This window comes from Curvibacter sp. EU05-FHT14A10 (assembly GCF_058791075.1).
Map to the genome: position 1 here is coordinate 112,201 of NZ_JBYTDE010000016.1, position 42,889 is coordinate 155,089.

The 42,889-nt window shown below is 67.9% G+C and carries 40 protein-coding genes; 23 read left to right on the plus strand and 17 right to left on the minus strand.

Features of this window, described 5'->3' with window-relative positions; all coding sequences use genetic code 11:
- The first annotated feature begins 294 nt into the window (after positions 1-294).
- The 8 genes from AC3WUT_RS24495 (at position 295) to AC3WUT_RS24530 (ending at position 9,776) form a co-directional block, all read left to right on the plus strand.
- Complete coding sequence (locus tag AC3WUT_RS24495; RefSeq protein WP_492349668.1) at positions 295-1,251, plus strand: MurR/RpiR family transcriptional regulator; 957 nt, start codon at positions 295-297, stop codon at positions 1,249-1,251.
- 34 nt (positions 1,252-1,285) lie between these two features.
- Positions 1,286-2,305, plus strand: a complete 1,020-nt coding sequence (locus tag AC3WUT_RS24500) for an isoaspartyl peptidase/L-asparaginase family protein (RefSeq protein WP_492349669.1) — start codon at positions 1,286-1,288, stop codon at positions 2,303-2,305.
- Positions 2,302-4,173 carry a dipeptide ABC transporter ATP-binding protein gene (locus AC3WUT_RS24505; protein ID WP_492349670.1) on the plus strand — a complete coding sequence of 624 codons (1,872 nt, stop codon included), beginning with the start codon at positions 2,302-2,304 and terminating at the stop codon, positions 4,171-4,173. The genes AC3WUT_RS24500 and AC3WUT_RS24505 overlap by 4 nt, the downstream gene beginning before the upstream one ends.
- Before the next feature lie 68 nt (positions 4,174-4,241).
- A complete protein-coding gene (gsiB, locus tag AC3WUT_RS24510; protein WP_492349671.1) occupies positions 4,242-5,780 on the plus strand; it encodes a glutathione ABC transporter substrate-binding protein GsiB in 1,539 nt (512 codons plus the stop codon).
- 239 nt (positions 5,781-6,019) lie between these two features.
- Positions 6,020-6,940, plus strand: coding sequence for a glutathione ABC transporter permease GsiC (gene gsiC, locus AC3WUT_RS24515; RefSeq protein WP_492349672.1), 921 nt, complete (start codon positions 6,020-6,022; stop codon positions 6,938-6,940).
- On the plus strand, positions 6,941-7,834 hold the full coding sequence (gene gsiD / locus AC3WUT_RS24520) for a glutathione ABC transporter permease GsiD (RefSeq protein WP_492349673.1): 894 nt from the start codon (positions 6,941-6,943) through the stop codon (positions 7,832-7,834).
- Positions 7,835-7,837: 3 nt separating this feature from the next.
- Complete coding sequence (locus AC3WUT_RS24525) at positions 7,838-8,935, plus strand: DmpA family aminopeptidase (protein ID WP_492349674.1); 1,098 nt, start codon at positions 7,838-7,840, stop codon at positions 8,933-8,935.
- Between the two features lie 4 nt (positions 8,936-8,939).
- Positions 8,940-9,776, plus strand: coding sequence for a M55 family metallopeptidase (locus tag AC3WUT_RS24530; protein WP_492349675.1), 837 nt, complete (start codon positions 8,940-8,942; stop codon positions 9,774-9,776).
- Between the two features lie 8 nt (positions 9,777-9,784).
- Here AC3WUT_RS24530 and AC3WUT_RS24535 read toward each other — a convergent pair whose 3' ends face one another.
- Complete coding sequence (locus AC3WUT_RS24535; protein ID WP_492349676.1) at positions 9,785-10,108, minus strand: type II toxin-antitoxin system RelE/ParE family toxin; 324 nt, start codon at positions 10,106-10,108, stop codon at positions 9,785-9,787.
- On the minus strand, positions 10,105-10,377 hold the full coding sequence (locus tag AC3WUT_RS24540; RefSeq protein WP_492349677.1) for a hypothetical protein: 273 nt from the start codon (positions 10,375-10,377) through the stop codon (positions 10,105-10,107). The genes AC3WUT_RS24535 and AC3WUT_RS24540 overlap by 4 nt, the downstream gene beginning before the upstream one ends.
- Before the next feature lie 131 nt (positions 10,378-10,508).
- On the opposite strand from AC3WUT_RS24540, the gene AC3WUT_RS24545 reads away from it, so the two are divergent.
- Positions 10,509-11,756 (plus strand): HD domain-containing phosphohydrolase, encoded by a 1,248-nt coding sequence (locus AC3WUT_RS24545; protein WP_492349678.1) that lies wholly within the window; start codon positions 10,509-10,511, stop codon positions 11,754-11,756.
- Here the strand turns inward: AC3WUT_RS24545 and AC3WUT_RS24550 are convergent.
- A complete protein-coding gene (locus AC3WUT_RS24550) occupies positions 11,742-12,821 on the minus strand; it encodes an NUDIX domain-containing protein (protein WP_492349679.1) in 1,080 nt (359 codons plus the stop codon). The two genes, AC3WUT_RS24545 and AC3WUT_RS24550, sit on opposite strands and share 15 nt — an antisense overlap.
- A 112-nt stretch (positions 12,822-12,933) precedes the next feature.
- Here AC3WUT_RS24550 and AC3WUT_RS24555 point away from each other — a divergent pair, with 112 nt between their 5' ends.
- The 3 genes from AC3WUT_RS24555 to AC3WUT_RS24565 all read left to right on the plus strand — a co-directional run bounded on the left by AC3WUT_RS24555 (position 12,934) and on the right by AC3WUT_RS24565 (position 14,977).
- Complete coding sequence (locus AC3WUT_RS24555; RefSeq protein ID WP_492349680.1) at positions 12,934-14,193, plus strand: Hsp70 family protein; 1,260 nt, start codon at positions 12,934-12,936, stop codon at positions 14,191-14,193.
- Between the two features lie 119 nt (positions 14,194-14,312).
- Positions 14,313-14,603, plus strand: coding sequence for a nucleotidyltransferase family protein (locus AC3WUT_RS24560; RefSeq protein WP_492349681.1), 291 nt, complete (start codon positions 14,313-14,315; stop codon positions 14,601-14,603).
- Positions 14,600-14,977, plus strand: coding sequence for a HepT-like ribonuclease domain-containing protein (locus AC3WUT_RS24565; protein WP_492349682.1), 378 nt, complete (start codon positions 14,600-14,602; stop codon positions 14,975-14,977). Before AC3WUT_RS24560 ends, AC3WUT_RS24565 begins: the two co-directional genes overlap by 4 nt.
- 49 nt (positions 14,978-15,026) lie before the next feature.
- Here AC3WUT_RS24565 and AC3WUT_RS24570 read toward each other — a convergent pair whose 3' ends face one another.
- Together AC3WUT_RS24570 and AC3WUT_RS24575 are read right to left on the minus strand one after the other, a co-directional pair.
- Positions 15,027-15,542 carry an OmpA family protein gene (locus AC3WUT_RS24570; protein WP_492349683.1) on the minus strand — a complete coding sequence of 172 codons (516 nt, stop codon included), beginning with the start codon at positions 15,540-15,542 and terminating at the stop codon, positions 15,027-15,029.
- Between the two features lie 132 nt (positions 15,543-15,674).
- Positions 15,675-16,130 (minus strand): Lrp/AsnC family transcriptional regulator, encoded by a 456-nt coding sequence (locus AC3WUT_RS24575; protein WP_492349684.1) that lies wholly within the window; start codon positions 16,128-16,130, stop codon positions 15,675-15,677.
- Positions 16,131-16,425: 295 nt separating this feature from the next.
- Here AC3WUT_RS24575 and AC3WUT_RS24580 point away from each other — a divergent pair, with 295 nt between their 5' ends.
- Positions 16,426-17,580 (plus strand): LysR family transcriptional regulator, encoded by a 1,155-nt coding sequence (locus AC3WUT_RS24580; RefSeq protein ID WP_492349685.1) that lies wholly within the window; start codon positions 16,426-16,428, stop codon positions 17,578-17,580.
- A gap of 3 nt (positions 17,581-17,583) precedes the next feature.
- Here the strand turns inward: AC3WUT_RS24580 and rsmI are convergent, their stop codons facing one another.
- Entirely contained in the window at positions 17,584-18,513 is a 930-nt protein-coding gene (gene rsmI / locus AC3WUT_RS24585; protein WP_492349686.1) for a 16S rRNA (cytidine(1402)-2'-O)-methyltransferase, read from the minus strand.
- On the opposite strand from rsmI, the gene AC3WUT_RS24590 reads away from it, so the two are divergent.
- The 3 genes from AC3WUT_RS24590 (at position 18,513) to AC3WUT_RS24600 (ending at position 20,255) form a co-directional block, all read left to right on the plus strand.
- Positions 18,513-18,917, plus strand: coding sequence for a YraN family protein (locus tag AC3WUT_RS24590; protein ID WP_492349687.1), 405 nt, complete (start codon positions 18,513-18,515; stop codon positions 18,915-18,917). The two genes, rsmI and AC3WUT_RS24590, sit on opposite strands and share 1 nt — an antisense overlap.
- Before the next feature lie 94 nt (positions 18,918-19,011).
- Entirely contained in the window at positions 19,012-19,608 is a 597-nt protein-coding gene (locus AC3WUT_RS24595) for an SIS domain-containing protein (protein WP_492349688.1), read from the plus strand.
- Positions 19,605-20,255 carry a BON domain-containing protein gene (locus tag AC3WUT_RS24600; protein ID WP_492349689.1) on the plus strand — a complete coding sequence of 217 codons (651 nt, stop codon included), beginning with the start codon at positions 19,605-19,607 and terminating at the stop codon, positions 20,253-20,255. The genes AC3WUT_RS24595 and AC3WUT_RS24600 overlap by 4 nt, the downstream gene beginning before the upstream one ends.
- A gap of 78 nt (positions 20,256-20,333) precedes the next feature.
- Here AC3WUT_RS24600 and AC3WUT_RS24605 read toward each other — a convergent pair whose 3' ends face one another.
- The 4 genes from AC3WUT_RS24605 to AC3WUT_RS24620 all read right to left on the minus strand — a co-directional run bounded on the left by AC3WUT_RS24605 (position 20,334) and on the right by AC3WUT_RS24620 (position 24,216).
- Entirely contained in the window at positions 20,334-21,248 is a 915-nt protein-coding gene (locus tag AC3WUT_RS24605) for an NAD(P)-dependent oxidoreductase (protein ID WP_492349690.1), read from the minus strand.
- 77 nt (positions 21,249-21,325) lie between these two features.
- The gene (locus tag AC3WUT_RS24610; RefSeq protein ID WP_492349691.1) at positions 21,326-22,462 is read right to left on the minus strand and encodes a PilT/PilU family type 4a pilus ATPase; all 1,137 of its coding nucleotides are present in this window, start codon (positions 22,460-22,462) and stop codon (positions 21,326-21,328) included.
- 29 nt (positions 22,463-22,491) lie between these two features.
- Positions 22,492-23,121 carry a cyclic nucleotide-binding domain-containing protein gene (locus AC3WUT_RS24615; RefSeq protein WP_492349692.1) on the minus strand — a complete coding sequence of 210 codons (630 nt, stop codon included), beginning with the start codon at positions 23,119-23,121 and terminating at the stop codon, positions 22,492-22,494.
- A 51-nt stretch (positions 23,122-23,172) separates the two neighbouring features.
- Complete coding sequence (locus AC3WUT_RS24620; RefSeq protein WP_492349693.1) at positions 23,173-24,216, minus strand: type IV pilus twitching motility protein PilT; 1,044 nt, start codon at positions 24,214-24,216, stop codon at positions 23,173-23,175.
- Between the two features lie 46 nt (positions 24,217-24,262).
- On the opposite strand from AC3WUT_RS24620, the gene AC3WUT_RS24625 reads away from it, so the two are divergent.
- The 3 genes from AC3WUT_RS24625 to AC3WUT_RS24635 all read left to right on the plus strand — a co-directional run bounded on the left by AC3WUT_RS24625 (position 24,263) and on the right by AC3WUT_RS24635 (position 28,836).
- A complete protein-coding gene (locus AC3WUT_RS24625; RefSeq protein ID WP_492349694.1) occupies positions 24,263-24,988 on the plus strand; it encodes a YggS family pyridoxal phosphate-dependent enzyme in 726 nt (241 codons plus the stop codon).
- Positions 24,989-25,286: 298 nt separating this feature from the next.
- A complete protein-coding gene (locus AC3WUT_RS24630) occupies positions 25,287-27,383 on the plus strand; it encodes a PQQ-dependent dehydrogenase, methanol/ethanol family (protein WP_492349695.1) in 2,097 nt (698 codons plus the stop codon).
- Between the two features lie 22 nt (positions 27,384-27,405).
- Entirely contained in the window at positions 27,406-28,836 is a 1,431-nt protein-coding gene (locus AC3WUT_RS24635; protein WP_492349713.1) for an aldehyde dehydrogenase family protein, read from the plus strand.
- Positions 28,837-29,001: 165 nt separating this feature from the next.
- Here the strand turns inward: AC3WUT_RS24635 and AC3WUT_RS24640 are convergent, their stop codons facing one another.
- The 3 genes from AC3WUT_RS24640 to AC3WUT_RS24650 all read right to left on the minus strand — a co-directional run bounded on the left by AC3WUT_RS24640 (position 29,002) and on the right by AC3WUT_RS24650 (position 31,605).
- On the minus strand, positions 29,002-29,478 hold the full coding sequence (locus tag AC3WUT_RS24640) for an Lrp/AsnC ligand binding domain-containing protein (RefSeq protein WP_492349696.1): 477 nt from the start codon (positions 29,476-29,478) through the stop codon (positions 29,002-29,004).
- An 87-nt stretch (positions 29,479-29,565) separates the two neighbouring features.
- The gene (locus AC3WUT_RS24645) at positions 29,566-30,858 is read right to left on the minus strand and encodes a branched-chain amino acid ABC transporter substrate-binding protein (RefSeq protein WP_492349697.1); all 1,293 of its coding nucleotides are present in this window, start codon (positions 30,856-30,858) and stop codon (positions 29,566-29,568) included.
- Positions 30,859-30,951: 93 nt separating this feature from the next.
- Positions 30,952-31,605, minus strand: coding sequence for a TetR/AcrR family transcriptional regulator (locus AC3WUT_RS24650; protein WP_492349698.1), 654 nt, complete (start codon positions 31,603-31,605; stop codon positions 30,952-30,954).
- Between the two features lie 175 nt (positions 31,606-31,780).
- On the opposite strand from AC3WUT_RS24650, the gene AC3WUT_RS24655 reads away from it, so the two are divergent.
- The 3 genes from AC3WUT_RS24655 (at position 31,781) to vapB (ending at position 37,033) form a co-directional block, all read left to right on the plus strand.
- Positions 31,781-33,403 (plus strand): AMP-binding protein, encoded by a 1,623-nt coding sequence (locus AC3WUT_RS24655; protein ID WP_492349699.1) that lies wholly within the window; start codon positions 31,781-31,783, stop codon positions 33,401-33,403.
- A 62-nt stretch (positions 33,404-33,465) separates the two neighbouring features.
- Positions 33,466-36,729, plus strand: a complete 3,264-nt coding sequence (locus AC3WUT_RS24660) for an acetyl-CoA carboxylase family protein (RefSeq protein WP_492349700.1) — start codon at positions 33,466-33,468, stop codon at positions 36,727-36,729.
- A gap of 70 nt (positions 36,730-36,799) precedes the next feature.
- On the plus strand, positions 36,800-37,033 hold the full coding sequence (vapB, locus tag AC3WUT_RS24665) for a type II toxin-antitoxin system VapB family antitoxin (protein ID WP_492349701.1): 234 nt from the start codon (positions 36,800-36,802) through the stop codon (positions 37,031-37,033).
- Between the two features lie 7 nt (positions 37,034-37,040).
- On the opposite strand, the gene AC3WUT_RS24670 is transcribed toward vapB, so the two are convergent.
- The 4 genes from AC3WUT_RS24670 to AC3WUT_RS24685 form a co-directional block, all read right to left on the minus strand.
- Complete coding sequence (locus AC3WUT_RS24670) at positions 37,041-37,811, minus strand: crotonase/enoyl-CoA hydratase family protein (RefSeq protein ID WP_492349702.1); 771 nt, start codon at positions 37,809-37,811, stop codon at positions 37,041-37,043.
- 91 nt (positions 37,812-37,902) lie between these two features.
- Positions 37,903-38,223, minus strand: coding sequence for a high-potential iron-sulfur protein (locus AC3WUT_RS24675; RefSeq protein ID WP_492349703.1), 321 nt, complete (start codon positions 38,221-38,223; stop codon positions 37,903-37,905).
- A 222-nt stretch (positions 38,224-38,445) separates the two neighbouring features.
- A complete protein-coding gene (locus tag AC3WUT_RS24680) occupies positions 38,446-39,075 on the minus strand; it encodes a response regulator (protein WP_492349714.1) in 630 nt (209 codons plus the stop codon).
- A gap of 5 nt (positions 39,076-39,080) precedes the next feature.
- Complete coding sequence (locus AC3WUT_RS24685; RefSeq protein WP_492349704.1) at positions 39,081-40,442, minus strand: HAMP domain-containing sensor histidine kinase; 1,362 nt, start codon at positions 40,440-40,442, stop codon at positions 39,081-39,083.
- 252 nt (positions 40,443-40,694) lie between these two features.
- Here AC3WUT_RS24685 and AC3WUT_RS24690 point away from each other — a divergent pair, with 252 nt between their 5' ends.
- Positions 40,695-42,803: a TonB-dependent receptor family protein gene (locus tag AC3WUT_RS24690; protein ID WP_492349705.1), complete on the plus strand. Its 2,109-nt coding sequence runs from the start codon at positions 40,695-40,697 to the stop codon at positions 42,801-42,803.
- The last annotated feature ends 86 nt before the right edge of the window (positions 42,804-42,889 follow it).

Genomic DNA, 42,889 nt, shown 5'->3' on the forward strand with positions numbered 1-42,889 from the left:
TGGGGTGACTCCGGTCTGCTGCGGCAGGGCGGTCAAAGCCCCTCAGGCGTTGGATGCAAGTTGATTGTTACGCAATACCTTTTCAACTCCAGTTTGGAAAACCCGGCAGCCGCCGGGTTTTTTTTCGCCTGTGCACCGGGCTGCAGCCTTCTGGGGCCCCACGCCCCCGATCGGTGCATGGGGCCTCGCCCCGCCCCATTGGCCCCCCGGGAAGAACCCCATGCGGCAGGCCTGTAAATTGCTTTACAGTATTTCAGTTCTCTGAAAACTTTTTTACAAACCTCGCCTTCCACCATGTCCCGTGACCTCGCCCATGCTGATTGGACTGGCCGTTTTGCCGGCCTGCCCGTGCTGCAGCATGTGGCCAGCCAGGCGCCGGCCCTGCCGGCGGCACTGCAACGCATGGCGCGGGCCGTGTTGGCGCACCCTTTCCGGGCCGCCACGCTGAGCATCGAGGAATTTGCGCGCGAGACCGAGGTCTCTGTGGCCAGCGCCAACCGCCTGGCCCGGGCACTGGGGTTTGCCGGCTACCCGCAATTCCGGGCCGAGCTGGCCCGCGGCTTCGAATCGGTGCTGGCACCCGTTGAGAGCTTGCGCAGCAACCTGCAGCAGCCTGCCGGCACGGTGCAGACCATGGCGGCCTCCTTGCAGGAAACGCGCGACAACCTGGACCGCACGCTGCAAGCCCTGCAGGACCAACCTTGTGAGCAGGCCGTCGAACTGCTGCTGCAAGCCGATCAGGTCATGACCCTGGGTTGGGGCAGCAGCGCCTTCCTGGCCGGCCTGTTGCAGCACGAACTCGAACCTTACTGCAGCGGCGTGAGCTGCCTGGCCCAGGCCGGCGGCCCGTCGCATGCCGCGCGCCAGCTGTTCCGGCGCGGGCCACGCGACCTGCTGATCACGCTGGCCTTTCCGCGCTACGTCAGTGACACCGTTGAGCTGACCCGGCTCGCGCGTGAGCGCGGTGTGCGCATCCTGGCCCTGACCGACAAGCCCGCCTCGCCTCTGGTGGCGCTGGCCGACTGCACCTTGTACGCCCACATCCAGCGTCAGGTGGCCGCCACCTCGAACGCCACCGCGTTGGCGCTGATCGAGGCCCTGGTGGCGGCCGTGGCGCGGCGCAGCGATGCGGCGGTGCAGCGCCAGCATGAGCTGACCCAAAGCGTCATGCCCTGGCTGCACCTTGACGCTCTTGCCGAAGGGCGTGACCGGCCCCGCGGGCCCGCCCGCCCTGGCACGCCGAACGACTGACTTAACGACCGACCGACGGAGCAGACCCTCGCCCATGCTGTCCACAGCCCACCCCACTTCTTCCCGCCCGACCCCCGTGCTGGTGCTGCACGGCGGCGCGGGCACGCTGACCCGTGGCGCCATCACGCCCGAGCAGCAGACCCGCTACCGCAGCGCGCTGAACGACATTCTGTTGGCCGGCCAGGCCCTGCTGGCCCAGGGTGCCGACGCGCTCGATGTGGTGACCGAAACCGTGCGCCTGCTGGAGGAGTGCCCTTTGTTCAACGCCGGGCGCGGCGCGGTCTATACCGCCGATGCGCGCCATGAGCTGGACGCTTGCGTGATGCGTGGCAGCGATCTGGCCGCCGGTGCGGTGGCGGGTGTGCGCCGTCTGCGCAATCCGGTGCTGGCGGCGCGCGCCGTGCTGGCCTCGGCCAGCCCGGTCCTGCTGATCGGTGAGGGGGCCGAGCGCTTTGCCATCGAGCGGGGGTGTGAAACCGTGGCGCCCGACTGGTTCGACACGCCGGAGCGCCTGGCCCAGTTGCGCAGTGTGCAGGCGGCGCCTGGTGGAACAGCGGCACTCGACCACGATGCCCAGAACCTGCTGGCGGCCAAGGCGCCGTTGGACGAGCGCGCCAAGATGGGGACGGTGGGCGCGGTCGCCCTGGATGCGCAGGGCCACCTGGCCGCGGCCACGAGCACCGGCGGTGTCACCAACAAATTGCCTGGCCGGGTGGGCGATTCGCCCCTGGTGGGCGCAGGCAACTATGCCAACGACCGCACCGTGGCCGTGTCGTGCACCGGCATGGGCGAGGCCTTCATCCGGGGCATGGCCGCCTATGATGTGTCGGCCCTGATCGAGTACGCAGGCCTCGGCCTGGCCGAGGCCTGCCGTCGCGTGGTGCACGACAAGCTGCCGCCCCTGGGCGGGCGCGGTGGTCTGATCGCGGTGGACGCGCAAGGGCAGGTGGCCTTGCCCTTCAACACCGAGGGGATGTACCGCGGCTGGGTCCGTCCGGGCCAGCCTCCGGTGGTGGCCATCTACGCTGACGAAGACGACCGGAGTCCTGCATGAGTGCAATGCCCATCCCCCCCGCCGAGAGCGCACGTCGCGTGCTGGAGGTGCAGGACCTGCGCGTCAGCTTCAGCACCGAGCAAGGCCGCCTGCAGGCCGTCAAGGGCCTGAACTTCCACGTCGATGCGGGTGAGACCCTGGCCATCGTGGGCGAGTCGGGCTCGGGCAAGTCGGTGTCTTCGCTGGCGCTGATGCGCCTGATCGAGCAGGGCGGTGGCGTCATCGACAGCGGTCGCATGTGGCTCACGCGCCGCAACGGCGAGCGCGTGGACCTGGCCCAGGCTGGCGCCCGCCAGATGCGCAGCCTGCGCGGCGCCGACCTGGCCATGGTGTTCCAGGAGCCCATGACCAGCCTGAACCCGGTGTTCACCGTGGGCGAGCAGATCGCCGAGTCGATCCGGCTGCACCAGGGGCTGGGGCGCGGCGCGGCGCTGGCCGAAGCCCTGCGCATGCTCGATCTGGTGCGCATTCCCGAGGCGCGCAATGTGCTCACGCGGCACCCGCACCAGCTTTCGGGCGGCATGCGTCAACGCGTGATGATCGCCATGGCCCTGGCCTGCAAGCCCGCCTTGCTGATTGCCGACGAGCCCACCACGGCGCTCGATGTGACCATCCAGGCCCAGATCCTCACGCTGATCCAGCAGCTGCAGCGCGACCTGGCCATGGGCGTGATCTTCATCACCCACGACATGGGCGTGGTGGCCGAGGTGGCCGACCGCGTGCTGGTGATGTTCCGAGGTGACAAGGTCGAGGAGGGCGCCTGCCAGCCGCTGTTCGCCCAGCCCCAGCAGCCCTACACCCGGGCCCTGATGGCGGCGGTGCCGCGCCTGGGCGCCATGCAGGGGCACGCCCTGCCGGCCCGCTTTGCCCTGCCGGGCCAGGAGGCCAGCGATAGCGTGGCCAGCCTGACGGCGGTCGACACGGTGCGCCGCGATCAGCCCCCGGTGCTGCAGGTCGAAGGCCTGGTCACGCACTTTCCCTTGCGCGGCGGCTGGCTGGGCCGGGTCACGCGCCGGGTCCATGCGGTGGAGCAACTGAGCTTCAGCCTGCAGCCGGGCGAGACCCTGTCGCTGGTGGGTGAGTCGGGCTGTGGCAAGTCGACCACGGGCCGCTCGCTGGCGCGCCTGCTTGAGTTCAGCGCCGGCCGTGTGCAGGTGGCCGGGCGCGACATCGCCGGCCTGCAGGGGGCCGATCTGCGCGCGCTGCGGCGCGACATCCAGTTCGTGTTCCAAGACCCTTTTGCCTCGCTGGACCCGCGCCTGACCGTGGGCTTCTCGGTCATGGAGCCCTTGCTGCTGCACGGCCTGGCCACCCGCGCCGAGGCCGAGCAGCGGGTTCAGTGGCTGCTGCAGAAGGTGGGCCTGCCGCCGGAGGCGGCGCACCGCTACCCGCACGAGTTCTCGGGCGGGCAGCGCCAGCGCATCGCGATTGCGCGCGCCCTGGCGCTCAACCCCAAGGTGGTGATCGCCGACGAGGCGGTGTCGGCGCTCGATGTGTCGATCCGTGCCCAGATCATCAACCTGATGCTCGACCTGCAGGCCGAGTTCGGCATTGCCTTCCTGTTCATCTCGCACGACATGGCGGTGGTCGAACGCATCAGCCACCGCGTGGCCGTGATGTACCTGGGCCAGATTGTCGAGATCGGGCCGCGCCGCGCCGTGTTCGAGAACCCGCAGCACGCCTACACGCGCCGCCTGATGAGCGCCGTGCCCATTGCCGACCCCAGCCGCCGCCCCGTGCGCGAATTGTTGTCGGACGACATTCCCAGCCCCATCCGGGCGCTGGACAATCCGCCCGAGGTGGCCCCGCTGCACGAGGTGGCGCCTGGCCACTTCGTGGCCCGCCACCGTGTCGGCGGCGCCTACTGAGGTGTTGCGTGTTCAGCGCCCTGCCACCCCTTTTTTGTTTTCTTCTTCAACCCCGGAGTGACTTCACCATGAAACTGAAACTGAATCACCTTGCCGCTGCCCTGGTGCTGGCCGGCCTGTCGGTCTCGTCGGCCCATGCCTCCAAAGACGTGGTGGTGGCGCTGTACTCGAGCTTCACCACCACCGACCCCTATGACGCCAACGACACCGTGTCGCAGGCGGTGGCCAAGTCCTTCTACCAAGGGCTGTACAGCTTCGACAAGGACATGAAGATGGTGCCGGTGCTGGCCGAGAGCAACACCGTCAGCAAGGACGGCCTGGTCTACACCGTCAAGCTCAAGAAGGGCATCAAGTTCCATGACGGCACCGACTTCAATGCCGAGGCCGTCAAAGTCACCTTCGACCGCGTGACCAACCCCGACAACAAGCTCAAGCGCTACAACCTGTACAAGAACATCGCCAAGACCGAGGTGGTGGACCCGTCCACGGTGCGCTTCACTCTCAAAGAGCCCTTCTCGCCCTTCATCAACACCCTGGCCCACCCCTCGGGCGTGATCATCTCGCCCGCGGCCCTGGCCAAGTACGGCAACAAGGGCATTGCGCAGAACCCGGTGGGCACCGGCCCCTTCAAGTTCGTCGAGTGGAAAGCCACCGACTACATGAAGGTCGCCAAGTTCGATGGCTACTGGAAGAAGGGCTACCCCAAGGTGGACACCATCACCTGGCGCCCGGTGGTGGACAACAACACCCGTGCCGCCATGATGCAGACCAATGAGGCGCACTTCGCCTTCACGCTGCCGCCCGAAGCGGTCGAGAACCTGAGCAAGAAGCCCAGCCTGGAAGTGACCCAGGGGCCCTCGATCGTGCAGCGCTACATCTCGTTCAACATGCAGCAAAAGCCCTTCGACAACCCGAAGGTGCGCCAGGCCATCAACTACGCCATCAACAAGGAAGCCCTGGCCAAGGTGGCCTTCTCGGGCTTTGCCGACCCGATGGACTCGGTGGCGCCCAAGGGCGTGGACTACTCGGTCAAGCTCGGCCCCTGGCCCTATGACCCCAAGAAGGCGCGTGAACTGCTGAAAGAGGCGGGCTACCCCAACGGCTTCGAAAGCACGCTGTGGAGCGCCTACAACCACACCACGGCGCAAAAGGTGATCCAGTTCGTGCAGCAGCAACTGGCCCAGGTGGGCATCAAGGTGCAGGTGCAGGCCCTGGAGGCCGGCCAGCGCGTCGAGCGCGTGGAAAGCGCACAAGACCCGGCCACCGCCCCGGTGCGCATGTACTACGTGGGCTGGTCGTCGTCGACCGGCGAAGCCGACTGGGCGCTGCGCCCGTTGCTGGCCTCTGAGTCCTTCCCGCCTCGCCTGTTCAACACTGCGTACTACAAGAACGAGGTGGTGGACCACAACATCGCCAAGGCCCTGAACACCACGGACCGCGCCGAGAAGACCCGCCTCTACACCGAAGCCCAGCAGCAGATCTGGAAGGACGCTCCCTGGGCCTTCCTGGTGACCGAGCGCTCGCTGTCGGTGCGCGCACGCAACCTGGCCGGTTTCTATGTGATGCCGGACTGGAATTTCAACTTCGACGAAATTGAATTGAAATAACCCCCCCCTGAGTCGCCTTCGGCGCCATCCCCCCAGGGGGACGACACCCGTGGCCGGGCAAAGCCCGCTCCACGGTGTCTGCTGGCATGGCTTGCTCCGCAGCCTTCTGAACGGTGAGGGCGTTGGGACGCCTAGTGCTGTGCGCCGGGCGTACTCTGTGTGAGGTCCTGATGTCAGACCGATAGCCATCACGATGGGGCCTTGGTCGCCCAGGATTTTTTTGATTGAGCTTGAGATCCATGATCCATTACCTTTTCAGGCGCCTGCTGGGGCTGTTGCCGACGCTGCTGATCGTGGCGGTGCTGGTGTTTTCGTTTGTGCACCTGTTGCCGGGTGATCCGGCGCGGCTGGCCGCGGGGCCGGAGGCGGGGCCTGAGACGGTGGAGCTGGTGCGGCAGGACCTGGGGCTGGATCTGCCGCTGCACCAGCAGTTTCTGCGCTTTTTCAGCCATGCCTTGCAGGGCGATTTCGGTACCTCGATCCGCAGCAAGCGGCCGGTGGCCACCGAGATCGCCGAGCGCTTTGCGCCCACACTGTGGCTCACGGTGGCGGCCATGGTGTGGTCGGTGCTGCTGGGCGGGGTGCTGGGCATGGTCTCGGCGGTATGGCGCAACCGCTGGCCCGACCGCCTGGGCATGACGCTGGCGGTGTCGGGCATCTCGTTTCCGTCGTTTGCACTGGGCATGCTGCTGATGCAGCTGTTCTCGGTGCAACTGGGCTGGCTGCCCACCGTGGGGGCCGACAGCTGGCGCCACTACATCCTGCCCTCGCTCACCCTGGGCGCGGGCGTGGCGGCCGTGATGGCGCGCTTCACGCGCAGCTCCTTCATCGACATCCTCAAAGAGGACTACGTGCGCACGGCCCGTGCCAAGGGCCTGTCAGAGACCGTGGTGGTGGTCAAGCACGGGCTGCGCAATGCGCTGATCCCGGTGGTCACCATGATGGGCTTGCAGTTCGGCTTTTTGCTGGGCGGCTCCATCGTGGTCGAGGTGGTCTTCAACTGGCCCGGCATGGGCCGCCTGCTGGTCGATGCGGTGGACATGCGTGACTACCCCGTGATCCAGGCCCTGGTGTTGCTGTTTTCGCTCGAATTCATCCTGATCAACCTGGTGGTCGATCTGTTGTACGCCCTGATCAACCCGACCATCCGATTCAAGTAAATGACCGAACAAACCACCCCCGCCAGCCCCGTGGCTGCTCCGCAGGTCCGCACCCCGGCGGCTGAGTTCTGGCGCCAGTTCAAGCGCCAGCGTGTGGCCCTGTGGGCCGGCGGCTTTGTGCTGCTGCTGGTGGCCATCGCGGTGCTGGCGCCCTGGCTGGCGCCTTACGACGCCGAAAACTACTTCGATTACGACGCGCTCAACACGCCACCCAGCGCGGCGCACTGGTTTGGCGTGGATGCCCTGGGGCGCGACATCTTCAGCCGCATCCTGCTGGGCACGCGCATCTCGCTGGCCGCCGGCTTCATCTCGGTGGCGGTGGGCGCTGTGATCGGCACCGGCCTGGGCCTGCTGGCCGGGTACTACGAAGGCTGGTGGGACCGCATCGTGATGCGCATGTCCGACGTGCTGTTTGCCTTCCCCGGCATCCTGCTGGCCATCGGCATCGTGGCCATTCTGGGCAACGGCATGATCAATGTGATCGTGGCGGTGGCCGTGTTCAGCGTGCCGGCCTTTGCCCGCCTGGTGCGCGGCAATGTGCTGGCCCTCAAGCACCAGACCTACATCGAGGCAGTGCGCTCCATTGGCGCCACCGATGCCGTCATCATGCTGCGTCACCTGCTGCCGGGCACGGTGTCGTCGGTGGTGGTGTACCTCACCATGCGCATCGGCACCTCCATCATCACCGCGGCCAGCCTGTCCTTTCTGGGGTTGGGCGCGCAGCCGCCCACCCCCGAGTGGGGCGCCATGCTCAACGAGGCACGGGCCGACATGCTCAATGCCCCGCACATCGCGCTGTTCCCCAGCCTGGCGATCTTCGTCACCGTGCTGGCCTTCAACCTGCTGGGCGACGGCCTGCGCGACGCGCTCGACCCCAAGCTGGACCGGAACTGAACCATGCAACGCACCTTCCTGGGCGCACCCCAAGTCGGCACCCTGGGCAGCGGTCCGCTGGACGCCATCACCGACGTGGCCGGCGTTTCGCTGGGCCACGTCACCTTGTCCGAGGGCTCCGTGCAGACCGGCGCGACGGTGCTGCTGCCGGCCCTGGGTGACTTGTTTCTGCACAAGCTGCCGGCTGGCCTGGCCGTCATCAATGGCTTTGGCAAAAGCGCCGGCCTCATGCAGGTGCAGGAGCTGGGGCAGATCGAATCGCCCATCGCCCTGGTCAGCACCTTCGGCGTGGGCACGGCCAGCAACGCGCTGATCCGCGATGCGATCGCCCACCAGCCCGAGCTGGCGCGCAGCCTGCCCACCCTCAACCCCCTGGTTTTCGAGTGCAACGACGGTTGGCTCAATGACGCCCAGGCCCTGGCGCTGCAGGAGTCGCATGTGCTGCAGGCGCTGCAGACCGCGCGCGAGGCGGGGGCAGGCGCCTGCTTCGCGCAGGGCGCGGTGGGGGCCGGGCGGGGCATGTCTTGCCACGGCCTCAAGGGCGGCATCGGCACGGCCTCGCGCCAGTTCGACTGGCAGGGGCGCCGCTACACCCTGGGTGCCCTGGTGCTGGCCAACCAGGGGCGTCCCGAGGCCCTGACCCTGGCGGGCTGCTGCATCGGGCCCGTGTTGCAGCAGCGCATCGTCGGCGCCGAGGCGCCCGGGCCCGAGCGCGGCTCCATCATCATCGTGCTGGCCACCGATGCCCCGCTGGATGCCCGGCAGCTGCAGCGCGTGGCCCGGCGCTCGGCGGCCGGCCTGGCGCGCACCGGTTCCGACTATGGCCACGGCAGCGGCGATGTGGCCCTGGCCTTCTCCACCGCCTACCGCCTGCCGCAGCGCGCCGACCAGGCCATGCCCAGCGTCACCCTGTTGCATGAAAGCGCACTGGACCTGTTCTTCCAGGCGGCTGCCGAGGCCACCGAACAGGCCATCGTGCACGCGCTGTGGGCCGCCGTGCCCCTGACCGGGCGCGACGGTCACCACCGCCCTGCGCTCACCGCCGTGGCGCCTGAATTGCTGACCCAAGCGCCCTGGGCGCTGCTCCACCCGAAAGACTGAGGCCATGCCTGCACCCAAGATCCTGATCTCCATGGACATCGAAGGCGTGGCCGGCGTCTGGCGTCCCGAGCAGACCCAGGCCGGCAACGGCGAGTACGAACGCGCCCGCCGCTGGATGACCGAAGAAGCCAATGCCGCCGTGCGCGGCGCCCTGGCGGGTGGTGCCGGCGAAGTGCTGGTGAACGACTCGCACGGCCACTTCGGCAACCTGCTGGCCGACCTGCTGGACCCGCGGGCCCAACTGATCCAGGGCAAGCCGCGCACCTTGGGCATGATGGCGGGGGTGGAACAGGACGTGGATGGCGTGCTCATGATCGGCTGGCACGCCCGGGCCAAGACCCGTGGCGTGCTGGCCCACACCACCAACAGCTTTGCCTTTGCCCGCGTCTGGCTGGGCGGGCGCGAGCTGGGCGAGGTGGGCCTGTACGCGGCGCTGGCCGGCGAGCTGGGTGTGCCGGTGCTGCTGGTCAGCGGCTGCGACGTGCTGGCCGACGAGGTGGCGGCCCTGCTGCCCCCGACCGACATGAGCTTGGTCAAGTGGTCGGATGGCGCGCGCAGCGGTCGCTCGCTGTCGCCCCAGGCCGCCTGCGCCCAGATCGAGCAGGCCAGCCATCAGGCCGTGCTGCGCCTGCAGGGCGAGGGCGCCCCGCCGGCCTGGACCCTGCCCACGCCGCTGACCTTGCGCGTGCAATGCCAGACCCCGGCCCTGGCCGATGTCTTCAGCCTCTGGCCCGCGGTGCAGCGCGAAGACGGCGACACCCTCAGCCTGCCCTGCGCCAGCGTGCAGGACGCGGTGCGCAGCCTGAATGCGCTGGCGGCGATGTCGAGTGTGCTGCGTTGAACTTCGTTTCAGGCTGACGGGTAGTCGTCCTCTCTTTGGTGGCGGATGGCTGCCACGATCACGGTGGCCGGCTCTGTGATTTCGAACAAGGCCACGTAGCCTGTGGCGCCGTGAGAGATCACCAACTCGCGCAGAGCGGGATCGCCATCCGCCTTGCGGCAGGTGTGGGGAAAGCGTTCCAGGCGCTTCAGACCTGCAGCAATGGTTTCCAGCGCTTCTTCCGCAGCTTCCAGGCGCCCACTGGCGCGGCGCAACTCACGTTCAATAACAAACTCGAACAAGCGTTGGATATCCTGCCGCGCGGCCTCTGTCAGGAAGACGGAGAAATTCACCGCAAGGTCTGCTGGGCGCGTGCCAGGCGGTCACGCATCTCCTGGATCACCTGGTCTGCGGTGATCAAAGGCTCCCCCATTCGTGCTGCGGCCAGTGATGCCCGGCCTCGTGCGAGGAAGCCTGTCTGTGTGTCATCGGGGGTGTTCTGTTCAACCGGGGCCTTCTCGGTGCTTGCAGGCCTCATGCGTCCGTCCGGGTACAGCGATGGCGCCAGTTCCTCGCACAGAACGGCGGGGTGGGCGGTCGAGGAGCCGTCGGTGGTTTTCATGGCCCGAATGTAGCGCTTTCCAAGGGCGTGTGAATTGCTTTTGCTCGGCTAGCTGACCAACGTTTGCCCCAACGGCTTGACAGCACGGGGGCCCAAGCCGACGATGGGGCGTCAATTTTTGCCCATTTCACATGTCCACCTTCCAGGTCAATCTGCGCGACGTCATCTATTCGCTGTCGGATGCCCTTGACCTGGTGGGGGTGACCCACATCCACCACGGCAAGCGGGTGGCCTACATGGCGGTGGAGTGCGCCAAGGTGCTGGGCTGGGCACCCGAGCGCCTGGACCGTCTGTTCCAGGCCGGCATGCTGCATGACAGCGGGGTGTCGCGCACCTATATTCACCGCCGCCTGACCCAGTTCGAATGGGAGGGCGAGGCCGAGCACTGCCGCATCGGCGCCGAGCTGCTGCGCAGCTGCCCTTCATTGGCCCCGCTGGCCGACATCGTGCTGCACCACCACACCCACTGGAGCACCTTGCAGGGGCTTCCCCTCAGCGACGAGGTCAAGCTGGCGGCCAATTGCATCTACCTGGTGGACCGCACCGACATCCTGACCCTGGCCGCGCTCAAGGACCAGTCCAACATCCTGTACGGGCGCGAGGACACGCGCCAGGCCATCGCGGCCCGGCGGGGAGACTGGTTCTGCCCCGAGCTGGTGGATGCCTTTTTGCAGGCCTCGGCCAGTGAGGCCTTCTGGTTCAGCCTGGAGAGCGAGCAGGTGCGCGGCTACGCTCACGAATGGATCGCCCACGACCGGGTGCGCGACGTCCCCTTTGCCGAGCTGCGCAGCCTGGTGCGCATCTTCTCGGTCATCGTCGACGCCAAGAGCCCCTTCACGCGCGAGCACTCCGAGGGCGTGGCCCGGTTGTCGCGCGCCCTGGGTGAGCGCCTGGGCCTGTCGGAGCGTCGTTGCGAGATGCTGGAGCTGGCCGGTCTGCTGCACGACCTGGGCAAGTTGCGTGTGCCCGATGAACTGCTCGACAAGCCGGGCCGCCTCACCCCCGAGGAGTACGCGGTCATGAAGCGGCACAGCTTTGACACCTACAGCATCTTGCGCACCATCCATGGGCTGGAGGACGTTGCCCTGTGGGCGGCCCAACACCATGAGCGCGTCGACGGCTCGGGCTACCCCTACCACCTGGGCGGCGAGCTGTCGATCGAGGCCCGCATCGTGGCCGTGGCCGACGTGTTCCAGGCCCTGGTGCAGACCCGGCCCTACCGCGCGGGCCTGTCGCCTGACCAAGTGATGGAGATCGTGCACGAACATGCCGACCACGGCGCACTGGACGCCGCGGTGGTGGCCGTGCTCGATGCCCAGCTGAGCGTGTTCTGGGCCCTGGCGACGCCGGCCGTCACCCGGGATTCAAGCCTGAAGTAGCTTCAAGAAGTGATCGATCACCCTAAAGTGGTCGTCAAAGAACTGTTCTTCCAGGCCTGCCAGATCCTGCTGGGCCACCCACAAGGCTTCGCGGGCATCGTCGTCGCCGGTCACCGCGGGCAGAGGACGTTGGCCCAGGTCGAAAAAGTGCGCATGGGTGATGGTGCGCCCGCGCTGGCTGCGGCCCGGGGCATCGAACACGGCCACGCCCTGCAGGGCGGCGCGCCACTCGGCCGGCGGCAAGGCCAGCCGGGTTTCCTCCTGCACCTCGCGCAGGGCTGATTCGAGCAGGGTGTCCTGCTGCTCCAGAAAACCGCCGGGCAGGGCCAGCAGGCCCGCTCCCGGGTGGCGGTCGCGCCGGATCAGCAACACCTGGCCGGCGCAGCGCACCAGCGCATCCACCGTCACGAACACCGGTGGGTAGGGCGCCACGGCCCAGGCCTCGCGCTGCTGGCGCAGCGTGCGCCATTCGGCGCGCAAGGCCTCGTAGCGCGCGGTGTCGACCAGATCGCCCAGCGCCTTCAGGGTGTCGGGTGCCAGGTGCGGGCTCAGGCGGGCCAGCCCGCGCGAAGGGCTGTCGGCGTTGAACCACAGATCTCGCAGCGCGCCCTCATCGGGCCAGGGGCTGCCTTCGGGGGCACTGGCCTGCAGCACCGGGGCGCCTGCCATGGCCTGCCACCCACTGGCCTCGGGCTGCCCCGCGGGCAGCACGTGCAACAGCGTGTCGGGCGCCTCGCCGCTGAGGCGGGCCACACCCTCGCGCAGCGCCTGGGCATTGCGCCCGGCCTCGCCCAGCTCGCGCAGTGGCATAAAGCGCAGGCGCTCGGCATCGCGTGGTGGCAGCGAGGCGCGGATCAGATCGGCGCGCTCGCCCCAGCTCAGGGGGTGGGCCGGGCTGCGCGCCAGCCAGGCCCCGGCCAGCACCACCACCACGCGCTGGGCATGGCGCAGTGCAGTCTGGATCAAGGCCAGGTCATGGCGGTGCAGCGGCTGGAAGTGGCCGGCACAGACAGCCCAGGCCTGGCGGGCAGGGGGCATCGCGGGGTAAGGGGCAGCGTTCGGCATGGTGCCCCGAGCGTAGCGTGCCCTGGCCCCGCCAGGGCTGTGACACAATCCCGGCCTTCGATTTTTTTGTTCTCGGCGGGCCTGTGGGGCGGCCGGGGCGTTCAGGCATTTCATGGCAAGCACACTTCCCGGCACGCTGGGCATCGACTTCGGAACCTCCAATTCGGCCGCTTCCTGGGCCCAGCCAGGGCAGGACGCCCGCCTCATGGTGCTGGAGGGGCAGGCCACCACCCTGCCTACCACCCTGTTCTTCAATGCCGAGGACAAGACCGTGCATTACGGGCGTGACGCCCTGGCCTGCTACCTGAGCGAGACCGAAGGCCGGCTGATGCGCTCGCTCAAGAGCCTGCTGGGCAGCCCGCTGCTGCTTGAGAAGACGGCGGTGAACGACCAGCAGATCAGCTTCCAGGAGATCATCTCGATGTTCCTCGGCGAGCTGGTGCGCCGCGCCGAAGCCCAGTTGGGCGGCCTGCCGCGCCACCTGGTGCTGGGCCGCCCGGTGCACTTCGTGGACGACGACGCCGAGCGCGACCAACTGGCGCAGGACATGCTGTTGCAGGCCGCTGCCGGCTGCGGCTTCAGCGAAGTGGGCTTCCAGCTCGAACCCATCGCTGCCGCGCTGGACTACGAGCGCCGCCTGAGCGCCGAGACCCTGGTGCTGGTGGTCGACATCGGGGGCGGTACCTCCGACTTCACCGTGGTGCGCCTGGGCCCGCAGCGCATCGCCCAGGCCGACCGGAAGGCCGACATCCTGGCCACCTCGGGCGTGCACATCGGTGGCACCGACTACGACCAGCGCCTGAACCTGGAGCAGGTCATGCCCCTGCTGGGCTACCGCCACCTGGGCCCCAAGGGGCGCGAGGTGCCCAGCCGCGTGTTCTTCGACCTGGCCACCTGGCACCTGATCCACTGGCAGCAGACGCCCAAGGCGGTGCGTGAGGCGGCCGAACTCAAGATCGATTACAGCGACCTGCGCCTGCACGAGCGGCTGATGACCGTGCTGCGCGAGCGCCATGGCCACCGCCTGGCCAACAGCGTCGAGCAGGCCAAGATCGGCTGCTCCTCCGGCCAGGGGCCGCAGACCATCGACCTGTCACTGATCGAAGCCGGCCTGCAGGCCAGCCTGAGCCCCGAGGACCTGGCCCGCCATCTGGACCACCTGCTGCAGCAGGTGGTGGCCTGCGCACTGCAGTGCGTGAGCGCGGCCGGGCTGCAGCCGCAGCAACTGGGCGCTGTGTACCTCACCGGCGGTTCCTCGGCCCTGCGCCCGTTCCAGCAGGCCCTGGCCCAGGCCTTCCCGGGCGTGCCCCTGGTCGAGGGGGATCTGTTCGGCGGCGTGGCTTCGGGGCTGGCTTACGGGCACATGGGCTGAGGGAGCCCACGGCGCGCTGTGTGGCCCCCTCAATGGGCACATTTGGCACAATGGGCCCGCTGAGCCAGTGGGAAATCCCGGGTTCTGGCGTCCAACCGAATTTCGTTGTGGGAGCGTGTATGAAGCCCTCCGTTGCTCTGGCCTTGAACCGTTCCGAAATCCGGCGCGTGGTGGCTTTGCATCGTGCCTGCAACGCGCGCGTGTTCGGTTCGGTGCTGCACGGGGTGGACACCGACGGCAGTGATCTGGACCTCCTGATTGACCCGACACCTGAGACGACCTTGATGGATGTGGCGGCGATCCAGGTCGAGTTGCAGCAATTGTTGGGTGTGTCGGTCGATGTGTTGACCCCGAAGGCGCTTCCTGAGAAATTCCGCGGTGCCGTGCTCGCCGAGGCCGTTCCGGTATGAACAAGGCCCTGCGTGTGCCTGACTATCTGGAGCACATGCTCCAGGCCCTCGAACGTATCGCGCGGTATACGGCAGGCATGGATGAGCAGGCGTTTATGAGCAGCGAACTCGTTCAGGACGCCGTGCTGCGCAACATCGAGATTCTTGGCGAGGCATCCAAACACATCCAGCGTGTGGCCCCCGGGTTTGCCGCTCGCCATGCCGATGTTCCCTGGCAGGTGATGTACACGATGCGCAACCGGGTGTCTCATGGCTATGACACGGTGGACCTGGAGATCGTCTGGAAGTCGATCCAGGGCGATCTACCTCTGTTGTTCAAGCAGGTGCAGGCTCTGGTGGCAGCTGACCCATCCCCTGGGCCTGCTCAGGCATGAAAAAGCCCGGGCAAGCCGGGCTGTTCGGGGCGTGAGGCCTGCGCGCTGATCAGTTGGCCGGCAGCAGGATCACTTCCACGCGGCGGGCTTCGGCCTCGCTGCCGGTGCCGGTGCTGACTTCGGGCTTGCGCAGTTCGATGGCTTCTTCGCTGGCGCCGAGGGCTTTCAGCACTTCGCGCACGGCGATGGCGCGTTGCTTGGCCAGTTCGGCGTTCTGCTCGACCGAGCCGGTGGCGTCATGGAAACCCGAGATGGCGGCCTTGCGGCCGGCAGCCAGGCCTTGGGCCACTTCGGCCAGGGCTTGCTGCGCACCTTCGGCCACGTCGGCGCTGTTGGTGGCAAAGAAGAACTTGACCACACCGTCCTCAACCTTGACCGAGGCCACTTCCACCACCACGGCGTCGGCGGCAGCAGCAGGTGCTTCGGCGGCGGCGGGGGCCGGGTGGCGGACGCCGAACTTGCCGACCACGGTGCCCACCACCGAACCCACCACCAGCAGGATCAGGACGGCGAGAAAACCGAGGGCAAATCGTTGTTGGCTGTCGTTGTCTTGGCTGCTGGACATGGGGTCTCCTGGGTGGGGGATCCGGTTCGGATCCGGGTTGAATGGATGACAGGCTGAAATTCAGAGCCCTGGGCGGCCATGGCACGCCGGGCGCAACCCGCGATCATAAACAAGCCAGGCGGCGGCCGTGCGTCACAGGCCCAGCGGCAGATCGGCTTTCTTGAGCGTGCGCAACACAAAACGCGACTGACTGTGACGAATGCCCTTGATCTGGTACAGGCGCTCGCGCAGAAAGCGCTCGTAGTCGCGCGTGTCGCGCACTGCCACCTTGAGCAGGTAGTCGTACTCGCCCGACACCAGCAGGGCCTCCACCACCTCGGGGATGGCGGCCAGGGTTTCGCCGAACTTTTCCAGCGTGTTGTCCGAGTGGCTGTCCAGGGTGACCTGCACCAGCACGGTCTCGTTCAGGCCCAGGGCCTGGGGGTTCAGGCGCACGGTGTAGCCCTCGATCACGCCGGCCTCTTCGAGCTTGCGGATGCGTCCCCAGCAGGGTGAGGGGCTCAGGCCCACGGCCTGCCCGATGTCTTGCAGGCTGGTGCGGGCATCCGCCTGCAGCACCTGAAGGATTTTTCGGTCTATTCTGTCCATTCGGAAAATTCTAGGGTGATTCGTGAAATCGCAGAAAAATTTTCTGTTTCAAGATCAATCTTTGCGAAAAACAGAATGTGAATCGGCTGCCCCGCAGGCAAACTTGTGGTCATGGCGAAGGGCTGATCGGCCCGGCTGCCTCAGGGGGAGCCCTGCCGGTGACCGCCGGCATGGGGACCTGCGCTGCAATTCACCAGCCAACCTGGGTTGAAGGCCTGCCATTTAACGGGCCCGAAGGGGGCGGTTTCAGAAATAATGAGCGTTTTGCTACGTCAACCATTTCTGGAGCCGCCCCATGGACCGCCTGCAGTCAATGAAGGTTTTTCAGGCCGTCGTGAACGAAGGCGGCTTTGCCGCCGCCGCCCGCCGCATGGACCTCTCACCCGCCGTGGTGACGCGCCTGGTGGACGACCTGGAGCAGCACCTGGGCACACGGCTGTTGCAACGCACCACCCGCAAGAATGCGCTCACCGAGGCCGGCCAGGCCTACCTGACCCGCTTGCGGCTGATCTTGAGCGACATCGAAGAGGCCGAGGCCTCGATGCGCGAGCACACCCAGGAGGTGGCGGGCCTGTTGCGCATCCAGGCCCAGCCTGTGATGGCGGTGCACATCCTGGCCCCCCAGGTGGCCGAGTTTCGCCGCCTGCATCCGCGGGTCTCGCTGGACATCCACACCGCCTCAGCCAGCGAGTTGGCCATCGAAGATTTCGACCTCACCCTGTTGGGCGCGGGCAGCGAGTACGACGCGAACGTGATTGCCCGGCCCATCGTGTCGAGCGTGGGCATTGTCTGCGCTTCGCCGCGCTACCTGCGCGCGGCGGGTACGCCGCGTCAGCCCGAAGACCTGCGCAACCACGCCTGTCTGCGCCTGCGTCTGCCCAGCATGCGCCCTGGCGTGTGGCGCCTGATGAACCCTGATGACGGCGATCGCGTGCTGGACGTGCAGGTCGACCCCGTGATGGTGGCCGATCACACCGACACCGTGCTGCAGGCGGCCCTCAATGGCGCGGGCGTGTGTGCCCTGCCCATGGACCTGGCTGCGCCTTACCTGCGAATCGGGCAGCTGCGCCGTGTGCTGGCACCGTGGATCACGGCCCGCTTCACGCTGTATGCCGCCATGCCCAGCCGCAAATTTGTGCCCGCGCGCACTCGGGCGTTCCTGGACTTTTTGATTGAACGCACCCGCTGGATGCTGGCCGAGGCTGAACGCACCTGGCCCACCAGTTCGCTGGTGCCGCAGATCGTGCCTGGGGCCTTGTCTCCCTGCCCGCCTGGCGCGCCGGGATCGGCCGAAGTCGATCCCCTGACTTGCGAGGAGCTGCAGCCCTTGCCGTGCGCGGAGGTGTCCGCCGAGGCCGGCGGTGGTGCTGACGCTGGAGCCGGCCCGGTGGCGCCAGAGGCCCCGCGCAAGCCCGGGCGCAAAAAATCCCTGCCCGGCATGCCGGGCTGAGCCTCAATCCTCGGAAGGCAGGCCTTTCTTGAGCTCCAGGGCCTCCTGGTAGAGCGCGTTTTTCGAGCCGCCGGTGATGTCGGCGCACAGCCGTGCGGCGGTCTTCAGGGGCAGCTCGGCCAGCAGCAGCTTGAGCACGCGCAGCTCGTCACCACGGTCCTGCACCACGGCTTCGGGGGGGTGGATCAGCACGGCAAACTCGCCTCGGGTGCGCTGCGGCTGGGCAGCCAGCCAGGCGCTCAGGCCTTCGGCGGGCAGGGTGGCCACCTCTTCGAACTGTTTGGTCAGCTCACGCCCCAGGGTGACGCGACGCGGCCCCAGCACGGCCAGGGCGCGTGCCAGGTCTTCGATGCGGTGCGGGGCCTCCAGCACCACCACGGCCCGCGCTTCAGCGGCCAGGGCCTGCACGGCGTGGTCGCGCTCACCGGACTTGGTGGGCAGAAAGCCGGCAAACACAAATCCGCTGGCCTGTTGCGCCTGGGCCGCCACACCGGCCACCGACAGCAGCGTGGTCACGCTGCTGGCCCCGGGCAGGGGCACGGTGCGCAGGCCGGCGGCCTGCACGGCCTGGACCAGGCGGGCGCCCGGGTCGCTGACCGCCGGGGTGCCGGCATCGCTGGCGTAGGCGATGCGCTCGCCACGCTGCAGGCGCTCGATCACCATCTGGGCCGCCTCGGCCTCGTTGTGCTGGTGCACGGCCAGCAACTGGGCGCCAGGCCGGTCGATGCCATAGGCCCGCAGCAGGGCCTGGGTGTGGCGGGTGTCTTCGCAGGCCACGGCGTCGACCAACTGCAACACATGCAGTGCACGCAAGGTCATGTCGGCCAGATTGCCGATCGGCGTCGCCACCACGTAAAGGGTACCCTGGGGGTAATGCTGCGGGGCTGCCGCCTCGCGGGCGGCACTCAGGGCAGAAGCAAAAGATGCGCTCAATGGGATTCCTTGGAAAGAAGCCGGCTGCGCCGGCCCGCCCGACCACGCGGGCGCTGGGCGAACATGCCGAACAGCAGGCCTTGCAGCATCTGCAGGCGGCGGGCTTGCGCCTGCTGCAGCGCAATTATCGAACGCCCGGGCGCGGTGGCGGCGAGATCGACCTGATCATGCGCGCCCGCGATGGCACGGTGGTCTTCGTCGAGGTGCGGCACCGGCGGGCCAACACCCATGGCGGCGCGGCCGCCAGCGTGGGGGTGACCAAGCAGGCCCGCATCGTGCTGGCGGCGCGGCACTACCTGATGCGCCTGGCCACGCCGCCACCCTGTCGTTTCGACGTGGTCTCGGTCGAGGGCGATGCGCCAGGCACCGTGCATTGGCTGCAGGCGGCGTTCGATGCCTCGTGATCCCGCCGCCTTGGGGCGCCTTGCCACTTGACCCGCCCGACAACCCTGGTTTCAGCCCTCTGGCCGTCATGGTGCGGGGGTATCATCGGCGCCCATGCTCGAGCAACGCATCCAACAGCACTTCATCGACAGTGCCGACCTGAAATACCAGTCGGCGCAGATCCTCAGCAAGCCCATTGCCGACGCCGTGCAGGCGATCATGACCTGCGTCACCAGCGGCTGCAAGGTCCTGGTCTGCGGCAATGGCGCCTCCTCGGCCCTGGCCCAGCACGCGGCCGCCAGTTTTGTGGGCCAGTTCGAACGCGAACGCCCCGAGCTGGCTGCGCTGGCGCTGGGCACCGACGCGGCCGCCCTCAGCGCCCAGGCCGAGCAGGATTTCCGCCAGGTATTTGCGCGCCAGGTGCGTGCCCTGGGCCTGGCCGGCGACGTGCTGCTGGCCCTGTCGGCCGACGGCCAGTCGCCCAGCGTGCAGGCCGCCGTCGAGGCAGCCCATGAACGCGACATGACCGTGGTCGCCCTGACGGGCCGCAGTGGCGGTGCGCTGGGCGCGGGTCTGCGTGAAACCGATGTCCATATCTGCGTCCCGCACGAGCGCGTGGCGCGCATCCAGGAGGTCCACCTGCTGGTGCTGCATTGCATCTGCGACGGGGTGGACGCCCAATTACTTGGTGAACAGGAGCTTCCAACATGAATCAACGTTTGACACGGGTGGCCCTGGCTGCCCTGGCCGGCGCCGCCCTGGTGAGTCAACTCACGGCCTGCTTCCCGCTGGTGGCCGGGGGGGCCGTCATGACCGGCATGGTCGCCACCGATCGTCGCACCTCCGGCGCGCAGGTGGAAGATGAAGGCATCGAGCTGCGCTCGGTCAACCGCCTGCATGAGGCGTTGGGCGACGGCCTGCATGTCAATGTCACCAGCTACAACCGCCAGGTGCTGCTGACCGGCGAGGCCACCACGGCCGAAGCCAAGCAGAAGGCCGAGCAGATCGTGCTGCGCATCGAGAACGTGCGCGGCGTCTACAACGAACTGGTGGTCGGCATTGCCAGCCCCCTGAGCGATCGTTCGCGCGATGCCCTGATCTCGGGCAAGGTGAAGGCCAGCCTGGTCGATGCGCGCGACCTGATCTCGAATTCGTTCAAGGTGGTGACCGAACGCCAGGTGGTCTATCTGATGGGCCGCGTGACCCAGCGCGAAGCCAATCGGGCCACCGAGATCGCCCGCGGCGTCGACGGGGTGCAGAAGGTGGTGCGTCTGTTCGAGATCATCTCCGAGGAAGAGCTCAAGAACCAGATGCCCACCCCGCCCAAGAACGCCGAGCCGGCCAAGACGGGCGGCTGATCGGTACCGGGCAGCGCTGCTTTCAGGCCAGCCAGGCCGGCTGCCGGGCCCCAGGGGCCCGGGGCCGGCTTTTTTGCTTCAGCGCAGGCGCTTGATCAGGCTGGAGGTGTCCCAGCGCCGGCCCCCCATCTGCTGCACATCGGCGTAGAACTGATCCACCAGCGCCGTCACCGGCAGGCGGGCGCCGTTGCGCTTGGCCTCGTCCAACACCAGGCCCAGGTCCTTGCGCATCCAGTCGACGGCAAAGCCGAACTCGAACTGGTCGGCCACCATGGTCTTGCCGCGGTTGTCCAGCTGCCAGCTCTGGGCCGCGCCCTTGCCGATCACGTCCAGCACCTGGGGCATGTCCAGCCCGGCCTTCTGGCCGAAGGCGATGGCTTCGGACAGGCCTTGCACCAGCCCGGCGATGCAGATCTGGTTGACCATCTTGGCCAACTGGCCGGCGCCGCTCTCGCCCAGCAGCGTGAAAGCGCGAGAGAAGGCCATGCCCACCGGGCGGGCTGCATCAAAGGCGGCGGGTTCGCCGCCACACATCACGGTCAGCAGCCCGTTCTGGGCCCCGGCCTGGCCGCCCGACACCGGGGCATCGACAAAGCGCAGGCCGATCTGGCGGGCGGCTTGGGCCAGCTCGCGGGCCACTTCGGCCGAGGCCGTGGTGTGGTCGATGAACACGGCGCCCGGCTTCATGCCGGCGAAGGCGCCGTCGGCCCCCAGGGTGACCGAGCGCAGGTCGTCGTCGTTGCCCACGCAGCAGAACACCAGGTCGGCGTCCTGCGCGGCCAGGCGGGGGGTGGCTGCCGCACGGGGGGCGGCAGTGGCCGCAAACTCCTTCACCCAGGCCTCGGCCTTGGCGGGTGTGCGGTTGTACACCGTGACCTGGTGACCGGCCAGGGCCAGGTGGCCGGCCATGGGATAGCCCATCACGCCCAGGCCGAGAAAGGCGACCTTGAGCGAGGGGGTGGCTTCGTAAGTGCGTGCGTTGGTGCTGGACATGGCGATCAGTGCGAGTGGATGGGGTTTGGCAAAAGAAAAGCCGCCGGCCCCCGGCATGGGGGCCGGCGGCGCGGGGTTCAGACGATGGCGAAGTGCTCGGTGCCGGCGGACAGGTCCTGGTTGCGGGCGCGCTGGCTGTTGAGCTTGATCTGCAGGCGCAGGTCGTTCAGCGAGTCGGCGTTGCGCAATGCATCTTCGTAGGTGATGACGTTGCTCTCGTACAGGTCGAACAGCGACTGGTCGAAGGTTTGCATGCCCAGGTTGCGGCTCTTCTTCATGATCTCCTTGATCTCGGAGACCTCGCCCTTGAAGATCAGGTCGGAGATCAGCGGGGTGTTGAGCATCACCTCGACCGCGGCGGCCCGGCCTTTGCCGTCCTGTTTGGGGATCAGGCGCTGCGAGATCATGCCGCGCAGGTTCAGCGACAGGTCCATCAGCAACTGGTCGCGCCGCTCTTCGGGGAAGAAGTTCACGATGCGGTCGAGCGCCTGGTTGGCGCTGTTGGCGTGCAGGGTGGCCAGGCACAGGTGGCCGGTCTCGGCGAACACCACGGCGTGTTCCATGGTTTCGCGGTCGCGGATTTCACCCATCAGGATCACATCGGGCGCCTGGCGCAGGGTGTTCTTGAGTGCGGCCTCCCAACTGTCGGTGTCCAAGCCCACCTCTCGGTGGGTGACCACGCAGTTCTTGTGCGGGTGGACGAACTCGACCGGGTCTTCGACCGTGATGATGTGGCCGTAGGAGTTCTCGTTGCGCCAGTCCACCATCGAGGCCAGCGTGGTCGACTTGCCCGAGCCGGTGGCGCCCACCATGATGCACAGGCCGCGCTTGGTCATCGCCACTTCCTTGAGCACCTGGGGCAGGCCCAGGTCGTCGATGGTGGGCAAGGTCATCGGGATCACCCGCAACACCATGCCGACCTTGCCCTGTTGCAGGAAGGCGTTGACGCGGAAGCGCCCGATGCCGGCCGGCGAGATCGCGAAGTTGCATTCCTTGGTTCGTTCGAACTCGGCCGACTGCTTGTCGTTCATGATCGAGCGGGCCAGCGCCACCGTGTGCACCGAGGTCAGCGGCTGAGGCGAGACCTTGGTGATGCGTCCGTCCACCTTGATGGCCGGTGGAAACTCGGCGGTGATGAACAGGTCGCTGCCGTTTCTGCTCACCATGAGCTTGAGCAGATCGTTGATGAATTTGCTCGCCTGATCGCGTTCCATGTGGAGATGTCCTGCTGTGGGGGCTGTGTCTATTTCTGGTGGTCGCTGAGCCGGGCGCTCACCACGCGCAGGCGCAGTGAGAGCTTGCGGGCCAGCAGGGCGACCAGGCTGGCGGCCAGTTGAGGGGCCTGGGTCATCATTTCGTCGAGGGTGTCGGCACTGAGCACCGCCACGTCGCAGGGCGTCAGGGTGGTGCAGGCCGAGAACCGGATGCCGCTGTCGAGCAGCGACATCTCGCCCAGGATGTCGCCGGGCCGGGTCTCGGCCAGGCGCAGGTGCTCGCCCCAGGGCTGCACCCGGTCCACCGCGATGGCGCCGTTGAGCAACACCACCATGAAGTTGCCGTACTCGTCCTGCAGGATCAGGTCGCGGTTGGCCGGCACGGTGGCAAAGTCGAAGAAACGCTCCATCCGCTCGATGCCGTCGGCCGGCAACTGCGCCATGTACTTGTCGCGCGCCCACAGGCCCTGCAGCATCTTGCTGCCCTGGGCGGACGAGAGGCGCTTGGCGCCCACCTCGACCGCGCGGGCCTCCCAGGGCACCAGCATGGCCGAGTCGACGCCCTGGCCGGCAAAGGCGGTCGAGAACAGAACCGAGTCCTGCGGGTCATCCGGGCGGGGTGCGGTCTTCTGTCTGAGCAGTCCGAGGATGCCTTTCATGGGTGACTCCCTTGCTTTTGTTTTGTGGTGTTGTTCTGGGCGTGAAGAGCGTCAGCCCGGGAAGTTTTCCGGCGTCTTGGCCTTGCTGCGGGCTTCGGCTGCACTGATCACATTGCGCCGCACCAGATCGGTCAGGCACTGGTCCAGGGTCTGCATGCCCACGCTGTTGCCGGTCTGGATGGCCGAGTACATCTGCGCCACCTTGGCCTCGCGGATCAGGTTGCGGATGGCGCTGGTGCCGACCATGATCTCGTGCGCCGCCACGCGGCCCTGGCCGTCCTTGGTCTTGCACAGGGTCTGCGAGATCACCGCCTGCAGCGACTCGGACAACATGGCGCGCACCATTTCCTTCTCTTCGGCCGGAAACACGTCGATGATCCGGTCGATGGTCTTGGCCGCACTCGAGGTGTGCAGGGTGCCGAACACCAGGTGGCCGGTCTCGGCCGCCGTCATGGCCAGTCGGATGGTCTCCAGATCGCGCATTTCACCGACCAGGATGGCGTCCGGGTCTTCACGCAGGGCCGATTTCAGGGCCGCGTTGAAGCTCAGGGTGTGCGGGCCCACCTCGCGCTGGTTGACCAGGCATTTCTTGGATTCGTGCACGAACTCGATCGGGTCTTCCACCGTCAGGATGTGGCCGTATTCGCTCTCGTTGAGGAAGTTGACCATGGCCGCCAGCGTGGTCGACTTGCCCGAGCCGGTCGGCCCGGTCACCAGCACCAGCCCGCGCGGCTTGAGCGACAGGTCGGCAAAAATCTTGGGTGCGTTGAGTTGCTCCAGCGTCAGGATCTTGGACGGAATGGTCCGGAACACCGCGCCCGAGCCACGCTGGTGGTTGAAGGCATTGACCCGGAAGCGGGCCAGGCCTTCGATTTCGAACGAGAAGTCGACCTCCAGGAACTCTTCGTAAGCCTTGCGCTGCGAATCGTTCATGATGTCGTACACCATGGCGTGCACCGTCTTGTGGTCAAGCGCATCCACATTGATGCGGCGCACATCCCCGTGGACCCGGATCATCGGTGGCAGGCCGGCCGACAGGTGCAGGTCGGAGGCCTTGTTCTTGACGCTGAATGCCAGCAACTGGGTGATGTCCACGGAATCCCTCTTTCCACTTGATAGTTTGCTACGCTCGCAGGTAATTATGACGATGATTGGTAACAACCTCCAAGCTGTGCAGGAGCGCATCCGCCGTGCCTGCGAGGCAGCCGGGCGCGCGCCGGGCAGCGTGCGCCTGCTGGCCGTGTCCAAGACCTTTGGCCCCGACGCGGTGCGCGAGGCCGCCGCAGCCGGCCAACACGCCTTTGGCGAGAACTACCTGCAAGAAGGCGTGGCCAAGATCGAGGCCCTGGACGCCCCTCCCGAGCCCCTGCGCCCTCGCCCCGAGTGGCATTGCATCGGGCCGGTGCAATCCAACAAGACCCGCCTGGTGGCGGCCCATTTCGACTGGCTGCACTCGGTGGACCGGCTGAAGATCGCCCAGCGCCTGAGCGAGCAGCGCGGGGCCGACCAGCCCCCGCTGCAGATCTGCCTGCAGGTCAACATCGACGGCGGGGCCAGCAAGTCGGGCGTGGCGCCCGATGAGGTGCTGGCCCTGGCCCGCGAGGTGGCGCTGCTGCCGCGCCTGTGCCTGCGCGGGCTGATGACCATTCCCGAGCCACAGGCCGATTTCGAGGCCCAAAAGCAGGTGCATCTGCGCGCCCGGGCCCTGTTCGATGCGGTGCGTGCGGCGGGTCTGCCCGGGGCGGCCCAATTCGACACCCTGTCCATGGGCATGACCGGTGACCTGGAGGCCGCCATCCACGCCGGCAGCACGATGGTGCGCGTGGGCACGGCCATCTTCGGCGGGCGCAGCTACCCCGTGGCCTGAGCCCCGGCCGGGCCACGGCCTGTGGACACCGCGCTTCGGCGCGTGCTCATTCTCATGGGCTGATCGGCGCATCCCTCTGCACAAAGTACCGGCGATGCGCCATGGCGGCGCGCTCGGCGGGTGTGGGCGCGCGCAGCCGGTCGAGTGCGCTGGGCAGAGACATGATCTTCGGCTGGCTCCATCGCGGAGCACCAATGCTCCAGAAAGCATGGCGGGCGCCCCCAGCGTGGCCGGTCATCCCAACTTCTGAGGCGCTGGTGCCGCGAGCGGACTTGCGACACACCACCCAGGAGACACCATGCTTGCCACCGCACTGCCCGCACTGTTCATCAGCTTGTGGGCGTTTTCTGCCCTGGCCCAGGAAGATGCCCGCCCGCACACGGAGGCCGTGAAGCGTGTCGACGAAGCCTTCATTCGCGCCAACCAACTCAAGACACCCGACTGGCCCTCCACCGGTGTCGACTACGCCGAGACCCGTTACAGCCGACTGGACCAGATCCATGCCGGCAACGCCCGGCAACTGGGTCTGGTCTGGTCGTACAACCTGCAGTCCACGCGCGGCGTGGAGGCCACACCGGTTGTCGTCGACGGCGTGATGTACCAGACCGCGTCGTGGAGCGTGGTGCACGCCATCGACGCGCGCACAGGGCGGAAAATCTGGAGCTACGACCCCAAGATCGATCCCGCTCGGGGCAAGAATGGGTGCTGTGACGTGGTCAACCGCGGTGTGGCGCTCTGGAAAGGCAAGGTCTACGTGGGCGCCTTTGACGGACGTTTGATCGCGCTCGACGCCACCACCGGTGCGGTGGTGTGGGAGAAAAACACCCTGGAGGGTCACCCCGGGCCCTACACGATCACGGGCGCACCGCGTGTGTTCAAGGGCAAGGTCATCATCGGGAACGGCGGCGCCGAATTCGGCGTGCGCGGCTTCATCACCGCCTACGACGCCGAGACGGGCGAGCAGCGCTGGCGCTGGTACAGCGTCCCAGGCGACCCGGCCCAGCCCTACGAGACGCCTGAGTTGAGGGCGGCCGCCAAAACCTGGGACCCGAGTGGCGAGTACTGGAAGGCGGGCGGCGGTGGCACCCTGTGGGACAGCATGGTCTTCGACCCCGAGTTGAACACGATGTACGTCGGTGTGGGCAATGGCTCGCCGTGGTCGGCCAAGGTGCGCAGCCCCAAAGGGGGCGACAACCTGTACCTGGGCTCCATCGTGGCGCTGGACCCGGACACAGGCAAGTACAAATGGCATTACCAGGAGACGCCTTCGGACAACTGGGACTACACCTCTACCCAGCCCATGATCCTGGCGGACATCCTGCTGGGCGGCAAACGGCGCAAGGTCATCCTGCACGCGCCCAAGAACGGCTTCTTCTTTGTGGTGGATCGCACCAATGGCCAGTTCATCTCCGCCAAGAACTTCGTGCCGGTGACCTGGGCCAAGGGCTACGACAAGAACGGCCGCCCCATTGGCATTGCGGCGGCGCGCGACGGACGCGACCCCGACGCCGTGCCGGGCCCCAACGGCGCACACAACTGGCACCCCATGTCTTACAACCCCCAAACCGGCTTGGTGTACCTGCCCGCGCAGCACATTCCCGCGGCGCTGGTGGATGATCCAGGCTGGAAGTTCAATCAACTGCAGCCCATGGCCCTGGGATCGGGCACGGGCTGGAACACCGCCAAGATCATTCCCGCCGAGCCGCCCAAGAGCCAACCCATGGGCCGTCTGCTCGCCTGGGACCCCGTGCGCCAGAAAGAAGTCTGGCGCGTGGAGCACATCTCACCCTGGAACGGTGGCACGTTGACCACGGCCGGCAATCTGGTGTTCCAGGGCACGGCCGATGGGCGCTTTGTGGCGTATGACGCCACCAGCGGAAAGACGCTCTGGGAGAGCCCGGTGGGTACCGGCGTCGTGGCCGCGCCCAGCACCTACCTGGTGGACGGCCAGCAATACGTGTCCATCGCCGTGGGGTGGGGGGGCGTTTACGGTTTGGCGGACCGCGCCTCAGACAAACAGATGCCCGGCACCGTCTATACCTTTGCGCTGGGGGGCGGCGCCAAGCTGCCTGACTTTGTGGCGTATCGCGCTGGCAAGTTGCTGCAAGGCGTGAAGTACGACCCCGCCAAGGTGCCTGAAGGCATGGGTCTGTACCTGGCCAATTGCTATGTCTGCCACGGCGTGCCTGGCGTCCAGAAAGGCGGCGCCTTGCCCAATCTGGCCTACCTCGACGCAGACTACATCGAGCACCTGCCCAGCTTCATCTTCAACGGGCCGGCCACCTCACGCGGCATGCCTGATTTCACCGGCAAGCTGACGGCGGATCAGGTGGAGGCGATCAAGGCCTTCATCCAGGGCACCGCCGACGCCATTCGTCCCCCCAGCGCTCAATAACCCCCAAGGAGACCCCATGACCGTGCAACACCCCCTCAAGTTCTACATCGACGGGCAGTGGGTCGACCCCGCCGCACCGGCGACCCACGACGTCGTCAACCCCTCCACCGAAGCGGTCTGTGCGCAGATCAGCATGGGGGGCGTCGCCGATGTCAACCGGGCCGTGGCCGCCGCGCGGCGCGCCTTTGTCACCTACTCGCAGACCACGCGCGAAGAGCGCCTGGCCCTGCTGGGCAGGGTGCTGGAGGTCTACCAGAAGCGCTACGGCGACATCGTGGCGGCCATCTCTCTGGAAATGGGCGCACCCCTGTGGTTGTCCAAGGCGGCGCAGGCGGCGATGGGGGTGGCGCATCTGGCCACCACCCTGGAGGTGCTGAAGAACTTTGCGTTCGAGCAGGTGCACGGCACCACGGCGATCGTGCACGAGCCGGTGGGCGTGGTGGGCATGATCACACCCTGGAACTGGCCCATCAACCAAATCATGTGCAAGGTCGCACCGGCCCTGGCCGCGGGGTGCACCATGGTCCTCAAGCCGTCTGAAATGGCGCCCCTCAACGCCTTGCTGGTGGCCGAGGTACTGCACGAGGCGGGGGTGCCCCCCGGCGTGTTCAACCTGGTCAACGGCGACGGCCTCACGGTGGGGCATGCGCTGTCGGTTCACCCTGACATCGACATGATGACCTTCACGGGCTCCACCCGTGCGGGCATTGCCGTGGCCAAGGCCGCGGCTGAGACGGTCAAGCGGGTGGCCCAGGAACTGGGGGGCAAATCGGCCAACATCGTGCTGGACGATGCCGACCTCGACAAGGCCGTCAAGCAGGGGGTGCAAGCCGTGCTAATGAATTCGGGCCAGAGTTGCAACGCGCCCACGCGCATGTTGGTGCCGCGTGCCAAGCAGGCACAGGCCATGGCCCTGGCCAAGGCCGTTGCAGAGGCCACTCCGGTGGCCGACGCGCTGGCCGAGGGCATGCACATGGGCCCGGTCGCCAGCCAGGCACAGTTCAGCAAGATCCAGGGCCTGATTCAGCAAGGCATCGCCGAAGGCGCCACCTTGGTCGTCGGCGGTATCGGCCGGCCGGAAGGCTTGACCCAGGGCTTTTTCGTCAAGCCCACCGTGTTCGCCGACGTGCGCAACGACATGACCATTGCGCGCGAAGAGATCTTTGGCCCGGTGCTGGTGATGATCCCGTATGACAGCGAAGAGGAGGCGATCCGCCTGGCCAACGACACCCCATTCGGCCTGTCGGGCTACGTTCAGTCGGGCAGCCTGGACCATGCACGCCGGGTGGCCCAGCAACTGCGCACAGGCATGGTTCACCTGAACGGCGCAGGCGCCGACTTCGCGGCGCCGTTTGGGGGTTACAAGCAATCGGGCAACGGGCGCGAGTGGGGCGAGCACGGCTTCCGTGATTTCCTGGAGGTCAAGGCCATCATGGGGGCCTTGGCCCGCTGAGCCATTGCCGAGACTGAGCCGTTGCCGATGGAGCCCATGCGGCCGGGCCATCAGGGCGGCGGCTTTGGCGGCCCTGTGGTTCAGGCGCATTGAACGCGTTGCTCAACCCAGGCCGCCGGCCCGTTCGCAAGCCCGGCGGGCCGATCCTGGCTTGCCCGGTGGGGCCTAAAGCAGCTTCAGTCGGGTGGTGTTCTTGACCTCTTCCATCACCGCATAGGTGCGTGTTTCACGCACCCCGGGCAGCTGCCACAGCACCGAGCCCGCAAACGACCGGTACGAGGCCATGTCGGCCATGCGGGTCTTGAGCAGGTAGTCGAAGCCGCCGGCCACCATGTGGCATTCCATGATCTCGGGGCGGATCTGCACGGCGGCCTGGAATTCTTCGAACACATGGGGCGTGGTGCGGTCCAGCAGCACCTCCACGAAGACCATCATGCCGGCCCCCAGCTTGAGCGGGTTGAGCCGCGCCTCGTAGCCCAGGATGTAGCCCTCGCGGGTCAGGCGTTGCACCCGGGCCAGCACGGCCGTGGGTGACAAGGCCACGGACTCGGCCAGCTTGAGGTTGGAGATGCGTCCGTCTTCCTGCAGCACTTGCAGGATGCGCAGGTCGATGCGGTCGAGATCGGTGGGGGTATCGCTCATGGTCAGGGGCAGGCAGGGCAGCCCCCGATTGTGCGGTGTCTCAGGCGGCTTTGGCCGCCAGGGCAGGGGGCGTTGCGGTCACAGCGCTCACGGTTGCGGCCGCACCATCCGGCACTCGGTGCCCTGCGCCAGCTCGTTGCCGGTGTACATCGCATCGGTTCGGAAGCCGTAGTTCGTGCCCTCCCAGCCGACCTTGACGGTTTTGCCATCGACTGGCGCAATGGTGTTGACCACCTGGGGCAGCAGGGCCTGGTGGTCTTCACCCCGCATGCGCACCGGGCCCACCGGGGTGTCCAGGGTCAGGTCTTCGAGCGAACGGGCGATCTTGGCGGCATCCAGGGATTGCGCCTTCTGGATGGCGGCGGCCAGGAAGCGCGGGGTCATGTCGATGCGGGGGGCCAGAAAATCCTTGCCGGTGCGCGCCTTGTAGGCCTTGGCCAGGGCGTCGACCCGGGGCGTGTCGGCCTCGCCGGGGTGCCATTCGGCCACCCAGGTCAGCTGCCCCAGCTTGGCCTGCGACACGGCCAGCACGGTGCCCGGGATCGAGCCCGCGCTGTGGTTGAAGTAGCGCAGCCCATAGCCAGCATCGCCCGCCGCCTTGAGCAGCAGCGTCATGTCCTGGCCCCAGTTGCCTGTGATCACCGAATCGGCGCCCGCGGCCTTCATCTTGGCCACATAGGGTGAAAAGTCTTTCACCCGCCCGATCGGGTGCAGGGTCTCACCCACAAACTGGATGTCGGGCCGCGCCAGGCCCACCAGCTCTTGCCCGTAGTGCGCCCATTGCTTGCCGTGCGCATAGTCCTGGTTCAGCAGGTAGACCTTCTTGACCTCGGGCATCTTCTTGATGGTGTTGGCAATCGCCTTCATCTTCATGGCCGTGTTGGCCTCGAACTGGAAATGCCAGAAGTTGCACGACTTGCCGGTCAGGTCGGGGTCGATCGAGGAGTGGTTCAGCACCAGCACCGCCCGATCAGGGTTGCGTTCATTGTGTTTGGCCACGGCCTGCACCAGGGCCGCCACCACCGAGGAGCCCGAGCCCCCGGTGACGATGGCCCGGGCGCCCTGGTCGATGGCCGCTTGCAAGGCGCTCAGGCTTTCCTGGGCCGACAGCTTGCTGTCGAACTGCAGCAGCTGCAGCTTCACGGGGCTGCGGCCGGCCACCGCGATGCCGCCCTTGGCGTTGATCTCTTCGATCGCGAACTGGGTGTGGGTGAGCATCAGCTCGCCCACATTGGCAAAGGGCCCGGACAGCGGATCGATGTACGCCAGTTTGAAAGGCGCGTCGGCCGGGGCGGCCCAGGCGTTGCCGGCGAGGCCTGTCAGCAGCAGGGCGGCGGCACTGAGTGCGTGGCGGCCAACTCGGCGCGGGGGATGGTTCATGAGGTGTCTCCGTTGGGGGGGTGAGAGGGCGACCCGATGGGGCGCCTGAAGGAATCCATCCGACCGGCCGATCTCATGCTGCATCCCGCCGGTTCAGGCGGCCGCTGCGCCGCGGCGGCGGCTGCGCCGCAGCCCCAGCACGCGCCAGGCCAGCGGGGCCAAGGTCTGCACCAGCTCTTCGGGGCTCATGCGGCCATCGGGGCGGTACCAGTTGTACAGAAAGCCGGGCAGGCTGCAGGCCGCCAGGGCGGTGATGCGGGTCTCGTCGAAATCGAACATGCCATCTTCGCGGCCTTGCTCCAGCAGGGCGCACAGCCGGTCGTAGAAGTGGTTGGCCAGCTTCTTCTGGGCCACCAGGTACTCGGGGCGGTAGACCTGGGGCTCGCGGTAGGGGAAAAAGGCCGCAGGGTAGTGCGCCAGCGTGGCGCGGATCAAGCGTTCGATGCCTTCGGTCACCTTTTCATGGGCGGGGCGGGGGTCATCGTCGGCAAAGTCCAGGCTGGTGAAGCAGGCCACCGCAGGGCGCCAGGACAGCTGCTCGAAGATCTCGAGCTTGTTGTGAAAGTAGTAGTAGACGAAAGGCTTGGTCACCCCCAGGCGCTGGGCGATCTGGTCAATGGTGGTGTTGGCATAGCCTTGCTCGGCAAACAGGCCTTCGGCGGCGCGCAGGATGCTCTCGCGCTTCTCGTCGGTGCGGGCGGTATCGGCCTTCTGGCGGCCACGGGGAGGGGTTGATTTTTTGCTCATGGCCAGATTTTGCCTGTCGCGCGGGTTCTACCTTTGGGTAGCATTGTTCTACCTGCCGGTATATATTGGCAAGCCGCTTGCGAGGCATCATTCCTATCGCTAACCCTGATGCCCGCCCGGGCCGGCTTCTTCCCAGGAAAGCCCCGGCAAGCCCCATCACACCCAAGGAGACACCATGGCCCCGACCGCCCAGCCCGCCGCTGTTGCCGAAGTTCCGCTGCACGAACACCTGCGTCGCCACGCGCGCGAGCGGCCCGGGGCCGTGGCCTACCTCTGGTACGGGCGCGCCCTCAGTTGGGCCGAGATCGACCGCGCCAGTGACGCCTTTGCCGCGCGCCTGCAAGCACTGCAGGTCCAGCCGGGTGAGCCGGTGGCCCTGTTTCTGGGCAACTGCCCGCAGTACGTGGTGGCGCATTTCGGCATCCAGAAGATCGGCGCCATCGTCTGCCCCTGCGGCCCGCTCAACAAGGAGCACGAGCTCAGCTACCAGCTCAACGACCTGCGCGCCCGGGTCATCGTGGCGGCCGACAGCCTGCTGCCCGTGGTCGAGCGCGTGCGCGCCCAGACGGCGTTGCAGCAGGTCTTCATGGTGCGCCAGGCTGCCTGGCTGCCCGCCGACCCGGCCCTGGATGTGCCGCCGGAGCTGCTGGCCCTGCGCGACAACCCTTTGCCGCGGCCTGAGGGTTGCGAAGACTTCCAGGCGGCCCTCGATGCGGGCGGCCAGCCCGCGCCGGTGACGATCCATCTCGATGACGTAGCCCTGATGACCTACACCTCGGGCACCACCGGCCTGCCCAAGGGGGCCATGCTGAGTTACGGCAATGCCCTGTTCAAGACCGCGGCGGCCGCCAACTGCAACGTCGTGACCCCGAATGACGTGCTGCTGGCGATTGCCCCGCTGTACCACATCGCCGGCATGGTGATGGGCATCAACGTGCCGATCTACACCGGGGCCACCACGGTGCTGCTGCAGCGCTTCGACCCCGTGGCCACGGCCCAGGCGCTGGCCCGGCACCGCGTCAGCTGGTGGTACAGCATTGCCCCCATGAACGTGGCGGTGATGCAGGTGCCCGGTGTGCGCGAGCTCGATTTCTCGGCCTTGCGCATGAACCCCGTCACCAGCTTCGGCATCACCTTCACCGAGGCCCTGGCACGGCAATGGCAGGGCCTGGCCCCGAACTGCACCAGCTTCGAGGCCGCCTACGGCCTGAGCGAGACCCACACGGTCGACACCTACATGCCGCATGACGCCATCCGCTGGGGCGCGCACGGCAAAGCCGTGCCCGGCAACGAGATCCGCATCGTCGACCCCGAGACCGGCGCCACGCTGCCCCCCGGCGAAGTGGGCGAGATCACCCTGCGCAGCCCGGGCAACTTCAAGGGCTACTGGAACCAGCCCGAGGCCACCGCCAAGACCCTGCGCCAGGGCTGGGTCTGGACGGGTGACATGGGCCGGCTCGATGCCGAGGGCTACCTCACCTTCATCGGCCGCTTCAAGGAGATGATCAAGGTCTCGGGCTACAGCGTGTTTCCCGAAGAGGTGGAGACCATCCTGATCAAGCACCCCGCAGTGGCCCAGGCCGCCGTGCTGGGCGTGCCCGACCCCGACAAGGGCGAGGTGGTGCGGGCCTTCATCGTGCGCAAGCCCGGTCTCGCCCTGGAGGCGCCCGAGCTGCTGCAATGGGCGCGTGACAACATGGCCCCCTACAAGGCCCCGCGCGAGGTCCGCTTCATCGACGCGCTGCCCGCCACCGGGGCCGGCAAGGTGCTGCGCCGCCTGCTGCGCGACGTGGCTTGATTGCCATTCGTGCCGTCCCGCATTTCTGTTTCAACCGGTCTGGAGCCCTTGTGACCCATCCTGTGTTTTCCAAAGTCCTGGTCGCCAACCGTGGTGAGGTGGCCCTGCGCATCGTGCGCGCCCTGCATGAGATGGGCATCGCCAGCGTGGCGGTGCATGCCCGCGACGATGCCGAGGCACCCCATGTGCGTGCGGCCGATCAGGCCGTGGCGTTGGCCGCCACCGGCCCGGCGGCCTACCTTGATGCCGCGGCCCTGATCGCCGTGGCGCGCGACACCGGCTGCCAGGCCGTGCACCCGGGCTACGGCTTTCTCAGTGAGCGCGCCGACTTTGCCGATGCCTGCGCCCAGGCCGGCCTGCGCTTCATCGGGCCCAGCGTGGACACGCTGAACACCCTGGGTGACAAGGCCGCTGCGCGTGCCCTGGCTCAACGCGGCGGCGTGCCGCTGATGCCGGGCAGCACCGGGGCGGTCACGCTGGAAGCGGCCCAGGCCTTCATGGCCGCCCAGCACGGCGCCGGCGTGATGGTCAAGGCGGTGGGCGGTGGTGGCGGGCGCGGCATGCGGGCCGTGCAGCACCCCGACGAGCTGCCCGAGGCCTGGCTGCGTTGCCGCTCCGAGGCGCTGGCGGCCTTCGGCGTCGAGGGCGTGTATGTGGAGCGCCTCATGACCGGGGCCCGCCACATCGAGGTGCAGGTGCTGGGCGACGGTCACCAGGTGATGGCCCTGGGCGAGCGCGAATGCAGCGTGCAGCGGCGCTTCCAGAAACTGGTCGAGGTGGCGCCCAGTCCCTCGCTCACGCCGGCCCTGCGCGCCGCCCTCACCGAGTCGGCCCTGCGGCTGGCGCGCGAGCTGCGCTACCAAGGCCTGGGCACCTTTGAATTCCTGGTCGACCTGGCCTCGGCCGACTTGCCCTTTGTCTTCATCGAGGCCAATGCCCGGTTGCAGGTTGAGCACACCGTCACCGAAGAGGTGACTGGCCTGGATCTGGTGCAGCTTCAGATCGCCCTGGCCGGCGGCCGCAGTCTGGCCCAGCTGGGGCTGGATTCACTGCGCCCCCCCGAGCCACGCGGCTTTGCCGTGCAGTGGCGCATCAACGCCGAAACCCTCAGCGCCGACGGCCAGGCCATCCCCGGCCACGGCTGCCTGAGTCGCTTCGAGCTGCCCACCGGGCCCGGCATCCGCATCGACACCCACGGTGTGGCCGGCGCCAGCCCCTCGCCGCACTACGACACCCTGCTGGCCAAGCTCATCGTCAGCTCGCGCAGCCCGGCCTTTGCCGACGTGCTGCGGCGCTCGCAGCGTGCCTTGGCCGAGTGCCGCATCGAAGGCCTGGCCACCAACCTGGGCCTGTTGCGGGTGATCGCGGCCCGGCCCGAGATGGCCAGCCAGCAGATCCACACCCGCTGGCTGGAGCAGGTGCTGCCCGAGTTGCTGGCCGCCGTGCCGGTGGCGCCCACCGTCCCGCAGGTTGCGTCCACCGAGTCACGTGCCCCTGTGGCGGCTTTGCCCGAGGGCGCGGTGGCCGCCCCCATGCCGGCGCGTCTGGTGCAGTTCAATGTGGCGGTGGGCGATGTGCTGCCGGCGGGCGCCCCGCTCGCGGTGCTGGAGGCCATGAAGATGGAGCACGTGTTGCAGGCCCCCCAGGCCGGCCGCGTGCTGGCCTTGGCCGCCGAGCCGGGCGACTACCTGAGCGCCGGCCAGGCGGTGCTGGTGCTTGAGCCCGTGGTCGGCGCGCTGCAGGCCCAGGCCGTGCAGCAAGCGCTGGACCCGGACCACATTCGCCCCGACCTGCAGCGCGTGATCGACCGCCACGCCCACACCCTAGACCAGAACCGCGGGGCCGCCGTGGCCAAGCGCCATGCCCAGGGCGGGCGCACCGCGCGCGAGAACATCGCCGACCTGTGCGATGCCGACAGCTTCATCGAATACGGCGCGCTGGCCATTGCCGCCCAGACCCGGCGCCGCAGCCTCGAAGACCTGATCGCCAACACCCCGGCCGACGGCATGGTGACCGGCATCGGCAGCGTCAACGCGGCGCAGTTCGGCCCCGAGCGTTCGCGCGCCGTGGTCATGGCCTACGACTACACCGTGCTGGCCGGCACCCAGGGCATGCGCAACCACCACAAGACCGACCGCATGCTGGCGCTGGCGCACCAGCTGCGCCTGCCGGTGGTGCTGTTTGCCGAAGGCGGCGGCGGGCGGCCGGGCGACACCGACATGCCCATCGTGGCCGGCCTCAACAACCACACCTTCAGCCGCTTTGCAGCCCTGTCGGGCCAGGTGCCGGTGGTGGGCATCGTGCACGGGCGCTGCTTCGCCGGCAATGCCGCCTTGCTGGGCTGTGCCGACGTGATCATCGCCACCGAGGCCAGCAACATCGGCATGAGCGGGCCGGCCATGATCGAGGGCGGCGGCCTGGGCGTGTTCAAGCCCGAGCAGATCGGCCCCAGCGACGTGCAGTCGACCAATGGCGTGATCGATGTGCTGGTGCGCGACGAGGCCGAGGCCGTGGCCGTGGCGCGGCAATACCTGTCGTACTTCCAGGGGCCGCTGGCCGAGTGGCAGGCCCCCGACCCGCGCCGCCTGCGCCACGCCGTGCCCGAGAACCGCCTGCGCGTGTACGAGGTGCGCGAGGTGATGCGCGGCCTGGTCGACGAAGGCTCGCTGCTGGAGCTGCGCGCCGGCTTTGGCGCCGGCATGGTGACCGCGCTGGCGCGCATCGAAGGCCGGGCCGTGGGCCTGATCGCCAACAACCCGCGCCATCTGGGCGGCGCCATCGATGTCGAGGCGGCCGACAAGGCAGCCCGCTTCATGCAGCTGTGCAATGCGCACGGCCTGCCCATCGTCTCGCTCACCGACACCCCGGGCTTCATGGTCGGCCCCGACATCGAGGCCCAGGCCCAGGTGCGCCATGTGTGCCGCATGTTCGTGGTGGCCGCCCACCTCAGCGTGCCGTTTTTTGCCGTGGTGCTGCGCAAAGGCTATGGCCTGGGCGCCCAGGCCATGACAGCGGGCGGTTTTGATGCGCCGGTGTTCACGGTCGCCTGGCCCACGGGCGAATTCGGCGCCATGGGCCTGGAGGGCGCCGTGCGCCTGGGCTTTCGCAAAGAGCTGGAGGCCGCCCCCGCCGGCCCCGAGCGCGAGGCCTTGTTCAAGCGCCTGGTCGAGCAGCAGTACGCCAACGGCGAGGCCATGAACATGGCCGCCACGCTCGAGATCGACGCCGTCATCGACCCGGCCGACACCCGCAGCTGGCTGCTGCGCGGCCTGGCCTCAGCGGCCCAGCAGCCGCGCCAGACGGGGCGGTTTGTGGATACCTGGTGAGGTCGTTGCGACTTGGGGCGGGGGCATTTAAGGCTGTACAACAGCCATCTGCATTCTTGAGGAGGCAAGCATGACCATCGGCATTGTGATCAACAACAAGCGCACCCAGGTCGTGCGTCTGCCTCAGGACATGCGCCTGCCTGATGGTGTTCGCCAGGTTGCGATACGTGCCAACGGGCAGGAGCGAATCCTGGCGCCTGTGGGGCAATCCTGGGACAGCTTTTTTCTCGGCGGTCACCAGGTGAATGATGATTTTCTACCTGAGCGAGCCAGTCAGCGTCAGCCCGCGCGGGAAGACCTCTGATCAAGCTTTAAAAGCGCCCATGCCGCCCGGCCCCCTGCGCAAACCGGGCCGCACCCGCCTCGCCCTCGGCGGCCACCAGGGGCACGCCCAGGCGGCCTTCCTGGCGCAGCGCCTCGGCCAGCGGCAAATCCCACTGGGCGTAGGCCGAATACCGGTCGGCCAGCATGCATTGCTGCGGAAAGGCCGCGATCTCACGTGCCAGGGCCTGCGCCACGGCCAGGGCCTGGCCGGGCGGTGTGACGCGGTTCACCAGCCCCATGGCCAAGGCTTCGGCTGCGCCCACGGGGCGCCCAGTCAGGATCAGGTCCAGCGCCCGGCCCATGCCCACCAGGCGGGGCAGGCGCACGGTGCCGCCGTCGATCAGGGGCACGCCCCAGCGCCGGCAGAACACGCCCAGCGTGGCCTCTTCATCGGCCACGCGCAGATCGGCCAGCAAGGCCAGCTCCAGGCCGCCGGCCACCGCATAGCCCTGGATCGCGGCAATCAGCGGCTTGCTCAGCGCCATGCGGGTGGGGCCCATGGGCCCGCTGCCCCCGCCCTCGGGATCGAGTTCGTTGCGCCGTGCCGGGTCGCCGACGGCACTCAGATCGGCCCCGGCGCAGAAATGCCCGCCGGCCCCGGTCAGCACCGCCACCCGCAGCGCGGGGTTGGCCTCAAAGCGTTCAAAGGCTTCGCGCAGTTCGCCGGCCACCACGCCATCGACGGCGTTGCGCTTGTCGGGGCGGTTCAGGGTGATGGTGCAGATCGGGTCGGCGGCTTCATAGCGGACGCAGGGCATGGCGGGTCTCCTCCGGTGTGAAGGCCATGGTAGGCCGCCTCGGGCCGCCCTGCCATGCGTCAAACCCCGAGGCAGGCGCCCGGCGGGCGCTTCAGCCCGGGGCCTTGTTCCAGGCCGAGCACCAGCCGTTGCCAGCCACGTGCTTGCGGCCGAACATGGCGCAGCCACCCCAGTCGTCGGTGGGCTTGCCCTGGTAGAACGAGCAGTTGTGGCAGCGCTGCTGCGGCGTGTGCTGGGCGTATTTCTTGGCATCGACGTGCTTGGTGTCGTGCTTGTAACCCAAGGCCATGGCCTGGTCGCTGGCTTCGTCCACATGGGCGCCGGCCTGGGCCTGGGCGGCTGTGGCGCCCAGAGCGCTGCTGGCGACGGCGAGGTGGCAGATGAACTGGCGGCGGGTGCTGGGTGCGGTCACGGAGGTCTCCTGGTCTGGGGATGGGAATGCCGGACTTTTTGCAACAGACGTGCCAGGCCCTGAAGACGGGGGATCCGGGCGCATCCGCGGCGCTTGGCATGCCCTCTGTGACAGATCTGCCGCCCGATGTGTGCCTTGGGCTTGCCCGAGCCTGTTCCCGGTGTGTCAGCCTGGAGCAGGCGGCCAGGGGCTTTCCCTGGGGCGTGTTGACGGCCTGTGAGGTCAACTGCCCACGTCGATCAGCCCGTGGCGCAAGGCCAGCAGTGTCATCTCGGCCTGGTTGCCCAGGTCCAGCTTCTGTTTCACGTTGTAGAGGTGGGTGCCCACGGTGGAGGCGCTGAGTTTCAGGGCCTCCGAGATCTGGGCCACCGACTGGCCGCGCGCCAGCTGCATGAAAACCTCGAACTCGCGCGCCGACAGCTGACCCAGGGGGCCCTGGGGGCCCCCGTCCAGGTCTTGCATGGCCATGCGCTGGGCAATGGCGGCGTCCAGGTAGCGTTGGCCGCGGGCGATGCTGCGCAGGGCGTCGATCAAGGCCTCGGGCGCGCTGCGCTTGGACAGGTAGCCCAGGGCCCCGGCCTGCAGGGCGCGGCGCGAGTGGCTGGTGTCCTCATGGGCCGACAGCGCCAGGATGCGCAGCTGCGGCTGGTGCGCCAGCAGCCGCTTGATGGCCTCCAGCCCGCCCATGCCGGCCATCGACAGGTCCATCACCACCACGTCGGGGGCGGCCGCGGCCACGCCCTGGCAGGCCGCTTCGCCGCTGTCGGCCTCGGCCACCACCTCGATGTCGGGTTCAGCCTGCAGCAGCAGCTTGAATCCCATGCGGACCACGGCGTGGTCATCCACCAGCATCACCCTCACGCGCCATCTCCCTTCAGGCCCCCGCGGGGCAGCCGGGCGCGCAGGGCCAGGCCGCCCGTGGGGCGTTGTTCAAACACCAGCTCGCCGCCCAGGGCCTGGGTGCGTTCGCGCATGCCGGCCACGCCGTAGTGGCGCGGCGCGTGCAGGTCATCCAGTTGCCCCTGCCCGTCATCGGCGATCCACAGCAGCACGCTCTGTGCCTGCACGGTCACTGCCACCTCGATGTGCTGCGCCTGGGCGTGGCGCAGGGCGTTGGTCACGGCCTCCTGCACGATGCGGTAGGCGGCGCTGGCGGTGGCCTCGTCCAGGCTGTCCAGGGGGCCCTCCAGCCGCAGCGAGAACTGAAGGGTCGGGTGGCTCTGGCGCCAGTCGCCCAGCAGGTCCTGCAAGGCGTCGCCGAGGCCAAAGGGGTCGAGTGCCAGGGGTCGCAGGCGGGCCACCAGCCGATGCATGCCTTCGTAGATGTGGTCGGCACAGCTCAGCACCAGCTGGGCCGACTGGCTCAGGGCCGGGTCGCCAGGCCCCAGGCGGCGCTGGATGGTCAGGCCCGCGCTCTTGATGGCAGTGATCTGCTGGCCCAGTTCGTCGTGCAACTCACGGGCGATCGCGCCGCGCTCTTCTTCGATGCGGGCGTGCACCAGTTGGGCCAGCTCGCGGCTCTCGGCCAGGGCCTGGCGCGCTTCCTGGGCGGCGCGTTGGGCCTCGGCCTTGTCCTGCACTGCCTGGGCCATGCGGTTGAAGGCCTGGGCCACCAGGCGCGGCTCGCGGCCCCCTTGCTCGGGCAGGCGGATCGCATAGTGGCCGCCCTCCATGGCGCGCAGGCCTTCGGCCACCTGCTGCAGCGGCTTCAGCGCGCGGCCCATCAAGGCCCACACCGCGGCATTGGCCAGTGCAAAGCCGGCCAGCACCCCGCCCAGCATGGGCAGCAGGTCGTCCCAGCCGTCCAGCACCGCCCGCGAGGGGTCGGCGTACAGCACGATGCGGCCGCTGGGCAAGGCAATTTCTCGCGGGGCCAGGGGGGGCGACACCAGCCGGGTGTACCAGCCCGGGGCCTCGCGTCCGGGCTTGTAGGGGGATGGGGGCGAGCGGTACAGCTGCTGGCCCAGCGCATCGAAGAGCTGGATGTCGTTGGCGCGCACCCGGCCCACGCCATTGAGGAACTCGCGCATGCCGTCCAGGCCGCCGTAGCCATACACCCAGTTCACCCGGCCCAGCAACTGGCTGGCCACCACGTTGGCACCGTCCACCTCGTCGCGCACGCTGCGCCGGGTGTTGTCGATCTGCAGGCCCACCAGCAGCGAGGCCATCAGCCCCAGCAGCACGGTGATGATCAGGTTCACTTGCAGGCGCAGGCTCATGGGGGGGCGCTCCGGGCGGGGCAGGGGGCGGGGTTCGGCATATCGCTGATGCTAGCGCCCATGGACACCCGGGTTTGCCCGTAGCGGTGGCCGTTTCATGAAAATCATGAGCCCCAAATGCAGATCTCACCGATGGCGTCGGGGGCGCCGATTGCGCACACTGGGTTCCGATGCAGCGGGCTGTCTCCGCTGCGTGGCCTTCACCGATTGCTGAACCCCATGTCCTCTCTTTGCCAGCCCCCTCATTTTCTTGTGCCTTCCCGATTCCGTTGCACGGCCACGGCCGGTGCCGCCCTGTGCTGTTGCCTGTTGGCGGGCGGCGCCGCTGCGCAAAGCCTGTCCGATGTGGTCGTCTCGGCCAGCCGTGCCGAGCAGAAGATCATGGACACCGCGGCCTCGGTCAACCTCGTGTCGCGTGATCAGATCCAAGAGGGCCAGGCCCAGGCCAACCTGTCGGAGTCGCTGGTGCGGGTGCCGGGCCTGTACGCGCTGAACCGCCAGAACTACGCGCAGGACCTGCAGATCTCCTCGCGCGGCTTTGGCGCCAACTCCACCTTCGGCGCGCGCGGCCTGCGCATCCTGGTGGACGGCATCCCTGGCACGGTGGCCGACGGCCAGGGCCAGATCTCGCACATCGACCTGGCCTCGGCCGACCACATCGAGGTCTTGCGCGGGCCGTTCTCGGTGCTGTATGGCAATGCCTCGGGCGGCGTGATCAGCGTCTTCACCGAAAAAGGCCAGCCCGGCCTGCAGCTCACGCCTTACTTCGAAACCGGCTCCTATGGCCTGCGCAAGTACGGCCTCAAGGCCACGGGCGAGCAGGACGGCATCAACTACGTGCTCAACACCGGCAAGCTCGAGAGCACCGGCTACCGCCAGCACAGCGCGGCCACGCGTGACAACACCAATGCCAAGCTGGGCTTCACGCTTTCCACCGGCACCCAGGTGCAGCTGGTGGCCAACCAGGTCGATCTGAGCGCGCAAGACCCGCTGGGCCTGACCGCGGCCCAGTTGCAGCAGAACCGCACCCAGCCCGGCAACTTCGCCCTGGCCTATGACACCCGCAAGACGATGCGCCAGACGCAGGGCGGCATGGTGCTCACCCACGCCTTCGATGCCAGCAACACCCTGGTGATCTCGCCCTACTACGGCGAGCGCAAGACCCAGCAGTTTCTCGCCGGCTCGGCGCTCACCGGCCTCACACCGGCCAACAACGGCGTGATCAACCTGGCCCGCACCTTCTATGGCCTGGACCTGCACTGGCAGCAGAAGACCGCACTGGCCGGCCTGCCCCTGCAATGGGTGGCCGGGCTGGACAGCAACCGCAACAACGACCGCCGCCTGACCTCCAACAACGTGGCTGGCCAGGCCCAGCCCAGCACGGCCACCAACCAGGACCTGAGCCAGTACGCCAGCAACCTCGACACCTACCTGCAGGCCGAGCTGCGCCTGGGCGAGCGCGACACCGTGAGCGCCGGCCTGCGCCACTCCAGCACCGAGCTGGGCTCGCAAAGCAACAACAAGCAGCCCGGCACCGGCCTGAGCCGCTTCCGCGCCACCACCGGCATGCTGTCGTGGCAGCACTACCTGCGCGACGACACCAATGTCTATGTCTCGTATGGCAGCGGCTTTGACACCCCCACGCTGAACCAGCTGGCCTACACCCCGGCCGCGCTGATCAACGCCAGTGTGGCCAACACCGGCAACTTCAGCCTGCAGGCGGCCAGCACGCATCAGATCGAACTGGGCCTGAAGACCGAGCTGGCCCAGGGCGTGCGCGGGCAGGCCGCAGTGTTCTCGTCCAAGACCCGCAACGACATCGTGATCGCCGCCAGCAACAGTGGCCGCACCGCCTTCATGAACGCGCCGCGCACCAGCCGCCAGGGCTTCGAACTCAGCCTGGCGGCCGAGCTGCCGTGGCAGCTGCGCTCCAACACCGCGCTGAGCTTTCTCAGCGCCACGGTCGACCAGGCCTACACCAGCTACGCCGCCGCCACCCCGGTGCTGATCGCCGCCGGCCGGCGTCTGCCGGGCGTGCCTGGGCGCAGCCTGTTCACCGAACTGGTCTGGCAAAAGCCCGACAAGGCCTGGGAGGCCGGTGTCGAGGCGCGCCTGGTGGGCAACATGGCCGCCTCCGATGCCAACACCGCGTTCGCGGGCGGCTACGGTGTGCTCAATGCCCGCGTGGTGGCCCGCCAGCAAGTGGGGGCCTGGCAGCTCACCGAGTTCCTGCGGGTCGACAACCTGGCCGACCGCCAGTATGTGGGCTCGCTCATCGTCAACCAGGCCAACAGCCAGTTCTACGAACCGGCACCGGGGCGCAACTGGGTGATGGGCGTGAAGGCCGTGCTGAAGTTCTGAGGCGGATCGATGATGACCCGCCTGTGTGCCCATGAAAAAAGCCGCGGCGGGGCCCCGAGAGCGGGGGCCCCCGCAGCGCGCAGGCC

Excerpts from the sequence above, each read along its gene's own strand:
- gsiC (WP_492349672.1), top strand. The coding sequence starts at position 6,020 with ATGATCCATTACCTTTTCAGGCGCCTGCTGGGGCTGTTGCCGACGCTG.
- AC3WUT_RS24525 (WP_492349674.1), top strand. The coding sequence starts at position 7,838 with ATGCAACGCACCTTCCTGGGCGCACCCCAAGTCGGCACCCTGGGCAGC.
- AC3WUT_RS24650 (WP_492349698.1), bottom strand. The coding sequence starts at position 31,605 with ATGAGCAAAAAATCAACCCCTCCCCGTGGCCGCCAGAAGGCCGATACC.
- AC3WUT_RS24540 (WP_492349677.1), bottom strand. The coding sequence starts at position 10,377 with ATGAAAACCACCGACGGCTCCTCGACCGCCCACCCCGCCGTTCTGTGC.
- AC3WUT_RS24505 (WP_492349670.1), top strand. The coding sequence starts at position 2,302 with ATGAGTGCAATGCCCATCCCCCCCGCCGAGAGCGCACGTCGCGTGCTG.
- AC3WUT_RS24545 (WP_492349678.1), top strand. The coding sequence starts at position 10,509 with ATGTCCACCTTCCAGGTCAATCTGCGCGACGTCATCTATTCGCTGTCG.
- AC3WUT_RS24500 (WP_492349669.1), top strand. The coding sequence starts at position 1,286 with ATGCTGTCCACAGCCCACCCCACTTCTTCCCGCCCGACCCCCGTGCTG.
- AC3WUT_RS24595 (WP_492349688.1), top strand. The coding sequence starts at position 19,012 with ATGCTCGAGCAACGCATCCAACAGCACTTCATCGACAGTGCCGACCTG.
- AC3WUT_RS24550 (WP_492349679.1), bottom strand. The coding sequence starts at position 12,821 with ATGCCGAACGCTGCCCCTTACCCCGCGATGCCCCCTGCCCGCCAGGCC.
- AC3WUT_RS24530 (WP_492349675.1), top strand. The coding sequence starts at position 8,940 with ATGCCTGCACCCAAGATCCTGATCTCCATGGACATCGAAGGCGTGGCC.
- AC3WUT_RS24575 (WP_492349684.1), bottom strand. The coding sequence starts at position 16,130 with ATGGACAGAATAGACCGAAAAATCCTTCAGGTGCTGCAGGCGGATGCC.
- gsiD (WP_492349673.1), top strand. The coding sequence starts at position 6,941 with ATGACCGAACAAACCACCCCCGCCAGCCCCGTGGCTGCTCCGCAGGTC.
- AC3WUT_RS24600 (WP_492349689.1), top strand. The coding sequence starts at position 19,605 with ATGAATCAACGTTTGACACGGGTGGCCCTGGCTGCCCTGGCCGGCGCC.
- AC3WUT_RS24565 (WP_492349682.1), top strand. The coding sequence starts at position 14,600 with ATGAACAAGGCCCTGCGTGTGCCTGACTATCTGGAGCACATGCTCCAG.
- vapB (WP_492349701.1), top strand. The coding sequence starts at position 36,800 with ATGACCATCGGCATTGTGATCAACAACAAGCGCACCCAGGTCGTGCGT.
- AC3WUT_RS24605 (WP_492349690.1), bottom strand. The coding sequence starts at position 21,248 with ATGTCCAGCACCAACGCACGCACTTACGAAGCCACCCCCTCGCTCAAG.
- AC3WUT_RS24630 (WP_492349695.1), top strand. The coding sequence starts at position 25,287 with ATGCTTGCCACCGCACTGCCCGCACTGTTCATCAGCTTGTGGGCGTTT.
- gsiB (WP_492349671.1), top strand. The coding sequence starts at position 4,242 with ATGAAACTGAAACTGAATCACCTTGCCGCTGCCCTGGTGCTGGCCGGC.
- AC3WUT_RS24685 (WP_492349704.1), bottom strand. The coding sequence starts at position 40,442 with ATGAGCCTGCGCCTGCAAGTGAACCTGATCATCACCGTGCTGCTGGGG.
- AC3WUT_RS24570 (WP_492349683.1), bottom strand. The coding sequence starts at position 15,542 with ATGTCCAGCAGCCAAGACAACGACAGCCAACAACGATTTGCCCTCGGT.
- AC3WUT_RS24615 (WP_492349692.1), bottom strand. The coding sequence starts at position 23,121 with ATGAAAGGCATCCTCGGACTGCTCAGACAGAAGACCGCACCCCGCCCG.
- AC3WUT_RS24590 (WP_492349687.1), top strand. The coding sequence starts at position 18,513 with ATGGGATTCCTTGGAAAGAAGCCGGCTGCGCCGGCCCGCCCGACCACG.
- AC3WUT_RS24645 (WP_492349697.1), bottom strand. The coding sequence starts at position 30,858 with ATGAACCATCCCCCGCGCCGAGTTGGCCGCCACGCACTCAGTGCCGCC.
- AC3WUT_RS24625 (WP_492349694.1), top strand. The coding sequence starts at position 24,263 with ATGACGATGATTGGTAACAACCTCCAAGCTGTGCAGGAGCGCATCCGC.
- AC3WUT_RS24580 (WP_492349685.1), top strand. The coding sequence starts at position 16,426 with ATGGACCGCCTGCAGTCAATGAAGGTTTTTCAGGCCGTCGTGAACGAA.
- AC3WUT_RS24670 (WP_492349702.1), bottom strand. The coding sequence starts at position 37,811 with ATGCCCTGCGTCCGCTATGAAGCCGCCGACCCGATCTGCACCATCACC.
- AC3WUT_RS24640 (WP_492349696.1), bottom strand. The coding sequence starts at position 29,478 with ATGAGCGATACCCCCACCGATCTCGACCGCATCGACCTGCGCATCCTG.
- AC3WUT_RS24495 (WP_492349668.1), top strand. The coding sequence starts at position 295 with ATGTCCCGTGACCTCGCCCATGCTGATTGGACTGGCCGTTTTGCCGGC.
- AC3WUT_RS24555 (WP_492349680.1), top strand. The coding sequence starts at position 12,934 with ATGGCAAGCACACTTCCCGGCACGCTGGGCATCGACTTCGGAACCTCC.
- AC3WUT_RS24610 (WP_492349691.1), bottom strand. The coding sequence starts at position 22,462 with ATGGAACGCGATCAGGCGAGCAAATTCATCAACGATCTGCTCAAGCTC.
- AC3WUT_RS24560 (WP_492349681.1), top strand. The coding sequence starts at position 14,313 with ATGAAGCCCTCCGTTGCTCTGGCCTTGAACCGTTCCGAAATCCGGCGC.
- AC3WUT_RS24655 (WP_492349699.1), top strand. The coding sequence starts at position 31,781 with ATGGCCCCGACCGCCCAGCCCGCCGCTGTTGCCGAAGTTCCGCTGCAC.
- AC3WUT_RS24680 (WP_492349714.1), bottom strand. The coding sequence starts at position 39,075 with ATGCTGGTGGATGACCACGCCGTGGTCCGCATGGGATTCAAGCTGCTG.